Below are 51,049 nucleotides of genomic sequence, written 5' to 3'. Positions count from 1 at the left end.
GCCACGCCCGTGCGCGCACCGCGGGCGAGACCGACTGGGCCCGCATCGCGGCGCTGTACGACGCGCTGGCCGCGCTGTCGCCGTCGCCCATCGTCGAGCTGAACCGCGCGGTCGCGCTGTCGATGGCCTTCGGGCCGGCGGCTGGGCTGGAGGTGGTCGATGCGCTGCAGGACGAGCCCGCGCTGAAGGGCTACCACCTGCTGCCGACCGTGCGCGGCGACCTGCTCTTCAAGCTGGGCCGCCGCGACGAGGCGCGCCGGGAGTTCCAGCGCGCCGCCTCGCTCACGCGCAACACGCGCGAGCAGGCGCTGCTGCGGGCGCGCGCCGAGGCCTGCGGCGACAAGCCTTAGCGGACGGGCGCCGACGTGCTCGCGGAAGGCGAGCCCGGCAACCCGAACTGGTGCCACGCGCGGCGCAGCTGCGTGTCCGAGCCGAAGCCCGACAGCTCGGCCGCCCGCGTCACGCTGGCGCCCGAGGCCAGCGCCAGTTGCGCGGCGGCCAGCCGCAGCCGGCGCAGGTAGGCCAGCGGCGCCACGCCCGCGTGCTCGACGAACAGCCGCGTCAGGTGCCGCGCCGAGGTGTGGGCGACCTCGGCCATGCGCGGCACGCTCCAGTCGGCCTGCGGTTGTTCGCTGACCGCGTCCTGCACCCGGTGCAGCGCCGCGTGCAGGTGGTTGCGGTAAGCGAGAAAGGGCGACAGCTCCGGGTCGTGCGGGCCGCGCCGCAGCGCCACCACCATCGCCTGCGCCACCTGGGCCGCCAGCGCCTCGCCGCAGGTGTCGGCGATGCGGTGCAGCATCAGGTCGATGCCCGTCGTGACGCCCGCGCTGCTGTAGACCGGCGGGTCGATCACGAACACGCGGTTGCTCACCACCTCGCAGCGCGGCTCCACGGCGCGCAGCTCGTCCAGGTGATGGTGGTGCGTGGTGACGCGCCGGCCCGCGAGCGCGCCCGCGTGCGCCGCGAGCAGGGCGCCCGCGCAGACCGTCACCAGCTCGACGCCGCCGCGCGTGAAGCGCTGGCCGCGCAGCCAGTGCAGCAGGTCCTGCGCCTCGGGGGTGTCGGTCGCGATGGTGTCGCCCGGCAGGCCGACCAGCACCACCCAGCCCGGGCCGTCCCACTGCGTCGGCAATGGCGACAGCCCCGACAGCGCGACGCCGACCGAGCCTCTCATGCTGGGCCGCGGCCCAGCGAATTCGATGATGAAGCGCTCGGGCTGGCCCGCCGCGCGCAGCCGCTGGTTGGCGATGCGCAGCGCCTCGGCCGGCCCGGCCCAGTCGAGCACCAGGCTGTCGGGGAGCAGCACGAAAACTACGCGGACAGGGGCTCGTTGCGGGTCCATGCGTAGTCCATCTGGTGCGCGGTGCGCTCGGCCAGGTCGCGTCCGGCCAGGCGTTCGACCAAGTGCAGGCTCATGTCGATGCCCGCGCTGATGCCGGCCGAGCTGACGATGCGGCCGGTGTCGACCCAGCGCACGCCGTCGCGTACGTCGAGCTGCGGGAATTGGGCGCGCAGGTCGGCGAGGTCTTCCCAGTGCGTGGTGACCGCCTCGCGCGTCACGACGCCGCTTTGCGCGAGCAGGAAGACGCCGGTGCAGACCGAGGCGACGAGCTGCGCGCTGGCCGCGCACCGGGCGATCCAGCGCAGGGTGTCGGGGCTCGCCATCGGCGCATCGACCACGCCGCCGGGGACGACCAGCACGTCGGCGGTGGCGGCGGCATCGGCCAGCGTGTGGTCGGCGAGCAGCCGCAGGCCGGCCCGCGCCTGCACCGGTTCTCCGGCGCGGGTGTGGGCGACCGAGGCGACCTCGAACGGCGCGGGCGCACCCGGCTGCAGGCGCTGGTGGACGCGGACAGCGGTGGTGAAGACCTCGAAGGGGCCGGCGAAATCGAGCGCTTCGACGCCGTCGTAGGCCAGGATGCGCACGCGCAGCGGGGTCATGCGGCTGCGCCTTCCGTGGCGCGCTCAAGCGCCTGTGCCACGCTGCAGACCGTGGCGAAGCGCCCGTCCAGCACAGTCGCCGTGCGCGCCTTGATGTCGGCGGCCGACAGCGGCCGGCCGTCGGGCTGCACCATGTCGAAGGTGAGGGTGGCGTCGGTCACGTAGTCGACCTCCCAGCCCAGGTCCGAGGCGTGGCGCGTGGTGGTTTCGCAGCACTGTTCGGTGCGGATGCCGCTCACGATCAGGCGGCGGATGCCGTGCTGCGTGAGCCACACATCGAGCCCGCTGTTGACCAGCGCGCTGTGGCGGTGCTTGGTGAAGGTGGCGGCCGCCTCGAAAGGCGCGAGGCCGTCGATCGGTCGCACATGGCCCGATTCGAGCGCGAAGGGGTTGGCCGGGGATGGCGGCGCATCGATGTGGAAAACACGCACCACCGGCAGTCCGGCCGCCACGGCGCCGGCGATCAGCGCGTTCTGGGCCTCGAGGTAGGGCGCGAGCAGGGCCGCGTTCCAGTACGGGCGGTGGCGGAACGACTCCTGGGCGTCGATCACAATCAGACAGGTGGTCATGGCGGAGGCGGGCAAGGCAAAGTGGATGATGCCGCCTATTCTTGGACGCCGCCAGCGCTTCGTCCGCGCCGAAGCGGACCGGAACCGATCAGATCAGGACATTGCCCGGTCGCTAGACCAGGCCGCCTGCGTGCAGTTCTTTTTTCAGGTACGCGTAGTACAGGGGCGCCGCCACCAGCCCGGCGGGGCCGAACACCGCCTCGGCCACGAACATCACCGACAGCAGCTCCCACACGCGCATCTGCGTGCGTGCACCGACCACCTTGGCGTTGATCACGTACTCGGCCTTGTGGATCAGGATCAGGAAGCCCAGGCAGGCCGCGGCCGTGACCGGCGACACCGACAGCGCCACCAGCGTGATCACCGAGTTGCAGACCAGGTTGCCCACGATCGGCACCAGCCCGGCCACGAAGGTCAGCGTGATGAGGGCGGGCGTGTAGGGCAGCTCGAGGCCCCACAGCGGCATCAGGAACAGCAGGAAGATCGCGGTCAGCAGCGTGTTGAAGGCGGCGATCCAGAACTGCGCCGCGACGATCTGGCCGAAGGCCTCGCCGAAGGTGGTGATGCGCTGGAACATCTGCTGCGCCAGCGGCCGGCGCTGGGCCGGCGCCGGCGCCACGGCGGCCAGCGCGCCGATGATCAGGCCCACGTAGGCGAACAGCAGCCCGCCCAGCCAGGCGCGCCCGGCCATGGCGAGCGAGCCGGCCTGCGTGCGCAGGTAGTTGGCGACGATGCGCTGCACCTCGGCCGCGCCCTCGGGCAGGTAGACGGCGATGTCGGCCGGCAGCTTGGAGCGCAGTTCGAGCACCGTGCGGGCCGTGTAGTCGAGCAGTTCGCGGTACTGGTCGGGCGCATCGAGCACGTACTCGCGCGCCTGCGAGAACCCCAGCGTGACCAGGCCGATCGGGCCCAGCAGCACCAGCGTGACCGCCACCACCCGGGCCAGGCTGCCGGCGGTGGAACGCAGGGGCTTCAGGCGCGACAGCCAGCCGCCCAGCAGCCGGGCGAACCAGCGTGCGACCAGGAAGCCGATGCACACGCACAGCAGCCCCGGCAGCAGGTGCTGCCACATCACGAGCATCAGCCCCGCGAGCATCAGCAGGTAGCTGGCCAGTACCACGTGGCGGGAGGCGGCGGCCGGGGGCGGGGCGGCGAGGGTGGCGTCGGGCAGCGGCGTGGCCATCCGGGGTGCGGGGCGTGCGGTGAGGAAGAGAAAAAAGAACGGGCGCGCGATCAGGCGACGACCACGGCCGCGCCGTCGCCGCGCTCGGCGATCACGCCGATCTCGTGCACCGACTCACCGGCGGCGCGCAGCGTGGCGGCGCAGGCGGCGGCTTCGGCCGCATCGATCACCACGACCATGCCGATGCCGTTGTTGAAGGTGCGGTTCATCTCGATGTCGTCGATGCCGGCCACCTTCTGCAGCCAGGCGAACAACTCGGTCTGGGGCCAGCTGCCCTTCTTCAGGTGGGCGGCGGTGCCTTCGGGCAGCACGCGCGGGATGTTCTCGAGCAGGCCGCCACCGGTGATGTGGGCCAGGGCCTTGATCGGGTGCTTGCCCAGCGCCTCGAGCACGGGCTTCACGTACAGGTGGGTGGGTTCCATCACGGCTTCGCGGAAGGGCTTGCCGTCCAGGGTGGCGGGCAAATCGGCGCCGGCGCGCTCGATCACCTTGCGCACGAGGCTGAAACCGTTGGAATGCACGCCGGCCGAGGCCAGGCCCAGCACCACGTCACCGGGCTTGACGTTCTGGCCCGTGAGGATCTTCGACTTTTCGACCGCGCCGACCGCAAAACCGGCCAGGTCGTATTCGCCGGCCGGGTACATGCCGGGCATTTCGGCGGTTTCGCCGCCGATGAGGGCGCAACCCGAGATTTCGCAGCCGCGGGCGATGCCGCCGACCACGGCCGCGGCCGTGTCCACGTCGAGCTTGCCGCAGGCGAAGTAATCCAGGAAGAACAGGGGCTCGGCGCCTTGCACCAGCACGTCGTTGACGCTCATGGCCACGAGGTCGATGCCGACCGTGTCGTGCATGTTCCATTCGAAGGCCAGCTTGAGCTTGGTGCCCACGCCGTCGGTGCCGCTCACCAGCACGGGTTCCTTGTAGCGCTTGGGCACTTCGAACAGCGCGCCGAAGCCGCCGATGCCGGCCAGCACGCCTTCGCGCATGGTTTTCTTCGCCAGCGGCTTGATGCGGTCGACCAGGGCGTCGCCTGCGTCGATATCGACACCGGCGTCCTTGTAGCTGAGCGGGGTGGGCGTGGAGGAGGTCATGGGCGGGCGGTGTCGAGAAGAAGGAGCGAAAAGGTTCGCGAAGCGGCGAGGAAGGTCGGGCAGGGGAGGCGCCGGCGACCGAGGCGGCCGGGCCGATAGAATTCCTCACGATTTTAAGGGCCCTCCGGGCCCCCTCCATGAACCTTCCCGGGATGAAACAGCTCGCGCTCGATATCGGCATTGCGACGGGCCCCAGCTTCGACGCCTTTTTTGCCGGCCCCAACGAGGCGGCGCTGCGACACCTGCAAGTGTGGGTCGGCGGCGCCGATGGCAGCCCCGCGCTGCACTCGCCGGTGCCGACTTACCTCTGGGGCGACAGCGGCAGTGGCAAGACCCACCTGCTCGAATCCGTGCGTGTCGCACTGGCCGAGCAGGGCGCCAGCGTGGGCTGGCTGCACGCCGGCCTGCTGGAGCCGCCCGAGTTCGACGAGCGCTGGGGCGCCGTCCTGCTCGACGACGTCCACCTCTACACCGCGGTGCAGCAGCACGCGGCCTTCAACTGGTTCGTCAACGCCCAGACCCTGCAGCGCGGCGTGGTCGCCGCCGGCGCCTTGCCGCCGGCCGACCTGCCGCTGCGCGAAGACCTGCGCACCCGCCTCGGCTGGGGCCATGTCTTCCATCTGCAGGTGCTGAGTGAAAGCGAACGCCGCGCGGTGCTGCGCCAGGCGGCCGACGCGCGCGGCGTGATGCTGTCCGACGACGTGCTCGACTTCATGCTGCACCGCTTCAGCCGCGACCTGGGCAGCCTGATGGAGCTGCTGTCGCAGTTGGACGGCTACGCCCTGCAGACCCAACGCGCGATCACCATTCCGCTGATCCGCTCCATGCTCGAAAACGAATAGACAGATAAGAAGAAGCGCCTGCTCCTCCTCGAAAAACAACCAATGATCAAGAAATTCATCGACAAGCTGCTCGGCAAGTCCGCCGGGGGCACGCAGGGCAAGAGCCGCTTCGGCAAGCGCCAGGAGGTGCCGGCAGAGGTTCACAAGATCGATCCCGCCCTGGTCGACGAACGCGCGAAGAACGTGGTCACCACGCTGCAGCAGGCCGGCTACGAGGCCTACGTGGTGGGTGGCGCGGTGCGCGACCTGCTGCTGGGCCTGCGCCCGAAGGACTTCGACGTGGCCACCAACGCCACGCCCGAGCAGGTCAAGTCGCTGTTCCGCCGCGCCTTCATCATCGGCCGCCGCTTTCGCATCGTGCACGTGGTGTACGGGCGTGGCCGCGAGCACGAGGTGATCGAGGTCTCGACCTTCCGCGCCTACATGGACAGCGCCGCCGCCGAGCAGGTGGCCGGCAACGAGCGCACCAGCAAGGGCGAACTCGCGAGCATGAAGCACGCCGTGGACGCCAGCGGCCGCGTGCTGCGCGACAACGTCTGGGGCCCGCAGGAAGAAGACGCGGCGCGCCGCGACTTCACCGTCAACGCCATGTACTACGACCCGGCCAACCAGGTCGTGGTCGACTATCACAACGGCATCAAGGACGCCCAGAAGCTCACGCTGCGCATGATCGGCGACCCGGTCACGCGCTACCGCGAAGACCCGGTGCGCATCATTCGCGCCATCCGCTTCTCGGCCAAGCTGGCCGCGCTCGGTTTCAAGATGGAAGCCAAGACCGCCGCGCCACTCATCGAGTCGAGCAAGCTGCTGGCCGATGTGCCGCAAAGCCGCATGTTCGACGAGATGCTCAAGCTGCTGCAGACCGGCCACGCCATCGCCACGGTCGAGCAGCTGCGCAAGCTGGGGCTCGCCACCGGCATCTATCCGCTGCTCGACGTGGTGGTGGAGCGCGCCGACCAGCCCTTCGTGAAGGCCGCCCTGCAGGACACCGACCGCCGTGTCGGCGAAGGCAAGCCCGTGGCGCCCAGCTTCCTGCTGGCCTGCGTGCTGTGGGCCGACGTGCGTGATGGCTGGGCCCAGCGCCAGGAAGGCCGCCACGGCCAGCGCCCGCAGCCGCCGTTCCCGGCGCTGCAGGACGCCATCGATGACGTGTTCAATTCGCGCATCGGCGATGTGTCCGGCCGCGGCAAGCTGGCCGCCGACATGCGCGAGATCTGGATGATGCAGCCGCGCTTCGACAAGCGCACCGGCTCCACGCCCTACAGCCTGGTCGAGCAGGCGCGCTTCCGCGCGGCCTTCGACTTCATGCGCCTGCGTGCCGACGTGGGCGAGGTCGGTGAAGCCATCGCCGAGTGGTGGCAGGAGTTCAGCACCGCCGACGACCTGCGCCGCCAGGACCTGCTCGAACAGGTCCGCGAAGAACAGAAGGTGCGCCAGCGCGTGCGCCTGCGCGACCCGGCCGCTGCGCCCAAGCCGCGCAGCGAGCAGCCGGCGCGCCAGAAACAGGCCGCGACCGAATCGGACGACGGCGACAGACCCGACATCGAGGCCGACGCCGTGCCGCCGGACGGCGAAGCCGCCGCGCCGCGCAAGCGCAAGCGCCGGCGCAAGCCGCGCCCCGTGGGTAGCGGTAGCGGTGGTGGTGGCGGCAGCGAGGGCGGCGGGAGCGCCGCAGGCGAATGAGCACGCCCGACCGGCCGAAGGACGGCAAGAAGAGCGCCCCGGCTGCCAAGGCAGCCAAGGGGGGCAAGCCCGCGCCGCGCGCCGCAGGCAAGCCGCCATCGGCCGGCAGCAAGAGCGGCCCGCCCGCACGCCGCGCGCCTTCGCGTCCACGCGGTCCGCGCGAGGACTACCCGACCGTGCAGGCCTTCGTCGCCATTGGCGCCAACCTGGGCGATGCCGAGGCGACTGTGAAGGAGGCCATGGCCGCCATCGGCGCGCTGCAGCGCACCCAGGTCACGGCCCGCTCGTCGCTGTACCGCAGTGCACCGGTCGATGCCGAAGGCCCCGACTTCATCAATGCCGTGGTGGCCGTGCGCACCGGGCTCGACGCGGAGCAGCTGCTCATCGCGCTGCAGCGCCTGGAGACGCTGGCCGGCCGCGAGCGGCCCTTTCCCAATGCGCCGCGCACGCTCGATCTCGACCTGCTGATGCACGGCAATTCGGTGATCGAAAGCCCCACGCTGACCTTGCCGCACCCGCGCATGCGCGAGCGCGCCTTCGTGCTCAAGCCGCTGGCCGAGATCGCGCCCGACAAGGTGCCGCGCGCCGCGCTGGCACGCGTGACCGGCCAGGTCATCCAGAAAATCCGCTGACTCTCGGGGCTGCCGGCATGCGGCTGTCCCTGCCCGATCTCGCCGGCGTTGCCGCGTGCGTGCGGCTGGTCGTGGCACTGCGGCTGCCGGCCTGAGCGAGCCTGTCGCGCCGGAGCCCGAAGGTCGGCCCGACCGGTCGTTCCGGTCGCGCCCGTTAAACTCGGGAAGTTTTCACGAAGGCGTCATGAAATTGTGATTGGCGCGTCCCAGGAGTTTTTTCCATGTTCGGCAAGCTGCTGCCCCGAGAGGGCAATTTTTTTGAAATGTTCAACCAGCATGCCGAGCGCATCGTGGAGGCGGCGCGTGCGTTCGAGCAGCTCGTCACCCACTATGCGGACGTGCACCTGCGCGAACAGTACAACCGCGACGTCGACAACGCCGAGCGCGCCGCCGACCGCGTGACGCACGACGTCAACCGCCTGATCCACAAGACCTTCATCACGCCTATCGACCGCGAGCAGATCCACAAGCTCATCAACACGATGGACGACGTGGCCGACCTGATCCAGGACTCGGCCGAGACCATGGCGCTGTACGACGTGCGCCACATGACCGACGAGATCGTGCGCCTCACGGCCCTGAGCGTGAAGTGCTGCGACCGCCTCAAGGACGCCGTGAAGTACCTCGGCAAGATCGCCGACCCGGCCGTGGCCGAGGCCACGCTCAAGACCTGCGAGGAAATCGACCGCCTCGAATCCGACGCCGACCGCGTGATGCGCAGCGCCATGAGCAAGCTGTTCCGCGAAGAGCCGGACGTGCGCGAGGTCATCAAGCTCAAGGCGATCTACGAGCTGCTCGAGACGATCACCGACAAGTGCGAGGACGTGGCCAACGTGATCGAGGGCATCGTCCTCGAGAATTCCTGAGCGGGTAGCAGCCGATGACAACGGTGCAGGTCGCCCTCTGGGTGGTGGTGGTGCTGGTCGCGCTCGCGATCCTGTTCGACTTCATGAACGGCTTCCACGATGCCGCCAATTCGATCGCGACGGTGGTGTCCACCGGCGTGCTGAAGCCGGGGCAGGCCGTGGTGTTCGCGGCTTTCTTCAACCTGATCGCGATCTTCGTCTTCCACCTGAGCGTGGCGGCCACCGTGGGCAAGGGCATCGCCCAGCCCGGCGTGGTCGACGTGCACGTGGTGTTCGGGGCGCTCATCGGCGCCATCAGCTGGAACCTCGTCACCTGGTACTACGGCATCCCGAGCAGCTCGTCGCACGCGCTGATCGGCGGCATCGTGGGCGCCGTGATCGCCAAGACCGGCACCAGCGGCCTCGTGGCCTCCGGCATCTGGAAGACCGTGGCTTTCATCTTCGTGTCGCCGCTGCTGGGCTTCCTGCTGGGCTCGCTGATGATGATCGTGGTGGCCTGGGGCTTCCGGCGTGCCACGCCGTCGCGCGTGGACCGGTGGTTCCGGCGATTGCAACTGGTCTCGGCCGGTGCCTACAGCCTGGGCCACGGCGGCAACGACGCGCAGAAGACCATCGGCATCATCTGGATGCTGCTGATCGCCACCGGCTACGCCTCGGCCAGCGACGCGGTGCCGCCGACCTGGGTCATCGTGAGCTGCTACGCGGCCATTGCGCTGGGCACCATGTTCGGCGGCTGGCGCATCGTGAAGACCATGGGCCAGAAGATCACCAAGCTCAAGCCCGTGGGCGGCTTCTGCGCCGAGACGGGCGGGGCGCTGACCCTGTTCCTGGCCACCGCGCTGGGCATTCCGGTGTCGACCACGCACACCATCACGGGCGCCATCGTCGGCGTCGGTGCCACGCAGCGCGCCAGCGCGGTGCGCTGGGGCGTGGCGGGGAACATCGTCTGGGCCTGGGTCCTGACCATTCCCGCCTCGGCCTTTGTGGCGGCGATGGCTTACTGGTTCAGTTGGCAGATTTTCTGAAAGTCAGAAGCGTCGGCGCCTCGTTCGCAGAGGCTGCCGCGCCCGATCCGGCTACTGTGAAATCTTGCGGCCTTCTTCGATCTGGTGTTCGAAGTAGTGCTGGAAGCTGTACACGATGCTCGCCATCAGGATCGAGCTGCCGAAGAACAGCGATGCCACCACGGCGCCGATCGTGAGCCAGTTGGTCTGGCCCGGCGCGGCGTCGGGCGCTGCGCCAGCGTTGAAGCGGGAATTCCATTTTTCGGGCGTCATCAGGCCGTAGATGATCGCCATCAAGGCGCAGCCCGCGATCGTGAAGCCGAGCAGCGGAATCAGCGCCCAGCTCACGCCGTCGTCCACGCCGTACATGCGCAGGCGCTCGATGCCGTAGATGCCCAGCGCGGTGGGAATGGGCAGCAGCCAGCCGAGCCAGTCGCCCATGCCGCGCAGGTAGAAGCGGTGCAGGCCCAGCGGGCCTCCGAGGAAAGAGAGCCAGGCGGCGACGGTCTTGCTTTTCATTTTCTTCATCACATCATTCGGGTTTGGTGCGGCTGCCTTCGCCGAGTACTTTTTCCATCAGGACCACGTCGCGCCAGGCGTCGAACTTCCAGCCGCAGTCTTTCAGCACGCCCACGTGCGTGAAGCCCTGGCTGCGGTGCACGCCGACCGAGCCGGCGTTGGCCGAGTCGCCGATCACCGCGATCAGCTTGCGCACGCCGACCGCTTCGGCCGCCTGCGAAAGCGCCGCCAGCAGCTGTGCGCCCACGCCCTTGCCGCGCGCGGCCTCGGACATGTAGATCGAGTCTTCGGCCGAAAACCGGTAGGCCGGGCGGGGCTTGAACCAGTTGCAGTAGGCAAAACCCAACACTTCGCCGTTTTCTTCGGCCACGAGGTAGGGCAGGTTCTTGCCCAGCACGTCGGCGCGCCGGGCGGCCATGTCGGCCTCGGACGGAGGCTCGGTTTCGAAGGTGCCGGTGCCGTGCAGCACGTGGTGGGCATAGATGGCCGTGATGGCTGCGATGTCTTCGTCGCGGCTGGGGCGGAGGGTGAGGGTCATGCGGGTGAGGGCGGCGGCGCGGGGCCGGAATTCGGAGAAAAACCCGGGTCGGGCTATAATCGTGGGCTTTTCAGCGTGCGCTGGCCGGGTGGCCATGTCGCGTGTCTCGACGCTGGAAGAACATCGTGAGCGGGCCTCTTTCTATTTGAACTGGCTCGCTGACCACCCAAGGATAAATCATGGTCGTCATTCGACTCTCCCGCGGCGGCTCCAAAGGCCGTCCGTTCTTCAACATCGTCGTGTCGGACAAGCGCGTTCGCCGCGATGGCCGTTTCATCGAGCGCCTGGGTTTCTACAACCCGACCGCCAAGGAAAACGAAGAAAGCATCCGCATCGCCCAGGACCGCCTCGCGTACTGGAAGAGCGTCGGTGCCCAGGCTTCGCCCACGGTGCTGCGCCTGATCAAGCAAGCCGCTGCCGCGGCCCCCAAGGCGGCCGCCTAAGCCGCCCGCACGGCGATGCTGCCCACACTCGAAGCCGCCGAACTGCCGGCGGATGCGATCGAGGTCGGACGCATCGCCGATGCCTGGGGCATCAAGGGCTGGTTCAAGGTCCTGCCCCACAGCGCCCAGCCCGAGGCGCTTTTTTCTTCCAAGCGCTGGTTCCTGCAGGCTCCCGGAGCCTCCACGCCCGCCGCTTTCCGGCTCGCGGTCCGCGAAGCCAAAGAACATTCCGACTGCATCGTCGCCTCGTCCGAGGATGTGCCTGACCGCAATGCGGCCGAGGCCCTGCGCGGCGCGCGCGTGTTCGTGCCGCGCTCGAGCTTCCCGACCGCCGGCGACGACGAGTACTACTGGGTCGACCTGATCGGCCTGTCGGTCGTCAACCGCGAAGGCGTCGTGCTCGGCACGGTGCGCGAACTGCTGGCCACCGGCCCGCAGACCACGCTGGTGCTGACGGCCGAAGAAGACGGCAAGACCATCGAGCGCATGGTGCCGTTCGTCTCGGTCTTCGTCGACAAGGTCGACCTGCCCGGCCGCCTCATCACGGTCGACTGGCAACCCGATTTCTGACCCGGGCCGCGCGCGCATGCGCTTCGACGTCCTCACGCTCTTTCCCGAACTGTTCGCGCCCTTCATGGCCAGCGGCGTGACGCGCCGCGCCTACGAATCGAAGCAGGTCGAGGTCGTGCTGTGGAATCCGCGCGATTTCGCCCAGGGCAACTACAAGCGCGTGGACGACCGGCCGTTCGGCGGCGGGCCCGGCATGGTGATGATGGCCGAGCCCCTGGTGGCCTGCCTCGATGCCGCGCTGGCGGCCCGTGGCGCACCGGCGCCGGTGGTGCTGTTCTCTCCCATCGGCGAGGCGCTGCGCCACGAGGCCGTCGAGCACTGGTCGGCGAGCGAGGGTGCGGTGCTGGTCTGCGGACGCTACGAAGGCATCGACCAGCGCTTCATCGACGCGCGCGTCACGCACCAGGTCAGCCTCGGCGACTTCGTGCTGTCGGGCGGCGAGATTGCGGCGATGGCGCTGCTCGACGCCGTGGCCCGCCTACAGCCCGGCGTGCTGGGCGACGAGGCCAGCCATGTGCAGGACAGCTTCAACCCGGCGCTCGACGGTCTGCTCGACTGCCCGCACTACACCCGGCCCGAGCAGTGGAACGGGCAGGGTGTTCCGGCGCCGCTGCTCTCGGGCCACCATGCGCAGATCGAGCGCTGGCGGCGCGACCAGCGCCTGGCCATCACGGCCGCGCGGCGCCCCGAGCTGATCGATGCCGCACGGGCGGCAGGCAAGCTCAACAAGGCCGATGAGGCCGCGCTGAAAAAAAAGCTATAATCCGCGGTTCCCCGATCCTCTGTCCGGCCGCGCCCGGTTTTCTGGCGGTTCTTCCGCCAAAGCCCACGGCGCCTTTAGTGCAGCCCGAAACGATCGATATCCAGGAAATCATGAACCTCATCCAGACCCTCGAGCAGGAAGAAATTTCCCGTCTCGGCAAGACCATCCCCGATTTCATGCCCGGTGACACGGTCATCGTCAGCGTGAACGTCGTCGAAGGCAGCCGCAAGCGCGTGCAGGCCTACGAAGGCGTCGTGATCGCCAAGCGCAACCGTGGCCTCAACAGCGGCTTCACCGTGCGCAAGATCTCCAGCGGCGAAGGCGTGGAGCGTACGTTCCAGACCTACAGCCCGCTGATCGCCGGCATCGAAGTCAAGCGCCGCGGCGACGTGCGCCGTGCCAAGCTGTACTACCTGCGTGAGCGCAGCGGTCGTTCGGCACGTATCAAGGAAAAGCTGCCGGGCAAGTCGCAGAAGGCTGCGTCGGCCGCTTAATCAGCCGCCGTCCTTTCTGCTCAAAAAGCCGCCGCTCTGGCGGCTTTTTGCGTTGGCGCTGCGCTTCAAGACAGTTTTCCATTTTTACGCTCTACTCCTTTCATCCCGCCACAGGCCGCATCCTCTCTTGACCTCCTCCACTTCCGCCCCCACGTCCTCCGCCGTCGTCGAACCCGTCAATGCCGTGGTGCCGCCCGCGTTGCTGCAGATCGACCCGCGCCAGGCGCCTTTCGTGGACGGAAGCGACGGTCTGCCGGCGGTGGCCCCGGCGCAGCTGACAGCAACGGCCCTGCGCGCGCGCTTTGCCTCGCCGCCCGTGTGGACGCCCGAACTGCGCCGCGAGCCCCGCATGACCGACCGGGTGCCGGCCCAGGCCGCCGTGCTGGTGCCGATCGTGCAGCGCCCGCAAGGCGCGACCGTGCTGCTCACCGAGCGCACCACGCACCTGTCGACCCATTCGGGGCAGGTGGCCTTTCCCGGCGGGCGCGTCGACCCCGAGGACGCCAACATCCAGGCCGCCGCGCTGCGCGAAGCCTGGGAAGAGGTGGGCCTGTCGGCGCAGTTCATCGAGGTGCTCGGCACCTTGCCGACCTACACGACCGTCACTTCGTTCGTCGTGACCCCGGTGGTCGCGCTGGTGCAGCCCGACTTCGTGCTGGACATCAATCCATTCGAGGTGGCCGAGGCCTTCGAGGTGCCGCTGGCCTGGCTGATGGACCCGGCCAACCACCGCCGCCACGCGGTCAGCGCCACCGATGGGGTCCGGCGCGAGTGGTACTCGATGCCGTACGTCGACGGGCCGCACGAGCGCTTCGTCTGGGGCGCCACCGCGGGCATGCTGCGCAACCTCTACCGCTTCCTCGCCGCCTGAGCCGGATCGGGCGCCACCTGGGGCCAAAACCTTCAGGTGCTCTCGCTATCATCGAAGGATGAGCTTCTTTGCCATCCTGTGCGCGTTGCTGATCGAGCAGGTGCGGCCGCTGGGCCCGCACAACCCCGTGTACGGCGGCGTCCTGGCGTGGACGCGCTGGACCAGCCGCAACTTCGATGCGGGCAAGCCGCACCACGGATGGATCGCCTGGGGGCTCGCGGTGTTCGTGCCCACGCTGCTGTCGCTGGGCGTGCACTGGCTGCTGGTGCTCACACTGGGCCTGCCGTTCGCCGTGCTGTGGAGCGTCGCGGTGCTCTACATGACGCTGGGCTTTCGCCAGTTCAGCCATCACTTCACCGACATCCGCGATGCGCTCGACGAGGGCGACGAGCCGCTCGCGCGCTCGCTGCTGGCGCACTGGCAGGGCGTCGATGCCGCCGAGCTGCCGCGCAGCGAAATCGTGCGCCATGTGATCGAGCATTCGGTCATTGCGGCGCACCGCCATGTCTTCGGCGTGCTGGCCTGGTTCTCGGTGCTCGCAGCTCTCGGCCTGGGGCCGGCGGGCGCGGTGTTCTATCGCATGAGCGAGTTCGTCGCGCGCTACTGGGCCCACAAGAACGGCGCGCCGGTGCAGCCTTCGAGCGTGGCGGTGCAGGACGCGGCCGAGCGCGCCTGGCATGCCGTCGATTGGCTGCCCGCGCGCATCACCGCGCTCGGCTTCGCCGTGGTCGGCAGCTTCGAAGAGGCCATCGACTGCTGGCGCAACGATGCGCGGCGCTTCCCCAACGAGAACGACGGCGTGATCCTCGCAGCCACGTCCGGCGCGGTGAACGTGCGCCTGGGCGGCGGCTCGCTGAGCCCGATCCCGGTGGCCGATCCGCTGCCGCGCGCGCAGGCCGGCGAGTCGCCGAGCGTCGGGCGGCGCCTGGACAGTGGCAGCACGCCGGGGCGCGAGCCCGAGCCCGGCCACCTGCGCAGCGTGGTCGGCCTGGTCTGGCGCTCGGTCGTGATGTGGATGGTGCTGCTGGCCTTGCTCACGCTCGCGCGCTTGCTCGGCTGACCCCATGACCACCCCGTCCGCACCGGCCTTCTGGAGCCCGCGCATCGGCGCGCTCGAGCCCTACGTGCCCGGCGAGCAGCCGCGCATCGCCAACCTCGTCAAGCTCAACACCAACGAGAACCCGTACCCGCCGTCGCCGGACGCCATTGCGGCGATCCAGCGCGCGGCCGCCGACGGCCTGGAGCGCTACCCCGACCCCACGTCGCTCGCGCTGCGCGAAGCCGTGGCGCGCCGCCACGGCCTGCAGGTGGGCGAAGTGTTCGCGGGCAACGGCTCGGACGAAGTGCTCGCGCACGCGTTCTTCGCCTTCTTCCAGCAGGCGCAACCGCTGCTGATGCCTGACGTGAGCTACAGCTTCTACAAGGTCTATGCCCAGCTCTACGGCATCGCCTGCGAGCAGCTGCCGGTCGATGACGGCCTGCGCATCGACATCGATGCGTTCGCGGCGCGCGCACGGCAGGGCTGCGGCGGCATCGTCATCGCCAACCCGAACGCGCCGACCGGCATTGGCCAACCGCTGGCGCGCATCGAGCAGCTTCTTGCTGCGTGTCCCGATCGCGTGGTGCTGGTCGACGAGGCGTATGTCGACTTCGGCGGCGAGAGCGCGCTGTCGCTGATCAGTCGGTATCCGAACCTGCTCGTGGTGCAGACCCTGTCCAAGTCACGCTCGCTGGCCGGCCTGCGTGTCGGTTTCGCCTGCGGGCAGGCGCACCTGATTGATGCGCTCGTGCGGGTCAAGGACAGCTTCAATTCGTACCCCATCGACCGTCTGGCGTCCGCCGGCGCCGTGGCCTCGCTCGACGACGAGGCGTGGTTCCGCAAGACGCGCGACCAGGTCGTCGACACGCGCGAAGGCCTGGCGCTGCAGCTCGAGGACCTGGGCTTCGAGGTGCTGCCGTCGCAGGCCAACTTCGTGTTCGCGCGCCACCCGCAGCGCGATGCGGCCGAGCTGGCCGCCCTGTTGCGCGAGCGCGCGGTGCTGGTGCGGCATTTCAAGCAGCCGCGCATCGCGCAGTACCTGCGCATCAGCATCGGCACGCGGGACCAGTGCAGTGCGCTCGTGCAGTGCCTGCAGGACATCCTGGCCTGACACCCCGAGGCAAGCCCATGTCGACCCTTCACGCCGATCCGCGCGCCGTTGCCTGCACATCGTTCTGGCAAGCCTTGAGCGACAGGCTCGAGAGTCTGCATGCCTTGTCGGGCCACGCGCTGGTAGAGGCGCTGAACGCGCTGCTGCAGCCCTTCTTTCCGAACCTGGCCGCCGAAGTGCTGGGCGATCCGCCGGCTTTCACGCTCGTGCTGACGGCGCACGGCGCCGAAGACGATTTCGAGGACCTCATGGCGCTGGTGCACAGCGCGCCCGCATTGCCGCAGGTCGAGGTGGAGGCCTTCCGGCAGCGCATGCGCGAAGGTTTCAGCATGCGCATGAACGACTTCGAACTGGCCTGCTCGGACGTTCTCGTGAAGCACGAGCCCTACAGGGGGCGGGTGGCGCTGGAGATCGGCTTTGCCAAGCCCATTCCGATGGACATGCAGGACCACGCGCGCCACATGAGCCTGATCATGCTCGACCACATCCTGGGCGAGTACGACTTCGCGGTGAAGGTCGGGCCGGTCGATCACGTCGAGGCGGATGCGCAAGCGGATTTCGATGGCGTGCCGCTCGACGGCTTCGTGCCTCTGTTCGACGCATGCTGGCGCGAGGATCTGGGCCACACCGGCGTGTTTCCCGCAGGCGAGCATGGCTGGTCCGGCCTGACGGCCACGCGCACCGCCGAGGACGGCAGTGAGGTCGAGGCGGTCGTGATGCGAAACGACGCCGCGACTGCGCTGCTCGGGCGTGCCGACCTGGGGCATCGGCTCTCGGCCGCCGTTCCCGTCGAATCGGGCGAAGAACTGGACGAGGCCCGTGTCTACGAAGACCGGCTGACCGCGCTGCTGCAGACGCACGGCGAAGGCTGCTGCACGCACATCGTGCTGGAGGCGGGCGTCCGCACGGTGCACTTCCATGTGGCCGATCCGCAGGCGGCCATTGCGCACGCGCAATCGGTTCAGGAAGCGCTGGAGTTGCCGGTGACGCTGGCCCTGGCCTTCGACCCGACCTGGAAGTCGTACCGCACCTGGCTGGCCTGAGCGCGACCAGCCCCTCGGTGCTGCATCAGTAGCGCGTCTGGCTCAGCTCGGCGAACAGCTCGCCGTAGATCTTGTAGCGCGAGGCGCTGATCGGTCCGGGTTGTGTCGCGGTTTCGACGTTCGAGATCACACCGCAGCCGGGTTCGTGCAGGTGGGTGCAGTTGTAGAACTTGCAGTCGCCCGTGTGCTCGGCGATGTCGGGCATGAGGCCGGCGAGCTGCATCGGCTCGATGTGGTTCAGGCCGAATTCCTGGAAGCCCGGCGAGTCGATGAGGCCGGTGGTGCGGGCCTCGTCGATCCAGTACCAGGTGGTGCTGGTGGTCGTGTGCTTGCCCGAGTTGAGGGCTTGCGAAATCTCTTGTGTCAGCACGCTCGCGCCGGGCACCAGCAAGTTGGTGAGCGTGCTCTTGCCCGAGCCCGACGGGCCGAGCACCAGGGTCGACTTGCCCTCCAGCAGTTTCATCAGCGAGGCGTAGTCCGCTTCGCCGGAAGCCTTGAGCGACAGCGGCAGCACGCCGTGGTGCATGCGGCGGTAGGGCGCCAGCTTGGCCCAGGCGCGCGCAAAGGGCTCGACGAGGTCGCTCTTGTTGAGCGCGATGATGGGCGTGATGCGTTGGGCCTCGGCCGCGATCAATGCACGCGCCAACTGGTGTTCGGAGAACTCCGGCTCGGCCGCGATCAGGATCAGCACATGGTCGAGGTTGGCCGCGAACGACTTGGTGCGGATCTCGTCCTGCCGGTAGAAGAGGTTGCGCCGCGGCAGCACCTCTTCGATGGTGCCTTCGTCTTCGGTGGCCTGCCAGCGCACACGGTCGCCGACCACGGCCTGGCTCTTCTTGCCGCGCGGGTGGCAGATCAGCCGTTCGCCCGTGGGCGTTTCGACGAGGCAGTGACGCCCGTGGCTGGCGACGACGAGGCCGTCGTGGTGCGCCTTCCCCGTGTTGTGCGCAGCGGGGATGAAGGCGGCGCGGCCCGGCTTAGCCACAGGCGCGTGTCCTCATGCGGCGGGGCTCGCAACCAGTGCGTCGGCCTGCCGAGCGCAATCGAAATCGGTGATCGACAGACCATTCACGTCGTGCGTGTTGAAGCGCACCACGCAGCGGTTGTAGTGCACCGACAGGTCGGGGTGGTGGTCCTGCGTGTGGGCCACCATGGCCAGTGCATTCACGAAGGCGATGGTCTCGAAGTAGTTCGCGAAGGTGAAGGTCTTCTCGATCGCGACATCGGCGCCGTCGCCGGTGAGCTTCCAGCCGTCGAGCTGGGCCAGGCCCGAGACGATCTCGGTGGCGCTCAGGGCCTTGCGGGCCGGGAGGTTTTTCCAGTCCTTGGGTTTGAACATGCTGCTCATGAGGGGCTTCGCTGAAAAGGTGGGTCGAGGGTCACGCCGCGGCCATGCGCGCAAGGCGCTCGGAGGCGGGCGGGTGGGAGTAGTAGAACTTGACGAACACCGGGTCAGGCGTGAGCGTCGAAGCGTTGTCCTGGTAGAGCTTGAGCAGGGCGGCCGACAGGTCGGCGCCGCTGGTCTGCGCCACGGCGTAGGCGTCGGCCTCGAACTCGTGCTTGCGCGACAGGCGCGCCGGCAGCGGGGCGACGAAGAAACTGAACACCGGCACGGCCAGCATGAACAGCAGCAGCGCCAGCGCGTTGTTGGGCGCGGCCGGCGACAGGTTGGGCTGCACGCCCAGGCCGGCATAGAACCAGACCTGCGTCGACACCCAGCCAAGCAACGCGAAACCGGCCAGGCTCAACGCGAACATCGCGATGAGCCGCTTCACGATGTGGCGGTGCTTGAAATGGCCGAGTTCGTGTGCGAGCACGGCCTCGACTTCGCCGGCGTTGAGCTGGCGCAGCAGCGTGTCGTAGAACACCACGCGCTTGCTGGCGCCGAAGCCGGTGAAGTAAGCATTGGCGTGCGCGCTGCGCGTGCTGCCGTCCATCACGAACAGGCCCTTGGCCGCGAAGCCGCAGCGCTTCATGAGCGCCGTGACGCGCGCCTTGAGCGTCGGGTCGTCCAGCGGCTTGAACTTGTTGAACAGCGGCGCGATGAAGGTCGGGTAGATCAGCATCAGCAGCAGGTTGAAGCCCATCCACGCGCCCCAGGCCCAGAGCCACCAGAGCGTGCCGGCCGCGCCCATGAGCCACAGGATGAGCGCCGCGATCGGCAGCCCGATCAGCGCGCCGAGCAGCGTCGACTTGACGGTGTCGGTGAGCCAGAGCTTCCAGGTCATCTTGTTGAAGCCGAAGCGCTCCTCGAGCCGGAAGGTCTGCCACAGCGTGAACGGCAGCTCCAGCAGGCCGCCGATGACGGCAAAGGCCGCCAGCAGCGCCAGTTGCTGCACCATGCCGCCGCCCAGCCACACCAGCAGCAGCTTGTTCAGCAGGTCGAGCCCGCCGAGCAGCGTCCAGCCCAGCAGCAGGGCGGCGCCCCAGGCCATCTCGACGAGCCCGAAGCGCGCCTTGGCGATGGTGTAGTCGGCCGCCTTCTGGTGGGCGGCCAGCGTGATCGTGCTGGCGAAGGCGGCCGGCACGGCGCCGCGGTGACGCGCCACGTGGCGCACCTGGCGGGTGGCCAGCCAGAACTTCACGAGCAGGCCCGCCACGAGCGCCGCCGCGAAGGCAAGGGTGAAGATGAGCGAATAAGACATCATGAAGCGGCGAGTTTAGTCCGCGGCCCATGGGGGTGCAGGCCTTCGACGACAATCCTGCGATGCCCGAATCCCTTGACCCGACGCCCCCCGCAGCCGCCCCCACCCTGAAGAAAAGCGACCAGAACCTGGTCTGGCTCGACTGCGAAATGAGCGGCCTCGACCCCGAGAAAGAGCGCCTGCTCGAGATCGCCGTGGTCGTCACCGGCCCCGACCTCACGCCCCGCATCGACGGCCCCGTGCTCGTCATTCACCAGAGCGACGCCGTGCTCGACGCCATGGACGCCTGGAACAAGGGCACCCACGGCCGCAGCGGCCTGATCGACAAGGTGAAAGCCTCCACGCTGGACGAAGCCGCGGCCGAGCAGCAATTGCTCGAATTCATCGCCAAGTACATCCCCAAGAGCGGCTCGCCCATGTGCGGCAACACCATCGGTCAGGACCGGCGCTTCCTGGTCAAGTTCATGCCCAAGCTCGAGGCGTACTTCCACTACCGCAACCTCGACGTCAGCACCCTCAAGGAACTGGCCAAGCGCTGGAAGCCGGCGGCCTACACCGCCTTCAAGAAGCAGCAGGCGCACACCGCGCTGGCCGACGTGCACGAGTCCATCGAGGAGCTGGCGCACTACCGGGAAACCTTCCTGCGCTTGGTGGATTGACAACAATTAGGTAAAAACCCGAAGCCGTGCCATAATCGCAGGCTTCGCTGATTTGAACGCGTCTTTGGACACAGATCAGCGTCTCTCGCATCTCCCTATCTTGCACACCGCGCCCGATCGCATCCGCTGATCAAAAAGGGCCGCAGCCTCCGACGAAAGCCGGAAGTTGAATGTCGTTGGATGGTTGATGTTTTTAACCACCAACGGGGCGCCGCCTACGGCAGCGCTCGCGTTTGAGATTGATATTCATGACCGACGCTTTTGAAGCGCAGGGCGAACTCGCGCCTGTGCAATCCGCTACCCATAACGAATTCACCGCTGTCGCGGACACCGTGTCCGAGGCTCCGATCCTCGACGCACTGGACGCCGCAGCTCCTGAGGCCGCCGAAGCCGAGGCGCCTGCCGCGCCCAACGGTTTCATCAAGCTGGGCCTTGCCCCCGAACTGATCGCCGCCGTGGCCGACATGGGTTTCACCCAGCCGACCACCGTGCAGGAAAAGGTCGTGCCGATCGCCATGGGCGAAGCCGGTTCGGCCCGCTTCGTCGACCTGATGGTCTCGAGCCAGACCGGCTCGGGCAAGACCGCCGCCTTCCTGCTGCCCGTGCTGCACACGCTGATCAAGCGCCAGGCCGAAGCCGAAGCCGAAGCCAAGGCCGAGTTCCAGCGCCTGGCCGCTGAAGCCGCTGCCCGTGGCGAAGCGCCGCTCAAGAAGCCCAAGCGCAAGGACCCGACCAACGCCCGTCATTTCAAGGCCGCCACCCCCGGCGCCCTGATCCTGTGCCCGACGCGCGAACTCGCGCAGCAGGTTGCACACGACGCCATCGAACTGGTTCGCCATTGCCGCGGCCTGCGCGTTGCCAACGTGGTGGGCGGCATGCCTTACCAGCTGCAGATCGCCAAGCTGCAGAACGCCGACCTCGTGGTTGCCACGCCGGGCCGCCTGCTCGACCTGCAGCGCTCGCAGCAGCTCAAGCTCGACCAGGTCAAGTTCCTGGTCGTCGACGAAGCCGACCGCATGCTCGACCTCGGCTTTGCCGACGATCTGGCTGAAGTCAACCAGCTCACCATCGAGCGCCAGCAGACCATGATGTTCAGCGCTACCTTCGCGCCGCGCATCCAGCAGCTGGCCCAGCGCGTCATGCGCGAGCCGCAGCGCATCACCATCGACAGCCCGCAGGAAAAGCACGCCAACATCAAGCAGTCGCTGTACTGGGCCGACAACAGCCAGCACAAGCGCAAGCTGCTCGACCACTGGCTGCGCGACACCAGCATCAACCAGGCGATCGTGTTCGCCAGCACGCAAGTCGAATGCGACGGCCTCGCCAACGACCTGCAGCAAGAAGGCTTCAGCGCTGTCGCGCTGCACGGCGCCCTGAGCCAGGGCCTGCGCAACCGCCGCCTGATGGCACTGCGCCAGGGCCAGGTGCAGATCCTGGTGGCCACCGACGTTGCCGCCCGCGGCATCGACGTGCCGACCATCACCCACGTCTTCAACTTCGGCCTGCCGATGAAGGCCGAGGACTACACCCACCGCATCGGCCGCACCGGCCGTGCCGGCCGCGATGGCCTGGCCATCACGTTCGCCGAGTTCCGCGATCGCCGCAAGATCATGGACATCGAGCACTACAGCCGCCAGCAGTTCAAGGCGGAAGTGGTGGCCGGCCTCGAGCCGCAACAGCGCATGCCGCAATCGCGTCCCCCGATGGGCGAGTACCGCGGCGGCCGCGGCGACAACTTCTCGCGCGATCGCAAGTTCGGCAACGGCGGTGCGGGCGGCGGCGGTGGCTACCGCGGCAACAACAACGGTGGCGGCTATGCCGGCGCCAGCGGCTTCAACGACCGCAATTCGCGCGGCCCGGCCCAGGGCCAAGGCCCGCGCGGCTTCCAGGGCGGCCAGAACGCCGGCTTCGGCGGCGGCCGTGACGAAGGCGGCAACGGCGGCGGCTACGGTCGCAAGCCGGGTTGGGGCGACAGCGCCCCGCGCGGCGGCCACGGCCATGGCGGCGGTCGCGGCGACGGCGGTTTCGCACCCCGTGAAGGCTTTGCACCCCGCGAAGGTTTCGCACCGCGCGGCAACGGCGCCGGCCACGGTGGCCCGGGCAAGGTGTTCGTGCCCCGCGACGCGCAAAAGCGCGCGTTCAAGCCCAGCCGCTGATCGCCCCCGCAAGCGGCCCTGAAAAGGGCCGCTTCCCCCTCAAAAGCCCGCGCTTCTCACGAACGCGGGCTTTTTCGTTGTCGGGTTTCCGAGCAGTCCGACGCCCATGAAGTTGGTTGACACCTGAATCGATGAAAAGTAATGTAATAGCGCATTGCTTCTCCCCGGTCCGTTCGCGGCTGCCGGTTCATCGACACCTGTTCTCGACTTTCGATCATGAAAATTGCGATTCTTGGGGGTGGCCACGGCGCCTATGCGGCTGCCGCGGACCTGTCTGAAACCGGCCATGAAGTGCGCCTGTGGCGCCGCGACGCCGCCGCGCTCGAACCCGTGGTGCAGGCCGGCGCGATCACGCTGAAGGACGCTGCCGGGGCGCGCGAGGTGCCCATCGCGCTGGCCACCGCCGACATCGGCGCCGCGCTGAAGGGCGCCGAACTCATCGTCATTCCCACGCCCGCCATCGCCCAGCACGACATCGCGCTGGCCATGGCGCCGCACCTGGTCGACGGCCAGGTCGTGTTCCTCCCGCCGGGCACCTTCGGCAGCTACGTGATGGCGCAGGTGGTGAAGGCCGCCGGCAACCGCGCCGACGTGGCCTGGGCCGAGACCGGCACCTTGCCGTACCTTGCGCGCAAGCACGGCGAGCGCGAAGTCAACGTCACCATCCGCGCGATCCGCCTGCCCACCGGCGTCTACCCGGCGCGCAAGGAGGCGCAGGCGATCGAGGTGATCCGCCGCGCCTACCCGGCCGTGCACGGCTGCGGCGACGCGCTCTCGGGCGCGCTGATGAACGCCGGCCCCGTCATCCACCCGCCGCTGATGGTGATGAACGCCGCGCCGCTGCAGCACTTCGAGCGCTGGGACATCCACAACGAAGGCACGCAGCGCGCCGTGCGCGACGTGACCGACCGGCTCGACCGCGAGCGCATGGCCGTGCGTGAGGCCTTCGGGCTGGGCGCGCCGCACTATCCGCTGGCCGACCACTACAACAACGACCAGTGGATGTACGGCGATGCGCACAAGCAGCTCGTCAAGTCGGGCGACTGGCGCGAGAACATCGACCTGCACACGCACCGCTACATCACCGAAGACACCGAGCTCGGCCTGGCCTTCCTGGCTTCTGCTGCGCGCCATGCGGGCGTGGATGCACCCATCGCGCACGGCCTGCTGGCCATCGTCGGCGGCTTCCTCGGGCGCGACCTGCGCCAGGGCCCGCGCACCTTCGAAAGCCTGGGCCTGGCCGGCCTGAGCGCAGCCCAGCTCAAGCAGAGGCTGCACGATGGCGAATGAGCCCGCGCCGCCGCGCTTCGCCGCCGTGGGCGCCGGCCGCATGGGGCGCGGCATCGCCATCGCGTTCGCCTATGCGGGCCACCGCATCGCGCTGATCGACCTGCGCCCGCGCACGCCCGAGGCCTGGCAGCGGCTGCGCGACGAGGCGCAGGCGGAAATCGTGGCGAGCCTTTCGGGCCTTGCGCAGCTCGGCGTGATCGATGCCTCGCAGGTCGAGCGCATCGCCGCGCGCGTGGACTTCGTGAACGCAGCGGACGCACCGCGCGCATTGGCCGCCGCCGAGCTGGTGTTCGAAGGCGTGCCCGAAACCATGGACGCCAAGCGCGAGGCCTTCGAGCAGCTCAACCGCCATTGCCGCGACGACGCGATCCTCACCTCGACCACCAGCAGCATCCTCGTGACGCAGCTGGCCGCGCTGGTGCGCCGGCCCGAGCGCTTCCTGAACATGCACTGGCTCAACCCGGCCTACGTGATCCCCGTGGTCGAGCTGAGCTGCCACCCCGGCACAGACGCCGGCGTGCTCGCACGCACCAAGGCATTGATGGAGGCCATCGGCAAGCTGCCCGTGGTCTGCGGCGCCTCGCCCGGCTACATCGTGCCGCGCCTGCAGGCGCTCGTGATGAACGAGGCGGCCCGCATGATCGAAGAAGGCGCTGCCACAGCGGAAGAAATCGACAAGGCCACGCGCTACGGCCTGGGGCTGCGCTTCGCGGCGCTCGGCGTGGTCGAGTTCATCGACTTCGGCGGCTGCGACATCCTGCATCACGCGAGCCGCGAGATGTCGGCCTCGCTCGATGCGGGCCGCTACACCGCGCCGGCCATCGTCGGGCGCATGGTCGAGGAAGGGCGGCTGGGCCTGAAGAGCGGCAGCGGCTTCTACGACTACGCGGGCCGCGACACCGCCGCCTATCGGCGCGACGTGCTCTCGCGCACGCTCGGCGAACTCAAGCACGCGGGCCTGTGGCGCGCACCGGCCGACGAGACGCTGTCATGACGATCCGCCGCGCCTTCGCCGACCTGTCGGTGGGGCAGGTGCACCACGCCGTGTGCGGCGATGCGCAAGCGCCGACCGTGCTGCTGCTGCACCAGTCGCCGCGCAGCTGGGCCGAGTACCGCGAGGTGCTGCCGCTGATCGCCGGCGCGGGCTACCGCGTCATCGCCATGGACACGGCGGGCTTCGGCGACTCGGCCGACGGCGGCGTGCCGGCAAGCATCGCGCAGTGGGCGCGCGTGGCGTGCGAGCTGCTCGACGCGCTCGGCATCGCGCAGGCCGACGTGGTGGGGCACCACACCGGCGGCGTGATCGCGATCGAGCTGGCCGCGGCGTTTCCCGAGCGCGTGCGCAGCCTCGTGCTCTCGTCCACGCCGTACACCGACGAGGTGTTTCGCCGCGCCCGCGCGCAGCGTCCGCCCATCGACGAAGTGGCGCCGAGCGACGACGGCAGCCACCTCGCCGCGCTGTGGCAGAAGCGGCAGGCCTTCTATCCGCCGGGGCGGCCCGACCTGCTCGAGGCCTTCGTGCGCGATGCGATGAAGGTCGGCCACCGCGTGGAAGAAGGGCACCGCGCCGTGGCCTCGTACCGCATGGAAGAGCGCATCGGCCGCGTGACGCAGCCGACGCTCATCGTGCGCGCCACGCTCGACCCGTTTGCCGCACCGCATGCGGCAGAGCTGCAGCATCACCTGCCGCAGGCGCGCATCGTCGACATCGACGGCGGCATGGTGCCCTTGCCCGACCAGATGCCCGAGGCCTTCGCGCGCACGGTGCTCGACTTTCTGGCGACACGGCCATGAAGGCCGTTCGCATCCATGGCTTCGATGCGGTGCCGGTGCTCGAAGACGTGGCCGACCCCGTGGCGCGACCCGGCCGCACCCTCGTGCGCATGCAAGCCGCCACCGTCGGCCACATCGATCGCACCGTGTGGCAAGGCCGCTTCCTGCGGCATCCGCCGCTGCCGTACACGCCGGGCGTGGAGGCTGCGGGCGTTGTGGTCGCGAGCGAGCGATATGCAGAGGGACAACGCGTGTGGTTGCGTGGCAGTGGTTTGGGCACGCTGTTCGACGGCACCTGGTGCGAGCTGATCGATGCGCCCGACGATGCACTCGGCGTGTTGCCCGATGCGGTGCCGATGGCACTCGGTGCGGCGTTCTTCTCGCCCACGACATCGGCCTGGGTCGCCTTGCATGACGTCGCCCGATTGCAGTCTGGAGAGCAAGTGTTGGTGACGGGCGCAGGCGGCGCGGTGGGTTCTCTGGTGATGCAGCTGGCACGCGATGCAGGCTGCACCGCAACGCCGGTCGATCCAAAGGCCGCACCGCCTGAAGTCGCCAGCGCCGACCTGCTCATCGACACCGTCGGCGGTGACGTGCTCGCCTCCGCCTTGCCTGCCGTGCGCCCCGGCGGTCGCGCCGTGCTGGTCGGCTATACCGCCGGCCCGACGCTGCAGCTGGACATCGCGCATTTCCTGCAGCGCGACGTGGCGCTGCTGCCGCTCAACATGTTCAGGCGCGAGGCCACAGGCCGCGCAGCCGCTCCAGAGCTGCTTGCGCGCCTGGCCGACGGCCGTCTGCACCTCGATGTGCAGCCCTTCGCGCTCACCGATGCAGCCCTCGCACTCGACTGGATCGCTCAACGCGGCCATCGCGGCCGCGCGGTACTCGTGCCTTAGTCTTCGTCCGGCACCTCGACCGGCACATGCACATGCAGGTCGATCATCTGCCGCAGCGTCTGCTTGAGCTCCTCGGCGCGTCGCAGGCCGAAGGGTTCGAGCACGCGGCGCTCGTGTTCGCGCGCCAGTTCCATCAGGTGCTCGACCGCCTTCAGCCCCGCGGGCGTGATGCGCACCAGCGTGATGCGGCGATCACTTTCATGGGGCAGGCGTTCGACCTGGCCGCGCGCTTCCATGCGGTCGAGCAGCCGCGTCACCGTCGGCTGCTTGGTCACCGTCACTTGCGCGAGCTGGCCGATGCTGACCGCGTCACTGCCCGCCAGCGACGCCATCACGCGCCACTCCGACACCGAAAAACCCTGCTGCCGCGCCACCTCGTGGAACTCCGAAGAGATCAGCTGGCTGGCCTGCGCAAGCAGCGCGGGCAGGTAGTCATCGACGAAGCGATGCGTTTCCTTGGATGGTTCAGACATGAAGGCGCCTCCTGTTTGCCGCAGGCATGCGGATTGCATGGCTAGGGTAATTCATGATTGTGGATACATTCATTTCTAAACATTATAGGAACCGTGATGTGACCCCGGGGCCGCATCCTCCCACGAGAAAGAAGAAGGACATCCATGGCTGAGCGTTCGTTCGTCGAAGAAGTCAAGAAGCTGAGACTTACTGGTGGAGAAGTGTTCCGCGGCGAAGGCATTCTGGCCGTCACCAAGGCCCTGCTGGAGTCGGGCGTTTCGTATGTGGCGGGCTACCAGGGCGCGCCCATCTCGCACCTGATGGACGTGCTGGCCGACGCGCAGGACATCCTGGCCGACCACGGCATCCGCTTCGAGAACAGCGCCAGCGAAGCCACTGCTGCCGCCACGCTGGCCGCCTCCGTCAACTACCCGCTGCGCGGCGCCGTCACCTTCAAGGCGACCGTGGGCACCAACGTGGCGTCCGATGCGTTGGCCAACCTGGCCTCGGGCGGCGTCACCGGCGGCGCGCTCATCATCGTGGGCGAGGACTACGGCGAAGGCTCGTCGATCATGCAGGAACGCAGCCATGCGTTCGCCATGAAGTCGCAGATCTGGCTGCTCGATCCGCGGCCCAACCTGCCGAGCATCGTCGATGCGGTGAAGCAGGGCTTCGATCTCTCCGAAGCCAGCAACACGCCCGTGATGCTGCAGCTGCGCATCCGCGCCTGCCACGTGCACGGCCACTTCATCGCCGGGGACAACAAGCGCGCCAAGTTCACACTGAAGGACGCGCTGGAGAACCCGCAGCGCGACGTCAGCCGCATCGTGCTGCCGCCCGCGAGCTTCGTGCACGAACAAGAGAAGGTGAAAGACCGCTGGCCCGCCGCCGTGCGCTTCATCGAGGAGCGCCAGCTCAACGAGTTCTTCTCGGCCGATGCCGACGACATCGGCATCATCGTGCAGGGCGGCAGCTACAACACGCTGCTGCGTGCGCTCGAACGCCTGGGCCTGGCCGACGTCTATGGCGAGACCCGCGTGCCGCTGTATGTGATGAACGTGGCCTATCCCGTCATCGAGAGCGAAGTCATCCGCTTCTGCGAAGGCAAGCGCGCGGTGCTCATCGTGGAAGAAGGCCAGCCCAACTTCGTCGAGCAGAACCTCGCCACCATCCTGCGCCAGGCCGGCTCCACCACCGCGCTGCACGGCAAGGACATGCTGCCCGTGGCTGGCGAGTACACGACGCTCGAACTGCTCAAGGGCACGCGCACCTTCTGCGAGCGCTACGAACGCCTTGCGCCACTGCCCGTGCCCGCACCGGTGCGCAAGGTGATTCCGCTGAAGGAAGTGGCGGCCATCGGCGTCGACGATGCGCCCGAACCCGCGCTGCCGTCGTCGGCGCTCGGCGACGTGGTCCATTCGCGTCCACCGGGCTTTTGCACCGGCTGCCCCGAACGCCCCATCTTCAGCGCCATGAAGCTGGTCGAGCGCGAACTCGGTGCGCATCACGTGAGCGCCGACATCGGCTGCCACCTGTTCTCGATCCTGCCGCCTTTCAACATCGGCAACACGACGATGGGCTACGGCCTCGGCGGTGCGGGCGCGTCGGCACTCAACGCACCGGCGGGCAAGCGCGCGATCTCGATGATGGGCGACGGCGGTTTCTGGCACAACGGCCTGACGAGCGGCGTGGCCAACGCGGTCTTCAACAAGAGCGACAACCTCACCATCATCGTCGACAACAACTACACCTCGGCCACGGGCGGGCAGGACATCCTCTCGTCGACCGCCGTCAACAAGACGCGCAGCACCGGCCACGAGATCGAGCGCGCCGTACGCGGCGTGGGTGTCGAATGGGTGAAGACCATGCGCCGCACCTATGACGTCGCCGGCATGCGCGACGCGCTGAAAGACGCACTCACCACCACGAAGAAGGGCCCCAAGGTCCTCATCGCGCAATCGGAGTGCATGCTCAACAAGCAGCGGCGCGAGAAACCGCTGGTGCGCAAGGCCATCGCCGACGGCAAGCGCATGGTGCGCGACAAGTTCGGCGTCGATGCCGACACCTGCACGGGCGACCACTCGTGCATCCGCCTGTCGGGCTGCCCGTCGCTCTCGATCAAGCCCAACCCCGACCCGCTGCGCGTCGACCCCGTCGCCACCGTGCTCGACAGCTGCGTGGGCTGCGGCAACTGCGGCGACGTCTCGCATGCCGCCGTGCTGTGCCCCTCGTTCTACAAGGCCCAGGTCGTGAGCAACCCGACCGCCTGGGACCGCTTCCGCCAGCGTGTGCGCACCGCCGTCATCGGCTGGATGCAGCGCGGCGACGCGCGCCGCCGTGACGCCTATGCCTTCTGACCCCATGACGAACAAGGTTCAACCCATCAAGATTGCGATCCTCGCCATGGGCGGGGAGGGCGGCGGCGTGCTCGCCGACTGGATCGTCGACATGGGCGAAGCCAACGGCTACGTCGCCCAGACCACCTCGGTGCCGGGCGTGGCCCAGCGCACCGGTGCGACCATCTACTACGTCGAGCTGTACCCCGACGCGCAGGCGCAGTCCGACGGCGGACGCCCCGTGCTCGCGCTGATGCCGCTGCCGGGCGATGTCGACGTGGTGCTCGCCTCCGAGCTGATGGAAGCCGGCCGCGCGGTGCAGCGCGGGCTGGTCACGCGCGACCGCACCACGCTCATCGCCTCCACGCACCGCGTCTTCTCCATCGCCGAAAAGAGCGCCATGGGCGACGGCCGTGTCGACAGCGACCAGCTGCTCGCCCACACCGCGCGCGCCGCCAAGCGCTTCATCCGCTTCGACATGGCGCAGGCCGCCGAGGCCTCGGGCAGCGTGATCAGCGCCGTGCTGTTCGGCACGCTCGCAGGTTCCGGCGTGCTGCCCTTCGGCCGCGCGCAGTTCGAGGCCACCATCGAGCGCGGCGGCGTGGGCGTGAAGCCCAGCCTCAAGGCCTTCGGTGCAGCCTTCGACCGCGCACAGGACGGCGACGACGGCGAACCCGCCAAGGTGGCGCCGGCCGCCACGCCCGCGCCGCAGCCGCGCCACCCGGCCGTGCGCGCACTGGTCGAACGCGTGCAGCGCGACTTTCCGCAGCCCGCGCACGACTTCCTGCTCGAAGGCGTGCGCCGCCTCATCGACTATCAGGACCTGGCCTACGCCGGCCTCTACCTCGACCGCATGGCCGCGGTTGCGAAGCTGCCCGACGACGCCCACCGCCTGCTGCGCGAAACCGCGCGCCACCTGGCGCTGTGGATGTCCTACGAAGACACGGCCCGCGTCGCCGCCCTGAAGACCCGCGCCACCCGCTTCGAGCGCGTGCACGGCGAGGCCGGCGTGCAGCCGGGCCAGCTGCTCGCCATCCACGAGTACATGCACCCGCGCCTGCAGGAAATCTGCGAGACGCTGCCCGGCGGCCTCGGCCGCTGGCTCATGCATTCCACGTTGCCCAGGAAGATCGTCGAGCGCTTCACGCAGCACGGCCGCGTGATCCGCACCAGCTCGCTGCGCGGCTACCTGATGCTGCGCATGGTCGCGGCCTGCAAGGGCTGGCGCCGCTCGACGATGCGCTACGCCGACGAAAACCGCCGCATCGAGGAGTGGCTGCAACGCATCGCCGCCACCGCGCCACGCAACCCCGCGCTCGCCGTCGAACTCGCCCAGTGCCAGCGCCTGGTCAAGGGCTACAGCGACACGCACGAGCGCGGCCTGCGCAACTACGACACCGTGATGCGCGCGTTCGAGCGTGCAGGTGCCGCGCTGGCGCCCGCCACCCTGCGCGAACTGCGCGACGCGGCGCTCGCCGACGAACACGGCCACAAGCTGCAGGCCGCGCTGGTGCAGCACGCCTTGGCCTGAAGGGACCCGAACCATGACCGCCCCCACGCTCCAGCTTCGCGTCGCCGAAGCGCGCGCCCTCAACCCGCTGATCCGCCTGCTGCGCCTGCGCGCCGAAGACGGCCGCGCGCTGCCCGGCTTCGCCGCCGGCGCGCACATCCGCGTGCAGGTGACGCTGGCCGACGGCACCACCGACTGGCGCCACTACTCGCTCATCAACTTCGCCACCGAGCGCAACGCCACCAACGCCCCGACCGACTACGTGATCGCCGTGCGCAAGGAGGCCGAAGGCCGCGGCGGCTCGCGCTTCATGCACGAAGGGCTGGCCGAGGGCAGCGTGCTCACCATCGAGCCGCCAAAGAACGACTTTCCGCTGCACACCGGCCCCGGCGGCACGGTGCTGGTGGCCGGCGGCATCGGCGTGACGCCGCTCGCCTCGATGGCCGCGCGCCGCCGCGCCGAAGGCGCCGCCGTGCGCATGCACTACGCCGGCCGCAGCCGCGACCTCATGGCCTTCCTGCCCGAGCTGCAGGCGCTGCTGGGCGACGACCTGCGCGTGCATGCCGACGCCGAGGCCGGCGCGCCGCTGGACATCGACGCGCTGCTCGACGCCGTGCTCGCCGGCGACCGCCTCTACGTGTGCGGCCCCAAGGTCATGCTCGACGCCGTGCTCGCGCGTACCCAGGCCCGCGGCTGGGAGCACGACCGCGTGCACTTCGAGCTCTTCACCGAACCCGTCGTGGAGGAAGGCGACCAGCCCTTCGAGGTGGAACTCGCCCAGTCGGGCCAGCGTTTCACCGTGCCGGTCGGCCAGAGCATCCTCGACTGCCTCATCGAACACGGCTGCGACCCGATGTTCGATTGCAAGCGCGGCGAATGCGGCGTGTGCGCCGTGCCCGTGATCGAGGGCGAGATCGACCACCGCGACTACGTGCTCACCGCCCGCGAGAAGGCAGAGGGCACCGTCATGCAGATCTGCATCTCGCGCGCCAAGGGAGCGCGCCTGGTGCTCGATCTCTGAGAAAAGCCAGCCAGGAAGGAGCCAGGAGAACCATGCCTTCGTACCGAGACAACCCCGATGCCGTTCGCGCGCTCGTGCAGAACGACCGCGTGCACCGCGACCTGTACACCAGCCAGGAGCTTTTCGAGCTGGAGCAGGAGCACTTCTTCGCCAACACCTGGAACTACGTCGGCCACGAGAGCCAGCTGCCGAAGTCGGGCGACTGGATCACCAACGAGATCGCGGGCCGCCCGCTGATCGTCGTGCGTCACAGCGATGGCAGCGTGCGCGTCATGATGAACCGCTGCGCCCACAAGGGCTCGCGCCTGGTGAGCGGGCCCTGCGGCAACACCGGCAAGTTCTTTCGCTGCCCGTACCACGCCTGGACCTTCAAGACCGACGGCGCGCCGCTGGCCATTCCGCTGAAGACCGGCTACGAGCACACGCAGCTGCACGAGTGCGAGTCGGGCAAGGGCCTCACCCCCGTGAAGCACGTGCGCAGCCACCGCGGCTTCATCTTCGTGAAGATCAACGACGCGGGGCCCGACTTCGACGCGTACTTCGGCGATTCGCTCAGCTCCATCGACAACATGGCCGACCGCTCGCCCGAGGGCGAACTGGAAATCGCCGGCGGTTGCCTGCGCTTCATGCACCAGTGCAACTGGAAGATGTTCGTCGAGAACCTCAACGACACCATGCACCCCATGGTGGCGCACGAGTCGTCGGCCGGCACCGCCAAGCGCATGTGGGCCGACAAGCCCGAGGACGAGCCCAAGCCCATGGCCGTGGAGCAGTTCGTGCCCTTCATGTCCGACTACAAGTTCTTCGAGGACATGGGCATCCGCACGTATGACCACGGCCACAGCTTCACGGGCGTGCACTTCAGCATCCACAGCAAGTACAAGGCGATCCCCGAATACGACGACGCCATGAAGGCGCGCTACGGCGAAGAGAAGACCGCGCAGATCCTGGGCATGGCGCGGCACAACACCGTGTACTACCCGAACCTCACGATCAAGGGCGCGATCCAGGCCATCCGCGTGGTCAAGCCCATCTCGGCCGACAAGACCCTTATCGAGAGCTGGACCTTCCGCCTCAAGGGCGCGCCGCCCGAGCTGCTGCAGCGCACCACCATGTACAACCGCCTCATCAACTCGCCGTTCTCGGTGGTGGGCCACGACGACCTGCAGGCCTACCGCGGCATGCAGGCCGGCCTGCACGCCAGCGGCAACGAGTGGGTGAGCCTGCACCGCGACTACGACGAATCGGAGTTGAAAGGCGGCGAGATCACCACGGGCGGCACCAACGAGCTGCCCATGCGCAACCAGTACCGCAGCTGGGTGCAGCGCATGACGGAGACGATGTAATGGTCGCCGCCGATATCACCCGCCAGGACCTCGTCGACTTCGTCGTCAACGAAGCGCGCCTGCTCGACACCCGTCGCTACGAGGAATGGAACGCGCTCTTCACCGACGACGCGTTCTACTGGATTCCGCTCGTGCCCGAGCAGGAAGACGGCCTGAACCACGCCTCGCACCTGTACGAAGACAAGCTGCTGCGCGAGTTGCGCATCGAGCGCCTGAAGAGCCCACGTGCCTTTTCGCAGCAGCCGCAAAGCCGCTGCCACCACCTGCTGCAGGTGCCCGTGGTCGAGACCTTCGACACCGAGGCCCAGCGCTTCGTGGTGCGCACCGAATTCCACTACACCGAGTCGCAGGGCGACGAGCTCCAGTTCTACGTCGGCACCTTCTTCCATCACCTCGCGGTGCAGGACGGCGCGCTGCGCATGACGCTCAAGCGCGTCGACCTGCTCAACTGCGACGCGGCGCTTCCGGCCGTGCAGCTCTTCATCTGACAGGGACGCGATGACCCACGCCACCGTCCACCAGGTGTTCGCCGCCACGGCCGCGCGCACCCCGCAGGCTGAATTCCTCTTCACCGAATCGGTGACCGCCGCCGCCTACGGCATCGCCGCCGGCGCCATCCGCTGGGGCGAAGCCGCCGCAGAAATCGAGCGGCTGCGCACCGCCTACGCACAGGCCGGCTACGGCCACGGCCACCGCGTCGGCCTGCTGCTGGAGAACCGGCCCGCCTTCATCTTCCACTGGCTCGCGCTGAACGCGCTGGGCGCGAGCGTGGTGCCGATCAATGCCGAGATGCGCTCGGCCGAGCTGGTCTACCTCATCGGCCACAGCGAGATCGGCCTGGCCGTCACGCTGCCCGAGCGCGCCGCCGACCTGCAGGCCGCCGCCGCGCAGGCCGGCGTGGCCTTCGAGACCATGGGCCCCGACGACGCCGTGCCACCCGCGAAGACCGCCGCGCCGCGCGCCGGCGAGCCCGTGGGCACCGACACCGAATGCGGCCTGCTTTACACCTCGGGCACCACGGGCCGGCCCAAGGGCTGCATCCTGAGCAACGCGTACTTCCTGCGCGCGGGCGAGTGGTATGCGGCGCTGGACGGCGTGTGCAGCATCCGCCCCGATGCCGAACGCGTGATCACGCCGCTGCCTCTCAACCACATGAACGCGATGGCGTTCTCGACCATGGTGGTGCTCATTGCCGGCGGCTGCCTCGTGCAGCTCGACCGCTTCCACCCGAAGAGCTGGCTGGCCAGCGCGAAGGAGAGCGGCGCGACCATCGTTCACTACCTGGGCGTGATGCCCGCGATGCTGCTGTCGGCCCCCGCGTCGGCGGCCGACCGCGACCACGCGATCCGCTGGGGCTTCGGCGCCGGCGTCGACCGCAAGAACCACGCGCCCTTCGAGGAGCGCTTCGGCTTCCCGCTGGTCGAGGCCTGGGCCATGACCGAGACCGGCGCGGCCGCCTGCATCATGGCCAACCGCGAGCCGCGCCTCGTGGGCACCAGCTGCTTCGGTCGGCAGGAAGACTTCGTCGAGATCAGCCTCATGGGCGAGGACGGCAGCGACGTGGGCACCGACATGCCCGGCGAACTGCTGGTGCGCTCGGCCGGCGCCGACCCGCGCCGCTACTTCTTCTCCGGCTACCTGAAAGATGAAGAGGCCACGCGCGAGGCCTGGGCCGACGGCTGGTTCCACACCGGCGATCTCGTGCGCCGCGACGCCAACGGCAACTTCTTCTTCGTCGACCGCAAGAAGAACGTGATCCGCCGCAGCGGCGAGAACATCTCGGCCGTCGAGGTCGAGAGCGTGCTCAACCAGCACCCGGCCGTGAAGACCTCGGCCGTGGCCGCCACGCCCGATGCGGTGCGCGGCGACGAAGTGCTCGCCTGCATCGTGCTGCGCGACGACACCGATGCGTCGCAGCGCGAAGCGGTCGCGGCCAGCATCGTCCAGCATGCGCTCGCGCAGCTGGCGTACTACAAGGCGCCCGGCTACGTGGCCTTCGTCGACGCGCTGCCGCTCACGCCTTCGCAAAAGATCCAGCGCGGCCAGCTGCGCGAGATGGCGCAGTCGCTGCCGGGCCAGGGCCATTGCATCGACACGCGCTCCATGAAAAAGAGGCAGGCATGACCAAGCGACGGCTCTCCTACGAAGGCGTCGCGGTCGCGGTGCCCGTCACCGTGCCCTACGTGCGCTACTCCACGCGCACCGCGCACTGGTTCGTCGGCCAGGCCATCGACGCGCTGGTGCAGGCCAGCGGCGTGGCCAAGGAACAGATCGACGGCCTGTGCCTGAGCAGCTTCTCGCTCGCGCCCGACACGGCCGTGGGCGTCACGCAGCACCTGGGCCTGTCGCCGCGCTGGCTCGACCACATGCCCACCGGCGGCGCCTCGGGCGTGATGTGCCTGCGCCGCGCGGCGCGTGCGGTGCAGGCGGGCGATGCCGACATCGTCGCCTGCGTGGGCGCTGACACCAACCACGTCGACTCCTTCCGCCAGACGCTGGGCAGCTTCAGCAACTTCGCGCGCGACGCGAGCTACCCCTACGGCTCGGGTGGCCCGAACTCGATCTTCGCGTTCATCACCGCCAACTACATGCGCACCTACGGCGCCACGCGCGAAGACTTCGGCCGCATCTGCGTGGACCAGCGCACCAACGCGCTGGGCAACCCCAACGCCATGTTCAAGAAGGGCCTCACGCTCGACGAGTACATGGCCGCGCGGCCCATCTCCGATCCGATCCACCTGTTCGATTGCGTGATGCCCTGCGCAGGCGCCGACGCCTTCCTCGTGATGAGCGAGGAGCGTGCGCGCGACCTGGGCCTGGCGCACGTCGTGATCCGCGGCGCCATCGAGCGCCACAACGCCTACGCCGAAGACCCGGTGATGGTGCAGGGTGGCTGGCGCAAGGACCGCGACGACCTCTACGCGCAGGCCGGCGTGCAGCCCGCCGCGCTCGACTTCGTGCAGACCTACGACGACTACCCCGTCATCGTGATGATGCAGTTCGAGGACCTGGGCTTCTGCGAGAAGGGCGAGGGCTCGGCCTTCGTGCAGGCCAACACCATGACCTTCGACGGCAGCTTTCCGAACAACACCAGCGGCGGCCAGCTCTCGGCCGGGCAGGCCGGTGCGGCAGGTGGTTTCCTCGGCATGGTCGAGGCGATCCGCCAACTGACCGACCAGGCCGGCGCGCGCGCCGTGCCCAATGCCCAGCTGGGCCTCGTCGCGGGCTTCGGCATGGTGACCTATGACCGCTGCCTCTGCACAGGCGCCGTCATCCTCGGGAGACCCGCATGACCATGCCGATGATGCGCCCCCCGCGCAAGAACCCGGTGCTGCGCACCCGGCAGATGAACCTGCCGCCCGGCGCGCGCGGCCGCGTGGCGCTCGGCCTCACGGCCGCTGCCGCCGAAGGCCGCTTCGAGCTGCAGACCTGCGAGGACTGCGGCACCGTGCAGTACCCGCCGCGCGAGGTCTGCCACAAGTGCCTGTCGGCCGCGTTGCGCTGGCGCCAGCAGAGCGGCGAGGGCGCGCTGCTCGGCAGCACCACGCTGCACCACAGCAACGACCTGTTCTTTCGCGAGCGGCTGCCCTGGCGGCTGGGCCTGGTGCACCTGGATGCCGGCCCCACGCTCATGGTCCACCTGCACGGCGAGGTCGGCGATGCGCCCACGCGCGTGCGTGTCGGCGCCCGGCTCGACCGTGCCGGCCAGGCCGTCCTCATTGCTTTTCCGACTGAAGGGAGTCCCCACATGGCCGACGACAAGATGCTGCGCGAAATGACCAGCGACCCCAAGTTCCGCAAGGTGCTGGTGACCGACGGCAAGACCGAGACGGGCCAGGCCCTCGTGCGTGCGCTGGTGAAGGCCGGCGCCGACATCGTCTGGGTCGGCCATGCCGAACCGTGGAAGAAGATGGGCGACGGGCTCGATGACATCTCGGCGCTGCCGCAGGTCACGCTCGTGCCGCTGGACCTCACCAACGGCCGCCAGGTGACCGAGCTGGCCGGCTCCATCGGCGGCAAGGTCGACATCGTGATCAACAACGCCGAGGTGCACCGCACCTTCGGCATCGGTGCGCGGCGCGGCACCGACGTGGCCAAGGCCGAGATGGACATCAACTACTTCGGCCTGCTGCGCCTGGCGCAGGAGTTCGGCCCCGCGCTCAAGGGCCGCTCGGCCGACGGCGCCACGGGCGCGACGGCGTGGGTCAACCTGCTGTCGATCTACGCGCTGAGCAACTTCCCGCCGCACGGCACCTTCAGTGCCTCGAAGGCCGCGGCGCATTCGCTGGCGCAGTGCCTGCGCGCCGAGATGCGGCCCGCCGGCATCCGCGTGATCAACGTGTTCCCCGGCCCCATCGACGACGAATGGAACCAGCACACGCCGCCGCCCAAGCTGGCACCCGCCACGCTGGCCAACGCCATCGTGAAGGCGCTGCGCGACGGCGTGGAAGACGTGTACCCCGGCGACGTGGCGCAGGAGTGGCTCGAGCGCTGGCGCGACAACCCCAAGGTGCTCGAACGCGAACTCGCGGCGGGCGGCTGAGCAGAGGAATCACACGATGACCACGACCACCAACGAACTGATGTCCGCCGCCGAAGTCCTCGGCAGCCTCGTGACCGCCATGGCCAGCGGCCGCATCCGCGTGATCGACCTCACGCAGACGCTCACGCCCGAGTTTCCGCAGATCGCGCTGCCGCCCGAGATGGGCCAATGCTGGCCCTTCCGCATCGAGGAGGTGTCCAAGTACGACGAGCGCGGCCCGGGCTGGTACTGGAACAATTTTTCCTGCGGCGAGCACACCGGCACGCACTTCGACGCGCCGATCCACTGGATCTCGGGCCGCGACCTGCCGAACAACTCGGTCGACACCATTCCCGTGCAGCACTTCGTGGCGCCGGCCTGCGTGATCGACTGCTCGCCGCAGGTGAAGGACGACCCCGACTACCTGCTGACGCTCGAAGATATCGAGGCCTATGAGGCGGCACATGGCCGCATCCCGAAGGGCGCGTGGGTGCTCATGCGCACCGACTGGTCCAAGCGCACCGACCCCGAGGCCTACCAGAACTTCGACGAGACCGGCCAGCACACGCCCGGCCCGAGCACCGAGGCCGTGCGCTTCCTGGTCGAGCAGCGCGACGTGCTGGGCTTCGGCTCCGAAGCCATCGGCACCGACGCGGGGCAGGGCTACCACCTGCGTCCGCCGTACCCCTGCCACTACTACATGCACGGCGCGGGCCGCTACGGCCTGCAGTGCCTGAGCAACCTCGACCTGCTGCCGGCATCGGGCGCGGTGCTGATCTGCCCGCCGCTGAAGATCGAGAAGGGCAGCGGCAGCCCGCTGCGCGTGCTGGCCCTGGTGGGAGCCACGGCATGAGCGCCGCCGCACCCAAGGTCGCGGCCGTCACCGGCGGCAGCGCCGGCATCGGAAAGGCCATCTGCGAAGACCTGCTCGCGCAGGGCTACGAAGTGATCTCGCTCGCGCGCCGCAAGGCCGAGATCGACCACCCCAAGATGCACAGCCTCGAGGTCGACTTGGCCGATCGCGCCGCCACCGGCCAGGCCGTGCGCGAACTGGTCGAACGCTTCGCACCGACCACGATCGTCCACAACGCCGGCGTCATCCGCGCCGCGCTGCTGCCCGACGTGAAGCTCGACGACCTCGATGCGCTGGTCGAGCTGCACCTGGGCTGCGCCATCCAGCTCGTGCAGGGCGCGCTGCCCGCGATGCGTGCGCAGCGCTTCGGCCGCGTGGTGCTGCTGTCGTCGCGCGCCGCGCTGGGCCTGGCCACGCGCACCAGCTATTCGGCCACCAAGGCCGGCATGCTGGGCATGGCGCGCACCTGGGCGCTGGAGCTCGCGGCCGACGGCATCACGGTGAACGTGGTGGCGCCGGGCCCGATCCGCACCGACATGTTCTACGACGTGGTCGAGGCCGGCAGCGAGAAGGAGCGCGCGCTCGCGGCCTCGGTGCCCGTCAAGCGCCTGGGCGAATCGGCCGACGTGGCACGCGCCGTGCGTTTCTTCGCCGCGCCCGAGAACAGCTTCGTCACCGGTCAGGTCTTGTATGTCTGCGGCGGCACCAGCGTCGGCAGCCTGGCCCTCTAGTTTCATTTCAGCGTCCGTTTCGTTCCGTTCAAAAACATCACCTCTGGAGCATCGCCATGAAAGTCCTGAACCGAATTCGCACCCTCGCGGCCGTCGCCGCGGGCCTCGGCGCGCTGAGCGCCGCCAGCGCGTGGGCCGCCGATTTGAAGGTCGGCTTCATCACCTCGCTGTCGGGGCCGGTGTCGTCGCTGGGCATTCCGTACGAAAAGGGCATGAAGGCCGCGCTCGCCTACAAGGCCGACCTGGGCGGCCGCAAGATCCAGCTGGTGCAGCTCGATGACGCGTCCGACCCCACCACGGCCGCGCGCAACGCACGCAAGATGATCGACGAGGACAAGGTCGACGTCATCATCGGCACGGCCGGTTCGCCCGGCGCGCTGGCCATTGCCGGCGTGGCGCGCGAAACCAAGACGCCGCTGATCTCCATCGCCAACGCCAACCTGCCGGGCGAGGAGGGCGCGTGGATGGTCACGCTGCCGCAGCCCGCGCCGCTCATGGTGAGCGCGGTGGTCGAGCGCATGAAGAAGTCGGGCGTGAAGACGGTGGGCTACATCGGCTTCTCCGACGCCTGGGGCGACCTGGTGTACGGCGCACTGCAAAAGAGCGCCGAGCCGGCCGGCATCAAGATCGTGTCGAACGAGCGCTATGCGCGCGGCGACGCTTCGGTGACCGGGCAGGTGCTCAAGATCGTGGCGCTGCGCCCCGACGCGGTGATCACCGGCACCTCGGGCACGCCGGGCGCGCTGCCGTATCTCGCGCTTTCGGAGCGCGGCTACAAGGGCCAGATCTACGGCATGCACGCGCTCATCAACCCCGACTTCGTGCGCGTGGGCGGTGCGTCGGTCGAAGGCCTGCTGGCCCCCACGGGCCCGGTGATCGTGGCCGAGCAGCTGCCCAACGACAACCCGATCCGCAAGGTGTCGATGGACTTCCGCGCGGCCTACCAGAAAGCCAACGGCGCACCGCCGACCGACGCCTTCTCGGCCTACACCTTCGACGCCTGGCTGGTGTACCTGGACGCCGCCCAGCGCGCGCTGGCCACCAAAGCCGAGCCCGGCACGCCGCAGTTCCGCCTGGCGCTGCGCGACGCCATCGTGAGCACCAAGGAGCTGGTGGGAACGCACAGCGTCTACAACTTCAAGCCGACCGAGCGCTACGGCTCGGACGACCGCTCGCGCGTCGTCGTGAAGCTCGAGAAGGGCCAGTGGAAGCTGGTGCCCTGAACGCCCTCGCGTCGATCCGATGAACGCCGCCCACCCCATGCACCCGCTGCTTCGTTCCCTGCGTCGCCGGCGCGCGACCGGCACCGTGCTGTTCGCCGCCGCGTTGCTGGCCGGCTGCGCCGCGACCGCCCCGGGCGGCAGCAGTGAAGTCACCATCAAGCGCGACCGCTACGGCGTGCCGCACGTCTACGCCAGCGACACGCGCGGCCTGTTCCATGGCTTCGGCTATGCCGTCGCCGAAGACCGGCTCTACCAGCTGGAGATGGCGCGGCGCTCGGGCAACGGCAGCGTGGCCGAGGTGCTGGGGGCCGAGTTCGTCGCGACCGACAAGGCCACGCGCTCCAACATCGATCCGGTGTCGATCCGCCGCCAGATCGATGCATTGAACGCGGACGACCGCGCCATGTTCGAAGGCTACGCCGCGGGCGTCAACGCGCGCATCCGCGACGTGCTGGCCGACCGCGCGAAGTTGATGCCGCGCGAGTTCATCGACAACGGCTTCGAGCCCGCGCCCTGGACCGCGGACGACGTGGCCATGGTCTGGATCGGCCTGATCCTCAACCGCTTCTTCGCGGGCACGGCGGAGGTCGCGAACCTCTCGCTGCTCAACCAGCTCAAGGCCGCGCGCGGCGACGTGGCCGGCCTGCAGCTGTACGAGCAGCTGCGCTGGCTCGAAGACCCGACCGCGCCGACCATCGTGCCACGCGGCAACGCGAACCGGCTGGCGAGCGCCGAGCCCGGCGGCGCCGCGCTCGCGCCGGTTTCCGCGCAGGCCGCCGCCGACTTCCGCGCCACGCAGGTCGCCCGCATGGGCCTGGCCGCCACCGAAGGCATGCCGACCGCCAGCAACGCCTGGGTGCTCGGCCCCTCGCGCACCAAGGAAGGCGTGGCCGTCCTGTACAACGGCCCGCAGCAGGGCTTCAACAACCCGTCGTTCGTGCACGGCATCGGCCTGCACGGCGCGGGCTATGACCTCACGGGCCTCACGCCCATCGGCCTGCTGCCCGTGCTGTTCGGCACCAACGGCACCATCGCCTGGGGATCGACGGTGGGCTCGCTCGACACCAACGACATCTACCAGGAAGAACTGAACCCGGCCAACCGCCACGAATACAGGTACGACGGCGCCTACCGCCCGATGACCCGGCGCACCGACGTCATCCGCGTGAAGGGCGCCGCGCCGCAGAGCGTGGACATCTACGCCACGGTGCACGGCTTCGTGCAGAGCTGGGACGTGGACAACGCCCGCGCCTACACCGCGCGCAGCACCTGGCAGGGCCGCGAGGTCGAGACCATGCTGGGCTGGGCGCGTGCCGCACGGGCGCGCGACTGGTCGGGCTTTCTCGCGCAGGGCGAGCGCGTGGCGGCGTCCATCACCTGGTTCTACGCCGACGTGGCGGGCAACATCGGCGCCGTGGGCCTGGGTCGCATGCCGCGCCGCCCGGCCACGCAGGACATCCGCTTTCCCGCGCGCGGCGACGGCAGCATGGAGTGGCAGGGCAGCCTGCCGTTCAGCGCCAACCCGCGCGCCTACAACCCCGCGCAGGGCTACCTCGCGAGCTGGAACAACCAGATCGCCGAAGGCCTGCGCGCGGACGGCGCGAACTTCTCGCACGTCGACCGCGTGGCCGAGATTCACGCACAGCTGCAGGGCACGGCCAAGCTGGGCGCCGACGAGGTCTGGCGCGTGAGCCAGGGCGCGGCATTGGCCGACCTGAACGCGCGCTACTTCGTGCCTGTCATCGTCGACGCGGCCAAGGGCCTGCCGGCCGGCGACCCCGCGCGCCGCGCGGCCGACCTGCTCGCCAACTGGGACCTGAAGAACCGCGTCGCCCCGGGCGGCGAGGTGTACGACAACCGCGCCACCACCGTGCTGCGCGCCTGGCTGGGCGCGATGTCGCGGCGCCTGCTGGCCGACGACCTGCCGCCGGCCGTGTTCGCCACCTACGCCAACCTCGGCTACCCCACGCTCACGCCGCGCGGCTCGCCGGGCAGCGCCCAGCCCGCGGCCGTGGCCAAGCTGCTGTGGAACGCGCTGAGCGGCCCGGCCTCGGGCGTGCCGCAGCGCCACGACTTCTTCAACGGGCAGGACCCGCGCGCGATGGTGCGCGCCGCGCTGACCGATGCGGTGGGCGAGCTGCGCACCCGCCTCGGGCCCGACATGGCCGCGTGGACCACGCCCGTGGTGCGGCATCGCTTCTCGCGCATCAACGCCATCGGCGTGCCGTGGGCCGGCGCGGGCGACGAGCCCGAGGTCAGTCCCTACATGAACCGCGGCACGCTCAACTACCGCGTCGTGATGCGCCCGGGCGCGCTCGACATGTGCTCGGTCGCCGCGCCGGGGCAGAGCGGCTTCGTGAGCCCGGCCGGCGTGCGCGACCGCCACTACGCCGACCAGCTGGCGCTGTTCGAGCGCTTCGAATGCAAGCCGGAGCGGCTCACGCCCGCGCAGGTCGATGCCGACCTCGAATCGCGCCGCACCCTGCGCTACTGACCCGTCCCTCGTCCCCATTCCAACCCCCGAAGAGGAAGCTCCCATGAAGAAAATCTCCCGCCTTGGCCTCGCGCTGCTGGCCGCCTTCACCGCCGTCGGTGCGGCGGCGGCAGACCTCAAGATCGGCTTCATCAGCTCGCTCTCGGGGCCGGTCGCGGCGCTGGGCGTGCCCTACGAGAAGGGCATCCGCGCGGCCATCGCCGAGCGGCCCGAGATCGGCGGGCGCAAGGTGCAGCTCATCGTGCTCGACGACGCCTCCGACCCGACCACCGCCGGGCGCAACGCGCGCAAGCTGGTGACGGAAGACAAGGTCGACGTGCTCATCGGCACCTCGGGCGTGCCGGGTGCGATGGCCATCGCCTCGGTGGCGCGCGAGCTCAACACGCCGCTCATCTCGCCCACGCCGGTGACCATTCCGGGCGCGGACGGCGCGTGGACCGTCACCGTGTCGCAGCCGTTCCCGCTCATGGTGGCGGGCGTGGTCGAGCGCATGCAGAAGTCGGGCGTGAAGACGGTCGCCTTCATCGGCTTCTCCGACGCGCTGGGCGACCTGGCCTACGACTCGCTCGTGAAGAGCGCCGCCACCGCCGGCATCAAGGTGGTGGCCAACGAGCGCTATGCGCGCAGCGATTCCTCGGTGGCCGGGCAGATCCTGAAGATCGTCGCGGCACGGCCCGACGCGGTGTTCGCGGGCAACTCCGGCACGCCGGGCGCGCTGCCCTACCTGGCGCTGGCCGAGCGCGGCTACAAGGGCAAGATCTACGGCACGCACGGCCTCATCAACGCCGACTTCGTGCGCGTGGGCGGCACGGCCATCGACGGCCTGCAGGTGCCCAGCGGCCCCGTGCTGGTGGCCGACCAGCTGCCCGAGAGCAACCCCATCAAGAAGGTCGCGATGGGCTTTCGCGCTGCGTACCAGAAGGCGAACGGCGCGGTGCCCACCGACGCCTTCTCGTCGTACACCTACGACGCCTACCTGCTGCTGGCCGACGCGGCCTCGCGCACCAAGGGCGAGCCCGGCACGCCGCAGTACCGCACGGCGCTGCGCGATGCCATCGTGGGCACGAAGGAGCTGGTGGGCACGCACGGCATCTACACCTTCAAGCCCGACGACCGCTACGGCTCCGACCAGCGCGGCGTCGTGATCGTGCAGATGAACAAGGGCCAGTGGAAGCTGGTCCCCTGACCTCGGTTCAACCGAAGCCCACCGCCATGACCGCCTACCGCAACCGCCCCGATCTCGTCGCGGCGCTGGTCCGCGACGACCGGGTGCACCGCGACCTGTACCTCAGCGACGAACTGTTCGCGCTGGAGCAGGAGCGCCTGTTCGCCCGCACCTGGGTCTTCCTGGGCCATGCCAGCCAGGTGCCGGCGGCGGGCGACTTCGTCACGCAGGAGATCGCGGGCCGCCCGCTGCTCATGGTGCGCCAGCCCGACGGCGCGGTGCACGTCATGTACAACCGCTGCGCCCACAAGGGCACGCAGCTGGTGACCGACGAGAGCGGCAACACCGGCCGCTTCTTTCGCTGCCCGTACCACGCGTGGACCTACAAGCTCGACGGCGCGCCGCTGGGCCTGCCGCTGAAGAACGGCTACGAGGGCACGCAGCTCAAGGCCTGCGAGTCGGGGCAGGGGCTGTCGGTGGTCAGGCACGTGAAGGTGTACCGCGACTTCGTGTTCGTGCGGTTGTCGGACACGGGCCCGTCGTTCGAGGACTACTTCGGCGAGGTGCTGGGCGCCCTCGACAACATGGTCGACCGCTCGCCCGAGGGCAGGCTCACCGTGGGCGGCGGCGTGCTGCGCAACATCGTCCATTGCAACTGGAAGATGTACCTGGAGAACATCAACGACACGGTGCACCCGATGTCGACGCACGAGTCGGCCACGAAGGCGGCCGAGTCGCTGTGGGAAGGGCATGCGCCCACCGACCCCAAGCCGATGGCGATGGAGCAGATATTGCCCTTCGGCTCGGGCTACGAGTTCTTCGACCAGATGGGCGGGCGCGTGTTCGCCAACGGCCACAGCGTGCTGGGCGTGAACTTCAGCATCCATTCCAACTACGCGCAGCTGCCCGAGTACGAGGCCGCGATGCAGGCAGCGCACGGCGTAGCGCGCGCCGCCGACATCCTGCAGCGCTCGCCGCAGAACTCGGTGCTGTACCCCAGCCTGTCGGTCAAGGGTTCGCCGCAGGCCATCCGCGTGATCCGCCCGCTGGCGGCCGACCGCACGCTCATCGAGGCCTGGAGCTTCCGCGCGGCCGGTGCGCCCGCGCTCCTGTTCGAGCGCGCCATGAGCTACAACCGGCTCGTGTTCTCGCCCATGTCGGTGGTGGCGCACGACGACGTGCACCTGTTCGAGAGCATCCAGAAGGGCCTGCGCGCCGGCGGCAACGAGTGGATCAGCCTGCACCGCAACCACGACCCGGCCGAGACGCAGCAGGCCACGGTGACCACCAACGGCACCAACGAGCTGCTCATGCGCAACCAGTTCCGCGCCTGGGCCCGGGGCATGACGCCGGAGGTGGCGGCATGAACGACCCGCGCGACTTCATCGCCCACGAGGCGGCCCTGCTCGACGCGCGCCGCTTCGACGACTGGCTGGCCCTGTTCGCCGACGACGGCCACTACTGGGTGCCGCTGCTCGGCGCGGCGCAGGCCGATCCGTTCTCGCACAACTCGCTGGCCTACGAAGACCGGCTGCTGCTGCAGCTGCGCGTGGAGCGCCTGAAGAACCCGCGCGCGCATTCGCAGCACCCGGCCAGCCACAGCCAGCATGTGCTGCAGCCCTCGCGCATCGAGGAAGAAGCCGCGGACGAAGTTCACCTGCGCACGCCCTTCCTCTACATCGAGGCGCGCGGCGACGACCAGATCCTGCTGAGCGGCACCGCCCGCCATCACCTCGTCCGCACCCCCACGGGCTGGTCCATCCGCGAGAAGCGCATCGACCTGCTCAACGCCGCGCGCGCCTTGCCGGCCATCCAGTTGTTCATCTGAGTTTCCGTTCCTTCCATCCTTCCTCACTGGAGCTACGACATGAAGAACCTGATGCAGACCTTGACGCGCGGTGCCCTCGCCGCGGCGCTGACCGCCTGTGGTGTGGCGAGCGCACTGGCGGCCGACCTCAAGGTCGGACTCAGCGTGTCGCTGTCGGGGCCCAACTCCTCGCTGGGCGTGCCGTACGCCAAGGGCATGCAGGCCGCGCTGGCCTACAAGGGCGAGGTCAACGGCCGCAAGATCCAGCTCGTGGTGCTCGACGACGGCTCCGACCCGACCACGGCCGGGCGCAACGCGCGCAAGCTCATCGAGGACGAGAAGGTCGACGTGCTCATGGGCACCTCGGGCGTGCCGTCGGCCATCGCGATGGCGCAGGTGGGCAAGGAGGCCAAGACGCCCATGATCGGCCTCACGCCCATCCTGCTCGACCCCAACGAGAACCCGTGGGTCATGACGGTGGCGCAGCCCACGCAACTCATGATCGACGCCGTGGTCGAGCGCATGAAGCGCAACAACGTCAAGACCGTGGGCTACATCGGCTTTTCCGACGCCTGGGGCGACCTGGTGTACGAGGCCCTGAACAAGGCCGCGCCCGCCGCCGGCATCAAGGTGGTGAGCAACGAGCGCTACGCGCGCGCCGACGCCTCGGTGACCGGCCAGGTGCTGAAGATCGTGGCGCTGCGCCCCGACGCGGTGATGACCGGCGGCGCCGGCACGCCGGGCGCGCTGCCGTTCCTGGCGCTGCAGGAGCGCGGCTTCAAGGGGGGCGTGTACGGCCAGCACGGCCTGATCAACCCCGACTTCGTGCGCGTGGTCGGCGCGGCCGGCCAGAACGCGCTGATGCCCACGGGCCCGGTGATCGTCGCCGAGCAGCTGCCGGCCGACTACCCGACCAAGAAGATCGCGACCGACTTCCGCGCCGTGTTCCAGAAGGTCAACAACGCACCCACCAGCGACGCCTTCTCGGCCTACTCGTTCGACGGCTGGCTGGTGTTCGCCGACGCCGCCTCGCGCGCCATGAAGAAGGCCGAGCCGGGCACGCCGGAGTTCCGCGTGGCGCTGCGCGACGCCATCTTCAGCACCAAGGAAGTGGTCGGCACGCACGGCGTCTACACCTTCAAGCCCGGCAGCCTGTACGGCGTGGACGAGCGCGCGCGCGTGATCGTCAAGCTCGACAACGGCCAATGGAAGCTCGCCCCTTGAATCTCCCGTTTTTCTTCACGACAACGACAACGATGACTCCGACAGAGGTTTTTCTATGAACTGGGACGTGGCATTGATCCTCGTCACCGACGGCCTGGCCAACGGTGCCGTCTATCTGCTGGCCGGACTCGGGCTGGTGCTGATCTTCTCGGTCACGCGGGTGGTGTTCGTGCCGTTCGGCGACATCGCGGCCTTTGCCGCGCTGTCGCTGGCGGCCTTCGAGACCGGCCGCGTGCCGCCGACCATCGGCATGGTGGCGGTGCTGGCCGCGCTGGCGCTGGCCACCGAAATCGGCAGCCTGCTGCGGCGCGGCGAGACCGCGCGCATTCCGAAGGCGGTGCTGATGTGGGGCGTGCTGCCCGCCATTCCGTGCGTGCTCGCCTGGCTGGCGGCGCGGCCCGGCGTGCCGGTGGCCGTGCACATCGCGGTGGCCGTGCTGCTGGTGGTGCCCATCGCGCCGCTCCTGGCGCGCGTGGTGTTCCAGCCGATCGCCGATGCCTCGGTGCTGGTGCTGCTGATCGTGTCGCTGGCGCTGCACTTCCTGCTGTCGGGCCTGGGCCTGCTGTTCTTCGGGCCTGAAGGCTCGCGCACCACGCCGCTCACGAGCGCGGTGTTCACGCTGGGCGACGGCTTCACGGTCAGCGGCCAGGTGGTGCTGATGGTGGGGGCGGCCGTGGTGCTGAGCGGGCTGTTCTTCCTGGTGTTCGAGCGCACGGTGGCCGGCAAGGCGCTGCGCGCCACGGCCGTGAACCGCGTGGGCGCGCGGCTGGTCGGCATCCGGCCGGTGCGCACGGCGCTGCTGGCCTACGGCTGCGCCTCGCTGCTGGCGGGGCTCATCGGCGTGCTGATCGCGCCGGTGACCACCATGTACTACGACTCGGGTTTCATCATCGGCCTGAAGGCCTTCGTGGCCGCGATCATCGGCGGGCTCGTGAGCTACCCGATGACGGCCATCGGCGCGCTGGCGGTCGGCGTGGTCGAGAGCTTCGCGTCGTTCTGGAGCGGCGCGCTGAAAGACGTGATCGTGTTCAGCCTGCTGATCCCGGTGCTCATGCTGCGCTCCTTCATGGCGGCCCATTCGGAAGAGGAAGAAGACGAGGTGGACCAATGAACGGCAACACGAAACGCATGGCGTGGATCGCGGGCGTGATCGTCGTGCTGGCCCTTGTGCCGGCCGTGGCGGGCAGCTTCACGGTCTCGCTGCTCAACGACATCGGCATCGGCGCGCTGGTGGCGCTGGGCCTCGTGCTGCTCACCGGCGTGGGCGGCGCCACCTCGTTCGGCCAGGCGGCCTTCGTGGGCATCGCGGCCTACGCCACGGCGTGGCTCACCACCGCGCAGGGCCTGTCGCCGTGGCTGGGGCTCCTGTTCGCGCTGCTGCTCACGGGCCTGTCGGCGCTGGCCATCGGCATGCTCACCTTGCGCCTGGGCGGGCACTTTCTGCCGCTGAGCACCATCGCTTGGGGGCTGTCGATCGCGATGCTGTTCGGCAACGTCGATGCGCTCGGGCGCCACACGGGCCTGTCGAACATCCCGCCGCTGCAGATCGGCGGCTGGTCGCTGGCCGATCCGCGCGCGATGTACTACCTGATCTGGGTGGTGGTCGGGCTGGCCTGCCTGTTCAGCCACAACCTGCTGCAGTCGCGCCCCGGCCGCGCCATCCGCGGGCTGCGCGGCGGCGCGACGCTGCTGGCCAGCGTGGGGGCGGATGCGTACCGCGTGCGGCTGTCGCTGTTCGTCACGGCGGCGCTGTTCGCGGGGCTGGCGGGCTGGCTCTATGCGCACATGAACCGCTTCGTGAGCCCGTCGCCCTTCGACGTGCGCGCGAGCATCGAGTACCTGCTGATGGCCGTGGCCGGCGGGCTCGGGCAGCTGGCGGGCGCGCTGGTGGGCGCGGCGCTGGTACTGGTGCTGAAGAACGGCCTGCAGGACGTGCTGCCGATGCTCACGCAGCGCGCCGGCCAGCTGGAGGCCGTGGCTTTCGCGGCGCTGTTCATCCTGCTGCTGCACTTTGCGCGCGGCGGCGTGATGGGCCTGCTGCGGCGCTGGACGCGCCGGCGTGCCGCGCCGCAGGGCGCCTCGCGCTACACCGGTGCGCCGGTCGAGCCGCTGCCGCACCGGCAGCTGCCGGCGCGCGGCACGCAGGTGCTGTCGGTCAACGGCGCCGTGAAGCGCTTCGGCGGGCTGGTGGCGGTGAACGACGTGAGCTTCGACGTCAAGGCGGGCGAGATCATCGGCCTCATCGGGCCCAACGGCGCGGGCAAGTCGACCATGTTCAACCTGCTGACCTGCACGCTGCCGATGAGCGCGGGCCAGGTGCGCTTTCTCGAACACGACATCGCCGGCATGCCGCAGCGCGCGGTGGCGCGGCTCGGGCTGGCGCGCACCTTCCAGCACGTGAAGCTGCGCCCGCACATGAGCCTGCTGGACAACGTGGCGCTGGGCGCGCACTCGCGCACGCGCTCGGGCATCCTGAAGGCGGGCCTGCGGCTGGACCGCACGGAAGAAAGCCAGATCCTGCAGGAGGCGCAGCGCCAGCTCGACCGCATCGGCCTGGGCGACCGCGCGCACGAGCTCGCGGGCAGCCTGCCGCTGGGCACGCAGCGCATCCTGGAGATCGCGCGCGCGCTGGCCGCCGACCCCGTGCTGCTGGTGCTCGACGAGCCCGCGGCCGGCCTGCGCCGCAAGGAAAAGATGGCCTTGGGCGACCTGCTGCGCAAGCTGCGCGAGGAGGGCGTGACCATCCTGATCGTCGAACACGACATGGACTTCGTGATGAAACTGGTGGACCGTTTGGTGGTGATGAACTTCGGCTCCAAGCTCGTGGAGGGCGTGCCGTCGGCGGTGCGCGCTGACGAGCGTGTGCAGGCCGCGTACCTCGGGAGCGTCGTATGACCGCGATGCTGGAGATTGGCGATCTGCACGTGTCTTATGGGCAAGTGGAAGCCGTGCGCGGCGTGTCGCTCGACGTGCAGCGGGGCCAGATCATCTCGGTGATCGGCCCCAACGGCGCGGGCAAGACCACGCTGCTGGCCGCGGCCATGGGCCTGCTGCCGTGCAAGGGCACGCTGCGCTTCGAAGGCGAAGACCTGCAGGGGCTCGATGTGGAGTCGCGCGTGGAGCGCGGGCTGTGCCTCGTGCCCGAGCGGCGCGAGCTGTTCGGCGAACTCACCGTGCTCGACAACCTGCAACTGGGCGCCTACGCCAAGCGGCTGCGCGGCGACGCGATGAAGCGGCAGCTGCAATCGGTGTATGACCGCTTCCCGCGCCTGGCGGAACGCCGCGCGCAACGCGCCGACACGCTCTCGGGCGGCGAGCGGCAGATGTTGGCCGTGGGCCGCGCGCTCATGTCGGCGCCGCGCCTCTTGATGCTCGACGAGCCCAGCCTGGGCCTGGCGCCGCTGATCGTGCGCGACATCCTCACCATCGTGCGCAAGCTGCGCGACGACGGCGTGTCGATCCTGTTGGTGGAGCAGAACGCGCGCGCCGCGCTCGAAAGCTCGGACGAAGGCTATGTGCTGGAGACCGGCGAGATCGCGCTCTCGGGCGCCTCGGCCGAACTGGCCAGCGACCCGCGCGTGCAGGCCACCTACCTCGGCGGAGGCACGCACGATGACGAGTGACCCGCGCGCGGTGCCGCCGGCGCAGCGCACGCTGCCCGCCATGCTGCAGCGGCAGGCGGCGCTGTTCGGCAGCCGCCCGCTGCTGCGCATCGCGGGCCGGCAATGGACGCACGCCGATGC

Annotated in this window: 49 protein-coding genes and 1 pseudogene; 39 read left to right on the top strand and 11 right to left on the bottom strand. The window is 69.2% G+C overall.

Annotated features, from left to right (window positions below):
* Nucleotides 1-350 (top strand): annotated as a pseudogene (locus tag VBO01S_RS13935) (RNA polymerase subunit sigma-24); the annotation flags it as partial.
* Here the strand turns inward: VBO01S_RS13935 and VBO01S_RS13930 are convergent.
* From VBO01S_RS13930 to purM, 5 genes are all read right to left on the bottom strand, one after another.
* Complete coding sequence (locus VBO01S_RS13930) at nt 347-1,342, bottom strand: GlxA family transcriptional regulator (protein WP_062475101.1); 996 nt, start codon at nt 1,340-1,342, stop codon at nt 347-349. The pseudogene VBO01S_RS13935 and the gene VBO01S_RS13930 sit on opposite strands and share 4 nt — an antisense overlap.
* Entirely contained in the window at nt 1,312-1,941 is a 630-nt protein-coding gene (locus tag VBO01S_RS13925) for a DJ-1/PfpI family protein (RefSeq protein ID WP_062475098.1), read from the bottom strand. Before VBO01S_RS13925 ends, VBO01S_RS13930 begins: the two co-directional genes overlap by 31 nt.
* Entirely contained in the window at nt 1,938-2,510 is a 573-nt protein-coding gene (locus tag VBO01S_RS13920; protein WP_062475121.1) for an isochorismatase family protein, read from the bottom strand. The genes VBO01S_RS13925 and VBO01S_RS13920 overlap by 4 nt, the downstream gene beginning before the upstream one ends.
* A 112-nt stretch (nt 2,511-2,622) precedes the next feature.
* Nucleotides 2,623-3,693 carry an AI-2E family transporter gene (locus VBO01S_RS13915; RefSeq protein ID WP_062475095.1) on the bottom strand — a complete coding sequence of 357 codons (1,071 nt, stop codon included), beginning with the start codon at nt 3,691-3,693 and terminating at the stop codon, nt 2,623-2,625.
* 50 nt (nt 3,694-3,743) lie between these two features.
* The gene (purM, locus tag VBO01S_RS13910; protein WP_062475090.1) at nt 3,744-4,784 is read right to left on the bottom strand and encodes a phosphoribosylformylglycinamidine cyclo-ligase; all 1,041 of its coding nucleotides are present in this window, start codon (nt 4,782-4,784) and stop codon (nt 3,744-3,746) included.
* 152 nt (nt 4,785-4,936) lie between these two features.
* Here purM and hda point away from each other — a divergent pair, with 152 nt between their 5' ends.
* From hda to VBO01S_RS13885, 5 genes are all read left to right on the top strand, one after another.
* Nucleotides 4,937-5,626 carry a DnaA regulatory inactivator Hda gene (hda, locus tag VBO01S_RS13905; protein ID WP_056571899.1) on the top strand — a complete coding sequence of 230 codons (690 nt, stop codon included), beginning with the start codon at nt 4,937-4,939 and terminating at the stop codon, nt 5,624-5,626.
* A gap of 42 nt (nt 5,627-5,668) precedes the next feature.
* Nucleotides 5,669-7,309, top strand: coding sequence for a polynucleotide adenylyltransferase PcnB (gene pcnB / locus VBO01S_RS13900; protein ID WP_062475087.1), 1,641 nt, complete (start codon nt 5,669-5,671; stop codon nt 7,307-7,309).
* Nucleotides 7,306-7,941, top strand: coding sequence for a 2-amino-4-hydroxy-6-hydroxymethyldihydropteridine diphosphokinase (folK, locus tag VBO01S_RS13895; protein ID WP_082818128.1), 636 nt, complete (start codon nt 7,306-7,308; stop codon nt 7,939-7,941). Before pcnB ends, folK begins: the two co-directional genes overlap by 4 nt.
* Before the next feature lie 221 nt (nt 7,942-8,162).
* Nucleotides 8,163-8,807 (top strand): DUF47 domain-containing protein, encoded by a 645-nt coding sequence (locus VBO01S_RS13890; RefSeq protein WP_056571891.1) that lies wholly within the window; start codon nt 8,163-8,165, stop codon nt 8,805-8,807.
* 14 nt (nt 8,808-8,821) lie between these two features.
* Nucleotides 8,822-9,832: an inorganic phosphate transporter gene (locus tag VBO01S_RS13885; RefSeq protein ID WP_062475084.1), complete on the top strand. Its 1,011-nt coding sequence runs from the start codon at nt 8,822-8,824 to the stop codon at nt 9,830-9,832.
* Nucleotides 9,833-9,883: 51 nt separating this feature from the next.
* Here VBO01S_RS13885 and VBO01S_RS13880 read toward each other — a convergent pair whose 3' ends face one another.
* On the bottom strand, nt 9,884-10,330 hold the full coding sequence (locus tag VBO01S_RS13880; RefSeq protein ID WP_062475114.1) for a TM2 domain-containing protein: 447 nt from the start codon (nt 10,328-10,330) through the stop codon (nt 9,884-9,886).
* 13 nt (nt 10,331-10,343) lie between these two features.
* Nucleotides 10,344-10,868, bottom strand: coding sequence for a GNAT family N-acetyltransferase (locus VBO01S_RS13875; RefSeq protein ID WP_062475081.1), 525 nt, complete (start codon nt 10,866-10,868; stop codon nt 10,344-10,346).
* Nucleotides 10,869-11,047: 179 nt separating this feature from the next.
* Between VBO01S_RS13875 and rpsP the strand changes: the two genes are divergently transcribed.
* The 8 genes from rpsP (at nt 11,048) to VBO01S_RS13835 (ending at nt 17,202) form a co-directional block, all read left to right on the top strand.
* On the top strand, nt 11,048-11,311 hold the full coding sequence (gene rpsP / locus VBO01S_RS13870) for a 30S ribosomal protein S16 (protein ID WP_007831311.1): 264 nt from the start codon (nt 11,048-11,050) through the stop codon (nt 11,309-11,311).
* Between the two features lie 15 nt (nt 11,312-11,326).
* Entirely contained in the window at nt 11,327-11,881 is a 555-nt protein-coding gene (gene rimM, locus VBO01S_RS13865; RefSeq protein WP_062475078.1) for a ribosome maturation factor RimM, read from the top strand.
* A gap of 16 nt (nt 11,882-11,897) precedes the next feature.
* The gene (gene trmD, locus VBO01S_RS13860; RefSeq protein WP_062475075.1) at nt 11,898-12,644 is read left to right on the top strand and encodes a tRNA (guanosine(37)-N1)-methyltransferase TrmD; all 747 of its coding nucleotides are present in this window, start codon (nt 11,898-11,900) and stop codon (nt 12,642-12,644) included.
* Nucleotides 12,645-12,754: 110 nt separating this feature from the next.
* Nucleotides 12,755-13,138, top strand: coding sequence for a 50S ribosomal protein L19 (gene rplS, locus VBO01S_RS13855; RefSeq protein ID WP_056572437.1), 384 nt, complete (start codon nt 12,755-12,757; stop codon nt 13,136-13,138).
* A 127-nt stretch (nt 13,139-13,265) separates the two neighbouring features.
* Complete coding sequence (locus VBO01S_RS13850) at nt 13,266-14,009, top strand: CoA pyrophosphatase (protein ID WP_174250200.1); 744 nt, start codon at nt 13,266-13,268, stop codon at nt 14,007-14,009.
* Between the two features lie 58 nt (nt 14,010-14,067).
* Nucleotides 14,068-15,069, top strand: coding sequence for a CobD/CbiB family protein (locus tag VBO01S_RS13845; protein ID WP_062475069.1), 1,002 nt, complete (start codon nt 14,068-14,070; stop codon nt 15,067-15,069).
* A 4-nt stretch (nt 15,070-15,073) separates the two neighbouring features.
* Entirely contained in the window at nt 15,074-16,159 is a 1,086-nt protein-coding gene (gene hisC, locus VBO01S_RS13840; protein ID WP_062475058.1) for a histidinol-phosphate transaminase, read from the top strand.
* Between the two features lie 17 nt (nt 16,160-16,176).
* Nucleotides 16,177-17,202: a hypothetical protein gene (locus VBO01S_RS13835; protein WP_062475056.1), complete on the top strand. Its 1,026-nt coding sequence runs from the start codon at nt 16,177-16,179 to the stop codon at nt 17,200-17,202.
* Nucleotides 17,203-17,227: 25 nt separating this feature from the next.
* On the opposite strand, the gene rsgA is transcribed toward VBO01S_RS13835, so the two are convergent.
* The 3 genes from rsgA to VBO01S_RS13820 are packed head-to-tail and all read right to left on the bottom strand — an operon-like array spanning nt 17,228 to nt 19,847.
* Nucleotides 17,228-18,187, bottom strand: a complete 960-nt coding sequence (gene rsgA / locus VBO01S_RS13830; protein ID WP_370681011.1) for a ribosome small subunit-dependent GTPase A — start codon at nt 18,185-18,187, stop codon at nt 17,228-17,230.
* 12 nt (nt 18,188-18,199) lie between these two features.
* Nucleotides 18,200-18,550, bottom strand: a complete 351-nt coding sequence (locus VBO01S_RS13825; protein WP_062475054.1) for a 4a-hydroxytetrahydrobiopterin dehydratase — start codon at nt 18,548-18,550, stop codon at nt 18,200-18,202.
* Between the two features lie 31 nt (nt 18,551-18,581).
* Nucleotides 18,582-19,847, bottom strand: a complete 1,266-nt coding sequence (locus VBO01S_RS13820) for a M48 family metallopeptidase (protein WP_062475108.1) — start codon at nt 19,845-19,847, stop codon at nt 18,582-18,584.
* Nucleotides 19,848-19,909: 62 nt separating this feature from the next.
* Here VBO01S_RS13820 and orn point away from each other — a divergent pair, with 62 nt between their 5' ends.
* The 6 genes from orn (at nt 19,910) to VBO01S_RS13790 (ending at nt 26,621) form a co-directional block, all read left to right on the top strand.
* Nucleotides 19,910-20,506 carry an oligoribonuclease gene (gene orn / locus VBO01S_RS13815; protein ID WP_062475105.1) on the top strand — a complete coding sequence of 199 codons (597 nt, stop codon included), beginning with the start codon at nt 19,910-19,912 and terminating at the stop codon, nt 20,504-20,506.
* Between the two features lie 248 nt (nt 20,507-20,754).
* Nucleotides 20,755-22,662, top strand: coding sequence for a DEAD/DEAH box helicase (locus VBO01S_RS13810; protein WP_062475051.1), 1,908 nt, complete (start codon nt 20,755-20,757; stop codon nt 22,660-22,662).
* A 216-nt stretch (nt 22,663-22,878) separates the two neighbouring features.
* Nucleotides 22,879-23,952 carry an NAD/NADP-dependent octopine/nopaline dehydrogenase family protein gene (locus tag VBO01S_RS13805; RefSeq protein WP_062475048.1) on the top strand — a complete coding sequence of 358 codons (1,074 nt, stop codon included), beginning with the start codon at nt 22,879-22,881 and terminating at the stop codon, nt 23,950-23,952.
* Nucleotides 23,942-24,946: a 3-hydroxybutyryl-CoA dehydrogenase gene (locus tag VBO01S_RS13800; protein WP_062475044.1), complete on the top strand. Its 1,005-nt coding sequence runs from the start codon at nt 23,942-23,944 to the stop codon at nt 24,944-24,946. The genes VBO01S_RS13805 and VBO01S_RS13800 overlap by 11 nt, the downstream gene beginning before the upstream one ends.
* On the top strand, nt 24,943-25,746 hold the full coding sequence (locus VBO01S_RS13795) for an alpha/beta fold hydrolase (RefSeq protein ID WP_062475041.1): 804 nt from the start codon (nt 24,943-24,945) through the stop codon (nt 25,744-25,746). The genes VBO01S_RS13800 and VBO01S_RS13795 overlap by 4 nt, the downstream gene beginning before the upstream one ends.
* Nucleotides 25,743-26,621 (top strand): quinone oxidoreductase family protein, encoded by an 879-nt coding sequence (locus tag VBO01S_RS13790; RefSeq protein WP_062475038.1) that lies wholly within the window; start codon nt 25,743-25,745, stop codon nt 26,619-26,621. Before VBO01S_RS13795 ends, VBO01S_RS13790 begins: the two co-directional genes overlap by 4 nt.
* On the opposite strand, the gene VBO01S_RS13785 is transcribed toward VBO01S_RS13790, so the two are convergent.
* On the bottom strand, nt 26,618-27,094 hold the full coding sequence (locus VBO01S_RS13785; protein WP_062475035.1) for a MarR family winged helix-turn-helix transcriptional regulator: 477 nt from the start codon (nt 27,092-27,094) through the stop codon (nt 26,618-26,620). The two genes, VBO01S_RS13790 and VBO01S_RS13785, sit on opposite strands and share 4 nt — an antisense overlap.
* Before the next feature lie 144 nt (nt 27,095-27,238).
* Here VBO01S_RS13785 and VBO01S_RS13780 point away from each other — a divergent pair, with 144 nt between their 5' ends.
* From VBO01S_RS13780 to VBO01S_RS13690, 19 genes are read left to right on the top strand one after another with little or no spacing between them, the layout of a single operon-like run.
* A complete protein-coding gene (locus VBO01S_RS13780; RefSeq protein ID WP_062475033.1) occupies nt 27,239-29,431 on the top strand; it encodes a thiamine pyrophosphate-dependent enzyme in 2,193 nt (730 codons plus the stop codon).
* Nucleotides 29,432-29,435: 4 nt separating this feature from the next.
* Nucleotides 29,436-30,941 (top strand): indolepyruvate oxidoreductase subunit beta family protein, encoded by a 1,506-nt coding sequence (locus VBO01S_RS13775; protein ID WP_062475031.1) that lies wholly within the window; start codon nt 29,436-29,438, stop codon nt 30,939-30,941.
* A 13-nt stretch (nt 30,942-30,954) separates the two neighbouring features.
* Complete coding sequence (locus VBO01S_RS13770) at nt 30,955-31,941, top strand: PDR/VanB family oxidoreductase (protein ID WP_062475028.1); 987 nt, start codon at nt 30,955-30,957, stop codon at nt 31,939-31,941.
* A gap of 32 nt (nt 31,942-31,973) precedes the next feature.
* Entirely contained in the window at nt 31,974-33,287 is a 1,314-nt protein-coding gene (locus VBO01S_RS13765; protein ID WP_062475025.1) for an aromatic ring-hydroxylating dioxygenase subunit alpha, read from the top strand.
* Nucleotides 33,287-33,775, top strand: a complete 489-nt coding sequence (locus VBO01S_RS13760; protein ID WP_062475022.1) for an aromatic-ring-hydroxylating dioxygenase subunit beta — start codon at nt 33,287-33,289, stop codon at nt 33,773-33,775. Before VBO01S_RS13765 ends, VBO01S_RS13760 begins: the two co-directional genes overlap by 1 nt.
* Nucleotides 33,776-33,785: 10 nt before the next feature.
* Complete coding sequence (locus VBO01S_RS13755) at nt 33,786-35,411, top strand: AMP-binding protein (RefSeq protein WP_062475020.1); 1,626 nt, start codon at nt 33,786-33,788, stop codon at nt 35,409-35,411.
* On the top strand, nt 35,408-36,580 hold the full coding sequence (locus VBO01S_RS13750) for a thiolase family protein (RefSeq protein ID WP_062475018.1): 1,173 nt from the start codon (nt 35,408-35,410) through the stop codon (nt 36,578-36,580). Before VBO01S_RS13755 ends, VBO01S_RS13750 begins: the two co-directional genes overlap by 4 nt.
* Nucleotides 36,577-37,830 carry an SDR family NAD(P)-dependent oxidoreductase gene (locus VBO01S_RS13745; RefSeq protein WP_062475015.1) on the top strand — a complete coding sequence of 418 codons (1,254 nt, stop codon included), beginning with the start codon at nt 36,577-36,579 and terminating at the stop codon, nt 37,828-37,830. The genes VBO01S_RS13750 and VBO01S_RS13745 overlap by 4 nt, the downstream gene beginning before the upstream one ends.
* A 16-nt stretch (nt 37,831-37,846) precedes the next feature.
* Nucleotides 37,847-38,662, top strand: coding sequence for a cyclase family protein (locus VBO01S_RS13740; protein ID WP_062475012.1), 816 nt, complete (start codon nt 37,847-37,849; stop codon nt 38,660-38,662).
* A complete protein-coding gene (locus tag VBO01S_RS13735) occupies nt 38,659-39,393 on the top strand; it encodes an SDR family NAD(P)-dependent oxidoreductase (RefSeq protein WP_062475008.1) in 735 nt (244 codons plus the stop codon). Before VBO01S_RS13740 ends, VBO01S_RS13735 begins: the two co-directional genes overlap by 4 nt.
* A 56-nt stretch (nt 39,394-39,449) precedes the next feature.
* Nucleotides 39,450-40,616 carry an ABC transporter substrate-binding protein gene (locus tag VBO01S_RS13730; protein WP_062474998.1) on the top strand — a complete coding sequence of 389 codons (1,167 nt, stop codon included), beginning with the start codon at nt 39,450-39,452 and terminating at the stop codon, nt 40,614-40,616.
* A gap of 19 nt (nt 40,617-40,635) precedes the next feature.
* Nucleotides 40,636-43,110: a penicillin acylase family protein gene (locus VBO01S_RS13725; protein ID WP_255221118.1), complete on the top strand. Its 2,475-nt coding sequence runs from the start codon at nt 40,636-40,638 to the stop codon at nt 43,108-43,110.
* A 43-nt stretch (nt 43,111-43,153) separates the two neighbouring features.
* Nucleotides 43,154-44,296, top strand: a complete 1,143-nt coding sequence (locus VBO01S_RS13720) for an ABC transporter substrate-binding protein (RefSeq protein ID WP_062474995.1) — start codon at nt 43,154-43,156, stop codon at nt 44,294-44,296.
* Between the two features lie 26 nt (nt 44,297-44,322).
* Nucleotides 44,323-45,642, top strand: a complete 1,320-nt coding sequence (locus VBO01S_RS13715; protein WP_062474993.1) for an aromatic ring-hydroxylating dioxygenase subunit alpha — start codon at nt 44,323-44,325, stop codon at nt 45,640-45,642.
* Nucleotides 45,639-46,103 carry an aromatic-ring-hydroxylating dioxygenase subunit beta gene (locus tag VBO01S_RS13710; protein WP_062474990.1) on the top strand — a complete coding sequence of 155 codons (465 nt, stop codon included), beginning with the start codon at nt 45,639-45,641 and terminating at the stop codon, nt 46,101-46,103. Before VBO01S_RS13715 ends, VBO01S_RS13710 begins: the two co-directional genes overlap by 4 nt.
* A 39-nt stretch (nt 46,104-46,142) precedes the next feature.
* Nucleotides 46,143-47,306, top strand: coding sequence for an ABC transporter substrate-binding protein (locus VBO01S_RS13705; RefSeq protein WP_062474987.1), 1,164 nt, complete (start codon nt 46,143-46,145; stop codon nt 47,304-47,306).
* 55 nt (nt 47,307-47,361) lie between these two features.
* Nucleotides 47,362-48,417, top strand: a complete 1,056-nt coding sequence (locus VBO01S_RS13700; RefSeq protein ID WP_062474985.1) for a branched-chain amino acid ABC transporter permease — start codon at nt 47,362-47,364, stop codon at nt 48,415-48,417.
* Nucleotides 48,414-50,201, top strand: coding sequence for a branched-chain amino acid ABC transporter ATP-binding protein/permease (locus VBO01S_RS13695; protein ID WP_062474982.1), 1,788 nt, complete (start codon nt 48,414-48,416; stop codon nt 50,199-50,201). Before VBO01S_RS13700 ends, VBO01S_RS13695 begins: the two co-directional genes overlap by 4 nt.
* On the top strand, nt 50,198-50,929 hold the full coding sequence (locus VBO01S_RS13690; RefSeq protein ID WP_062474979.1) for an ABC transporter ATP-binding protein: 732 nt from the start codon (nt 50,198-50,200) through the stop codon (nt 50,927-50,929). The genes VBO01S_RS13695 and VBO01S_RS13690 overlap by 4 nt, the downstream gene beginning before the upstream one ends.
* The last annotated feature ends 120 nt before the right edge of the window (nt 50,930-51,049 follow it).

It is taken from the genome of Variovorax boronicumulans NBRC 103145 (assembly GCF_001591345.1).
GTDB classification, from domain to species: Bacteria; Pseudomonadota; Gammaproteobacteria; order Burkholderiales; family Burkholderiaceae_C; genus Variovorax; species Variovorax boronicumulans.
The sequence above is the reverse complement of the archived record's forward strand: the minus strand, read 5'-3'. Positions and strand labels throughout refer to the sequence as shown.

Excerpts from the sequence above, each read along its gene's own strand:
- VBO01S_RS13705 (WP_062474987.1), top strand. The coding sequence starts at position 46,143 with ATGAAGAACCTGATGCAGACCTTGACGCGCGGTGCCCTCGCCGCGGCG.
- VBO01S_RS13835 (WP_062475056.1), top strand. The coding sequence starts at position 16,177 with ATGTCGACCCTTCACGCCGATCCGCGCGCCGTTGCCTGCACATCGTTC.
- VBO01S_RS13740 (WP_062475012.1), top strand. The coding sequence starts at position 37,847 with ATGACCACGACCACCAACGAACTGATGTCCGCCGCCGAAGTCCTCGGC.
- VBO01S_RS13930 (WP_062475101.1), bottom strand. The coding sequence starts at position 1,342 with ATGGACCCGCAACGAGCCCCTGTCCGCGTAGTTTTCGTGCTGCTCCCC.
- VBO01S_RS13805 (WP_062475048.1), top strand. The coding sequence starts at position 22,879 with ATGAAAATTGCGATTCTTGGGGGTGGCCACGGCGCCTATGCGGCTGCC.
- VBO01S_RS13920 (WP_062475121.1), bottom strand. The coding sequence starts at position 2,510 with ATGACCACCTGTCTGATTGTGATCGACGCCCAGGAGTCGTTCCGCCAC.
- VBO01S_RS13690 (WP_062474979.1), top strand. The coding sequence starts at position 50,198 with ATGACCGCGATGCTGGAGATTGGCGATCTGCACGTGTCTTATGGGCAA.
- VBO01S_RS13725 (WP_255221118.1), top strand. The coding sequence starts at position 40,636 with ATGAACGCCGCCCACCCCATGCACCCGCTGCTTCGTTCCCTGCGTCGC.
- VBO01S_RS13800 (WP_062475044.1), top strand. The coding sequence starts at position 23,942 with ATGGCGAATGAGCCCGCGCCGCCGCGCTTCGCCGCCGTGGGCGCCGGC.
- purM (WP_062475090.1), bottom strand. The coding sequence starts at position 4,784 with ATGACCTCCTCCACGCCCACCCCGCTCAGCTACAAGGACGCCGGTGTC.
- VBO01S_RS13695 (WP_062474982.1), top strand. The coding sequence starts at position 48,414 with ATGAACGGCAACACGAAACGCATGGCGTGGATCGCGGGCGTGATCGTC.
- VBO01S_RS13820 (WP_062475108.1), bottom strand. The coding sequence starts at position 19,847 with ATGTCTTATTCGCTCATCTTCACCCTTGCCTTCGCGGCGGCGCTCGTG.
- VBO01S_RS13765 (WP_062475025.1), top strand. The coding sequence starts at position 31,974 with ATGCCTTCGTACCGAGACAACCCCGATGCCGTTCGCGCGCTCGTGCAG.
- VBO01S_RS13780 (WP_062475033.1), top strand. The coding sequence starts at position 27,239 with ATGGCTGAGCGTTCGTTCGTCGAAGAAGTCAAGAAGCTGAGACTTACT.
- rpsP (WP_007831311.1), top strand. The coding sequence starts at position 11,048 with ATGGTCGTCATTCGACTCTCCCGCGGCGGCTCCAAAGGCCGTCCGTTC.
- VBO01S_RS13880 (WP_062475114.1), bottom strand. The coding sequence starts at position 10,330 with ATGAAAAGCAAGACCGTCGCCGCCTGGCTCTCTTTCCTCGGAGGCCCG.
- VBO01S_RS13915 (WP_062475095.1), bottom strand. The coding sequence starts at position 3,693 with ATGGCCACGCCGCTGCCCGACGCCACCCTCGCCGCCCCGCCCCCGGCC.
- VBO01S_RS13710 (WP_062474990.1), top strand. The coding sequence starts at position 45,639 with ATGAACGACCCGCGCGACTTCATCGCCCACGAGGCGGCCCTGCTCGAC.
- VBO01S_RS13730 (WP_062474998.1), top strand. The coding sequence starts at position 39,450 with ATGAAAGTCCTGAACCGAATTCGCACCCTCGCGGCCGTCGCCGCGGGC.
- VBO01S_RS13770 (WP_062475028.1), top strand. The coding sequence starts at position 30,955 with ATGACCGCCCCCACGCTCCAGCTTCGCGTCGCCGAAGCGCGCGCCCTC.
- VBO01S_RS13890 (WP_056571891.1), top strand. The coding sequence starts at position 8,163 with ATGTTCGGCAAGCTGCTGCCCCGAGAGGGCAATTTTTTTGAAATGTTC.
- orn (WP_062475105.1), top strand. The coding sequence starts at position 19,910 with ATGCCCGAATCCCTTGACCCGACGCCCCCCGCAGCCGCCCCCACCCTG.
- hda (WP_056571899.1), top strand. The coding sequence starts at position 4,937 with ATGAAACAGCTCGCGCTCGATATCGGCATTGCGACGGGCCCCAGCTTC.
- VBO01S_RS13785 (WP_062475035.1), bottom strand. The coding sequence starts at position 27,094 with ATGTCTGAACCATCCAAGGAAACGCATCGCTTCGTCGATGACTACCTG.
- hisC (WP_062475058.1), top strand. The coding sequence starts at position 15,074 with ATGACCACCCCGTCCGCACCGGCCTTCTGGAGCCCGCGCATCGGCGCG.
- VBO01S_RS13755 (WP_062475020.1), top strand. The coding sequence starts at position 33,786 with ATGACCCACGCCACCGTCCACCAGGTGTTCGCCGCCACGGCCGCGCGC.
- VBO01S_RS13790 (WP_062475038.1), top strand. The coding sequence starts at position 25,743 with ATGAAGGCCGTTCGCATCCATGGCTTCGATGCGGTGCCGGTGCTCGAA.
- VBO01S_RS13775 (WP_062475031.1), top strand. The coding sequence starts at position 29,436 with ATGACGAACAAGGTTCAACCCATCAAGATTGCGATCCTCGCCATGGGC.
- VBO01S_RS13925 (WP_062475098.1), bottom strand. The coding sequence starts at position 1,941 with ATGACCCCGCTGCGCGTGCGCATCCTGGCCTACGACGGCGTCGAAGCG.
- VBO01S_RS13700 (WP_062474985.1), top strand. The coding sequence starts at position 47,362 with ATGAACTGGGACGTGGCATTGATCCTCGTCACCGACGGCCTGGCCAAC.
- rimM (WP_062475078.1), top strand. The coding sequence starts at position 11,327 with ATGCTGCCCACACTCGAAGCCGCCGAACTGCCGGCGGATGCGATCGAG.
- trmD (WP_062475075.1), top strand. The coding sequence starts at position 11,898 with ATGCGCTTCGACGTCCTCACGCTCTTTCCCGAACTGTTCGCGCCCTTC.
- VBO01S_RS13845 (WP_062475069.1), top strand. The coding sequence starts at position 14,068 with ATGAGCTTCTTTGCCATCCTGTGCGCGTTGCTGATCGAGCAGGTGCGG.
- VBO01S_RS13720 (WP_062474995.1), top strand. The coding sequence starts at position 43,154 with ATGAAGAAAATCTCCCGCCTTGGCCTCGCGCTGCTGGCCGCCTTCACC.
- VBO01S_RS13750 (WP_062475018.1), top strand. The coding sequence starts at position 35,408 with ATGACCAAGCGACGGCTCTCCTACGAAGGCGTCGCGGTCGCGGTGCCC.
- VBO01S_RS13745 (WP_062475015.1), top strand. The coding sequence starts at position 36,577 with ATGACCATGCCGATGATGCGCCCCCCGCGCAAGAACCCGGTGCTGCGC.
- folK (WP_082818128.1), top strand. The coding sequence starts at position 7,306 with ATGAGCACGCCCGACCGGCCGAAGGACGGCAAGAAGAGCGCCCCGGCT.
- VBO01S_RS13715 (WP_062474993.1), top strand. The coding sequence starts at position 44,323 with ATGACCGCCTACCGCAACCGCCCCGATCTCGTCGCGGCGCTGGTCCGC.
- VBO01S_RS13875 (WP_062475081.1), bottom strand. The coding sequence starts at position 10,868 with ATGACCCTCACCCTCCGCCCCAGCCGCGACGAAGACATCGCAGCCATC.
- VBO01S_RS13735 (WP_062475008.1), top strand. The coding sequence starts at position 38,659 with ATGAGCGCCGCCGCACCCAAGGTCGCGGCCGTCACCGGCGGCAGCGCC.
- pcnB (WP_062475087.1), top strand. The coding sequence starts at position 5,669 with ATGATCAAGAAATTCATCGACAAGCTGCTCGGCAAGTCCGCCGGGGGC.
- VBO01S_RS13825 (WP_062475054.1), bottom strand. The coding sequence starts at position 18,550 with ATGAGCAGCATGTTCAAACCCAAGGACTGGAAAAACCTCCCGGCCCGC.
- VBO01S_RS13885 (WP_062475084.1), top strand. The coding sequence starts at position 8,822 with ATGACAACGGTGCAGGTCGCCCTCTGGGTGGTGGTGGTGCTGGTCGCG.
- VBO01S_RS13795 (WP_062475041.1), top strand. The coding sequence starts at position 24,943 with ATGACGATCCGCCGCGCCTTCGCCGACCTGTCGGTGGGGCAGGTGCAC.
- VBO01S_RS13810 (WP_062475051.1), top strand. The coding sequence starts at position 20,755 with ATGACCGACGCTTTTGAAGCGCAGGGCGAACTCGCGCCTGTGCAATCC.
- VBO01S_RS13760 (WP_062475022.1), top strand. The coding sequence starts at position 33,287 with ATGGTCGCCGCCGATATCACCCGCCAGGACCTCGTCGACTTCGTCGTC.
- rplS (WP_056572437.1), top strand. The coding sequence starts at position 12,755 with ATGAACCTCATCCAGACCCTCGAGCAGGAAGAAATTTCCCGTCTCGGC.